At 41.6% G+C, this 57,671-nt stretch carries 45 protein-coding genes (2 of these 45 only partly in view); 14 read left to right on the top strand and 31 right to left on the bottom strand.

Features of this window, described 5'->3' with window-relative positions; all coding sequences use genetic code 11:
• Together SLH46_RS02445 and SLH46_RS02440 are read left to right on the top strand one after the other, a co-directional pair.
• A protein-coding gene (locus SLH46_RS02445; protein ID WP_320279555.1) for an efflux RND transporter periplasmic adaptor subunit crosses the window boundary here: on the top strand, positions 1-845 show its 3' portion. It extends 277 nt beyond the left edge of the window; the window shows 845 of its 1,122 coding nt (coding positions 278-1,122); its start codon lies off the left edge, out of view; it ends in the stop codon at positions 843-845.
• A 25-nt stretch (positions 846-870) separates the two neighbouring features.
• Positions 871-4,314, top strand: coding sequence for an efflux RND transporter permease subunit (locus SLH46_RS02440; RefSeq protein WP_320279554.1), 3,444 nt, complete (start codon positions 871-873; stop codon positions 4,312-4,314).
• 72 nt (positions 4,315-4,386) lie between these two features.
• Here the strand turns inward: SLH46_RS02440 and SLH46_RS02435 are convergent, their stop codons facing one another.
• Complete coding sequence (locus tag SLH46_RS02435) at positions 4,387-5,475, bottom strand: mannose-1-phosphate guanylyltransferase (RefSeq protein ID WP_320279553.1); 1,089 nt, start codon at positions 5,473-5,475, stop codon at positions 4,387-4,389.
• Positions 5,476-5,643: 168 nt separating this feature from the next.
• Between SLH46_RS02435 and SLH46_RS02430 the strand changes: the two genes are divergently transcribed.
• From SLH46_RS02430 to SLH46_RS02420, 3 genes are all read left to right on the top strand, one after another.
• Positions 5,644-6,384 carry an MlaE family ABC transporter permease gene (locus SLH46_RS02430; RefSeq protein WP_320279552.1) on the top strand — a complete coding sequence of 247 codons (741 nt, stop codon included), beginning with the start codon at positions 5,644-5,646 and terminating at the stop codon, positions 6,382-6,384.
• The gene (locus SLH46_RS02425; protein ID WP_320279551.1) at positions 6,381-7,136 is read left to right on the top strand and encodes an ABC transporter ATP-binding protein; all 756 of its coding nucleotides are present in this window, start codon (positions 6,381-6,383) and stop codon (positions 7,134-7,136) included. Before SLH46_RS02430 ends, SLH46_RS02425 begins: the two co-directional genes overlap by 4 nt.
• 138 nt (positions 7,137-7,274) lie before the next feature.
• Positions 7,275-8,123, top strand: a complete 849-nt coding sequence (locus tag SLH46_RS02420) for a damage-control phosphatase ARMT1 family protein (RefSeq protein WP_320279550.1) — start codon at positions 7,275-7,277, stop codon at positions 8,121-8,123.
• Positions 8,124-8,344: 221 nt separating this feature from the next.
• Here the strand turns inward: SLH46_RS02420 and SLH46_RS02415 are convergent, their stop codons facing one another.
• The 8 genes from SLH46_RS02415 to SLH46_RS02380 all read right to left on the bottom strand — a co-directional run bounded on the left by SLH46_RS02415 (position 8,345) and on the right by SLH46_RS02380 (position 19,711).
• Positions 8,345-9,901 carry a T9SS response regulator signal transducer PorX gene (locus SLH46_RS02415; RefSeq protein ID WP_320279549.1) on the bottom strand — a complete coding sequence of 519 codons (1,557 nt, stop codon included), beginning with the start codon at positions 9,899-9,901 and terminating at the stop codon, positions 8,345-8,347.
• A gap of 183 nt (positions 9,902-10,084) precedes the next feature.
• Complete coding sequence (gene porW / locus SLH46_RS02410; protein ID WP_320279548.1) at positions 10,085-13,783, bottom strand: type IX secretion system periplasmic lipoprotein PorW/SprE; 3,699 nt, start codon at positions 13,781-13,783, stop codon at positions 10,085-10,087.
• Positions 13,784-14,099: 316 nt separating this feature from the next.
• Positions 14,100-15,215, bottom strand: a complete 1,116-nt coding sequence (locus SLH46_RS02405) for an Mrp/NBP35 family ATP-binding protein (RefSeq protein ID WP_320279547.1) — start codon at positions 15,213-15,215, stop codon at positions 14,100-14,102.
• A gap of 230 nt (positions 15,216-15,445) precedes the next feature.
• Positions 15,446-15,769: an MGMT family protein gene (locus SLH46_RS02400; RefSeq protein ID WP_320279546.1), complete on the bottom strand. Its 324-nt coding sequence runs from the start codon at positions 15,767-15,769 to the stop codon at positions 15,446-15,448.
• A 60-nt stretch (positions 15,770-15,829) separates the two neighbouring features.
• On the bottom strand, positions 15,830-16,570 hold the full coding sequence (gene trmB / locus SLH46_RS02395; RefSeq protein WP_320279545.1) for a tRNA (guanosine(46)-N7)-methyltransferase TrmB: 741 nt from the start codon (positions 16,568-16,570) through the stop codon (positions 15,830-15,832).
• 44 nt (positions 16,571-16,614) lie between these two features.
• Positions 16,615-17,085 (bottom strand): gliding motility lipoprotein GldH, encoded by a 471-nt coding sequence (locus SLH46_RS02390; protein ID WP_320279544.1) that lies wholly within the window; start codon positions 17,083-17,085, stop codon positions 16,615-16,617.
• 65 nt (positions 17,086-17,150) lie between these two features.
• On the bottom strand, positions 17,151-18,419 hold the full coding sequence (gene ricT / locus SLH46_RS02385; RefSeq protein ID WP_320279543.1) for a PSP1 domain-containing protein: 1,269 nt from the start codon (positions 18,417-18,419) through the stop codon (positions 17,151-17,153).
• A gap of 167 nt (positions 18,420-18,586) precedes the next feature.
• Positions 18,587-19,711, bottom strand: coding sequence for a DNA polymerase III subunit (locus tag SLH46_RS02380; RefSeq protein WP_320279542.1), 1,125 nt, complete (start codon positions 19,709-19,711; stop codon positions 18,587-18,589).
• A gap of 614 nt (positions 19,712-20,325) precedes the next feature.
• Here SLH46_RS02380 and SLH46_RS02375 point away from each other — a divergent pair.
• From SLH46_RS02375 to SLH46_RS02360, 4 genes are all read left to right on the top strand, one after another.
• Complete coding sequence (locus SLH46_RS02375) at positions 20,326-21,522, top strand: phosphoglycerate kinase (protein WP_320279541.1); 1,197 nt, start codon at positions 20,326-20,328, stop codon at positions 21,520-21,522.
• A gap of 156 nt (positions 21,523-21,678) precedes the next feature.
• Positions 21,679-21,867: a YgaP family membrane protein gene (locus SLH46_RS02370; protein ID WP_320279540.1), complete on the top strand. Its 189-nt coding sequence runs from the start codon at positions 21,679-21,681 to the stop codon at positions 21,865-21,867.
• 221 nt (positions 21,868-22,088) lie between these two features.
• On the top strand, positions 22,089-24,683 hold the full coding sequence (locus SLH46_RS02365; protein WP_320279539.1) for a beta-mannosidase: 2,595 nt from the start codon (positions 22,089-22,091) through the stop codon (positions 24,681-24,683).
• 165 nt (positions 24,684-24,848) lie between these two features.
• Positions 24,849-25,376, top strand: coding sequence for a hypothetical protein (locus tag SLH46_RS02360; RefSeq protein ID WP_320279538.1), 528 nt, complete (start codon positions 24,849-24,851; stop codon positions 25,374-25,376).
• A gap of 63 nt (positions 25,377-25,439) precedes the next feature.
• Here SLH46_RS02360 and kbl read toward each other — a convergent pair whose 3' ends face one another.
• Positions 25,440-26,627, bottom strand: coding sequence for a glycine C-acetyltransferase (gene kbl, locus SLH46_RS02355; RefSeq protein ID WP_320279537.1), 1,188 nt, complete (start codon positions 26,625-26,627; stop codon positions 25,440-25,442).
• Between the two features lie 198 nt (positions 26,628-26,825).
• Here kbl and gltX point away from each other — a divergent pair, with 198 nt between their 5' ends.
• Positions 26,826-28,352: a glutamate--tRNA ligase gene (gene gltX / locus SLH46_RS02350; protein ID WP_320279536.1), complete on the top strand. Its 1,527-nt coding sequence runs from the start codon at positions 26,826-26,828 to the stop codon at positions 28,350-28,352.
• A 74-nt stretch (positions 28,353-28,426) separates the two neighbouring features.
• On the opposite strand, the gene SLH46_RS02345 is transcribed toward gltX, so the two are convergent.
• The 5 genes from SLH46_RS02345 to SLH46_RS02325 are packed head-to-tail and all read right to left on the bottom strand — an operon-like array spanning position 28,427 to position 34,430.
• Positions 28,427-28,669 (bottom strand): LPXTG cell wall anchor domain-containing protein, encoded by a 243-nt coding sequence (locus SLH46_RS02345; RefSeq protein WP_320279535.1) that lies wholly within the window; start codon positions 28,667-28,669, stop codon positions 28,427-28,429.
• Positions 28,670-28,693: 24 nt separating this feature from the next.
• Entirely contained in the window at positions 28,694-30,637 is a 1,944-nt protein-coding gene (locus SLH46_RS02340) for a tetratricopeptide repeat protein (RefSeq protein WP_320279534.1), read from the bottom strand.
• Positions 30,630-31,547 (bottom strand): glycosyltransferase family 2 protein, encoded by a 918-nt coding sequence (locus SLH46_RS02335; RefSeq protein WP_320279533.1) that lies wholly within the window; start codon positions 31,545-31,547, stop codon positions 30,630-30,632. The genes SLH46_RS02340 and SLH46_RS02335 overlap by 8 nt, the downstream gene beginning before the upstream one ends.
• Before the next feature lie 7 nt (positions 31,548-31,554).
• Entirely contained in the window at positions 31,555-32,895 is a 1,341-nt protein-coding gene (locus SLH46_RS02330) for a Gfo/Idh/MocA family protein (RefSeq protein WP_320279532.1), read from the bottom strand.
• A gap of 11 nt (positions 32,896-32,906) precedes the next feature.
• Positions 32,907-34,430: an SUMF1/EgtB/PvdO family nonheme iron enzyme gene (locus SLH46_RS02325; RefSeq protein ID WP_320279531.1), complete on the bottom strand. Its 1,524-nt coding sequence runs from the start codon at positions 34,428-34,430 to the stop codon at positions 32,907-32,909.
• Between the two features lie 246 nt (positions 34,431-34,676).
• Between SLH46_RS02325 and SLH46_RS02320 the strand changes: the two genes are divergently transcribed.
• Entirely contained in the window at positions 34,677-37,187 is a 2,511-nt protein-coding gene (locus SLH46_RS02320; RefSeq protein WP_320279530.1) for a LamG-like jellyroll fold domain-containing protein, read from the top strand.
• Between the two features lie 9 nt (positions 37,188-37,196).
• On the opposite strand, the gene SLH46_RS02315 is transcribed toward SLH46_RS02320, so the two are convergent.
• Positions 37,197-38,591 carry a tryptophanase gene (locus SLH46_RS02315; RefSeq protein WP_320279529.1) on the bottom strand — a complete coding sequence of 465 codons (1,395 nt, stop codon included), beginning with the start codon at positions 38,589-38,591 and terminating at the stop codon, positions 37,197-37,199.
• 396 nt (positions 38,592-38,987) lie between these two features.
• Between SLH46_RS02315 and SLH46_RS02310 the strand changes: the two genes are divergently transcribed.
• Positions 38,988-39,755 carry an HAD family hydrolase gene (locus SLH46_RS02310; RefSeq protein ID WP_320279528.1) on the top strand — a complete coding sequence of 256 codons (768 nt, stop codon included), beginning with the start codon at positions 38,988-38,990 and terminating at the stop codon, positions 39,753-39,755.
• Between the two features lie 43 nt (positions 39,756-39,798).
• On the opposite strand, the gene folK is transcribed toward SLH46_RS02310, so the two are convergent.
• The 10 genes from folK to SLH46_RS02260 form a co-directional block, all read right to left on the bottom strand.
• Positions 39,799-40,182 (bottom strand): 2-amino-4-hydroxy-6-hydroxymethyldihydropteridine diphosphokinase, encoded by a 384-nt coding sequence (gene folK, locus SLH46_RS02305; protein WP_320279527.1) that lies wholly within the window; start codon positions 40,180-40,182, stop codon positions 39,799-39,801.
• Positions 40,179-40,532, bottom strand: a complete 354-nt coding sequence (locus SLH46_RS02300; protein ID WP_320279526.1) for a dihydroneopterin aldolase — start codon at positions 40,530-40,532, stop codon at positions 40,179-40,181. The genes folK and SLH46_RS02300 overlap by 4 nt, the downstream gene beginning before the upstream one ends.
• 2 nt (positions 40,533-40,534) lie before the next feature.
• The gene (locus SLH46_RS02295) at positions 40,535-41,263 is read right to left on the bottom strand and encodes an SDR family NAD(P)-dependent oxidoreductase (RefSeq protein WP_320279525.1); all 729 of its coding nucleotides are present in this window, start codon (positions 41,261-41,263) and stop codon (positions 40,535-40,537) included.
• 104 nt (positions 41,264-41,367) lie between these two features.
• Entirely contained in the window at positions 41,368-41,979 is a 612-nt protein-coding gene (locus tag SLH46_RS02290) for a riboflavin synthase (protein WP_320279524.1), read from the bottom strand.
• Between the two features lie 170 nt (positions 41,980-42,149).
• The gene (gene cysS, locus SLH46_RS02285; protein ID WP_320279523.1) at positions 42,150-43,622 is read right to left on the bottom strand and encodes a cysteine--tRNA ligase; all 1,473 of its coding nucleotides are present in this window, start codon (positions 43,620-43,622) and stop codon (positions 42,150-42,152) included.
• 115 nt (positions 43,623-43,737) lie between these two features.
• Positions 43,738-44,394: a lipoprotein signal peptidase gene (locus tag SLH46_RS02280; protein ID WP_320279522.1), complete on the bottom strand. Its 657-nt coding sequence runs from the start codon at positions 44,392-44,394 to the stop codon at positions 43,738-43,740.
• Positions 44,395-44,479: 85 nt separating this feature from the next.
• Positions 44,480-44,854, bottom strand: coding sequence for a TraR/DksA family transcriptional regulator (locus SLH46_RS02275; RefSeq protein ID WP_320279521.1), 375 nt, complete (start codon positions 44,852-44,854; stop codon positions 44,480-44,482).
• Between the two features lie 89 nt (positions 44,855-44,943).
• Positions 44,944-48,381 (bottom strand): isoleucine--tRNA ligase, encoded by a 3,438-nt coding sequence (ileS, locus tag SLH46_RS02270; protein ID WP_320279520.1) that lies wholly within the window; start codon positions 48,379-48,381, stop codon positions 44,944-44,946.
• 381 nt (positions 48,382-48,762) lie between these two features.
• On the bottom strand, positions 48,763-49,077 hold the full coding sequence (locus tag SLH46_RS02265; protein ID WP_320279519.1) for an isoamylase early set domain-containing protein: 315 nt from the start codon (positions 49,075-49,077) through the stop codon (positions 48,763-48,765).
• Between the two features lie 444 nt (positions 49,078-49,521).
• Positions 49,522-50,316: a BtpA/SgcQ family protein gene (locus SLH46_RS02260; RefSeq protein ID WP_320279518.1), complete on the bottom strand. Its 795-nt coding sequence runs from the start codon at positions 50,314-50,316 to the stop codon at positions 49,522-49,524.
• A gap of 136 nt (positions 50,317-50,452) precedes the next feature.
• On the opposite strand from SLH46_RS02260, the gene SLH46_RS02255 reads away from it, so the two are divergent.
• Both SLH46_RS02255 and SLH46_RS02250 read left to right on the top strand, forming a co-directional pair.
• Positions 50,453-51,160 carry a 3-keto-disaccharide hydrolase gene (locus SLH46_RS02255; protein ID WP_320279517.1) on the top strand — a complete coding sequence of 236 codons (708 nt, stop codon included), beginning with the start codon at positions 50,453-50,455 and terminating at the stop codon, positions 51,158-51,160.
• Between the two features lie 81 nt (positions 51,161-51,241).
• Positions 51,242-52,171 carry a CPBP family intramembrane glutamic endopeptidase gene (locus SLH46_RS02250; RefSeq protein ID WP_320279516.1) on the top strand — a complete coding sequence of 310 codons (930 nt, stop codon included), beginning with the start codon at positions 51,242-51,244 and terminating at the stop codon, positions 52,169-52,171.
• A 65-nt stretch (positions 52,172-52,236) separates the two neighbouring features.
• On the opposite strand, the gene SLH46_RS02245 is transcribed toward SLH46_RS02250, so the two are convergent.
• The 5 genes from SLH46_RS02245 to SLH46_RS02225 all read right to left on the bottom strand — a co-directional run.
• On the bottom strand, positions 52,237-52,974 hold the full coding sequence (locus tag SLH46_RS02245) for a hypothetical protein (RefSeq protein ID WP_320279515.1): 738 nt from the start codon (positions 52,972-52,974) through the stop codon (positions 52,237-52,239).
• A gap of 236 nt (positions 52,975-53,210) precedes the next feature.
• Entirely contained in the window at positions 53,211-53,972 is a 762-nt protein-coding gene (locus tag SLH46_RS02240) for a succinate dehydrogenase/fumarate reductase iron-sulfur subunit (RefSeq protein ID WP_320279514.1), read from the bottom strand.
• A 37-nt stretch (positions 53,973-54,009) separates the two neighbouring features.
• Positions 54,010-55,950, bottom strand: coding sequence for a fumarate reductase/succinate dehydrogenase flavoprotein subunit (locus SLH46_RS02235; RefSeq protein ID WP_320279513.1), 1,941 nt, complete (start codon positions 55,948-55,950; stop codon positions 54,010-54,012).
• 16 nt (positions 55,951-55,966) lie between these two features.
• Positions 55,967-56,656 (bottom strand): succinate dehydrogenase cytochrome b subunit, encoded by a 690-nt coding sequence (locus tag SLH46_RS02230; protein ID WP_320279512.1) that lies wholly within the window; start codon positions 56,654-56,656, stop codon positions 55,967-55,969.
• A 250-nt stretch (positions 56,657-56,906) separates the two neighbouring features.
• Positions 56,907-57,671: the end of a translocation/assembly module TamB domain-containing protein gene (locus SLH46_RS02225; protein ID WP_320279511.1), read on the bottom strand. It continues 3,093 nt past the right edge of the window; the window shows 765 of its 3,858 coding nt (coding positions 3,094-3,858); the start codon falls outside the window, past its right edge; the stop codon is at positions 56,907-56,909.

Here is a 57,671-nt window from a genome sequence, read left to right as displayed (position 1 = left end):
GTCCTGAATCGGCAGGCGTAATTAAAGAAGTACTGGTTGTTGAAGGACAGAACGTGAGTAAAGGACAGGTTATGGCCAAGCTGAATACCGATTTACTTGAGCGTTCGATTGATGAATTACAGGTTCAGCTTGATTTAGCTGTTACCAATTACGAGCGTCAGAAAAATTTGTGGGACCAGAATATTGGTTCTGAAATGCAATTCCTGCAGGCCAAAAACAACAAAGAGAGCCTGGAGAAAAGGATTCAAAGTTTGAATACCCAAATTGAAATGTCGGAAGTTAAATCGCCGATTAACGGAGTGGTTGATGTGGTTTACCAAAAGAAAGGACACATTGGAAGTCCGCAGGTTCCGTTTGCCAAGGTAATTAACACCGGTAGCATTAAAATTTACGGCGATATTTCGGAGTCGTATATTACCAAAGTACACAAAGGCGACGAAGTTGAAATTCGTTTCCCGGCACTGGATAAAACAGTTAAAGCAACCATTAACCAGATCGGTAATACAATCGATCCGAACAACCGCACATTCCGTGTGCGTATCAACCTAAATAACAGCACCAACCAAATTAAACCGAACCTGATTTCGGTAATATCGTTGCGCGACTATGTTAACGAATCGGCCATCGTAGTTCCTTCGCTTTATATCAAAGAAGATTTTAAAGGACACTACACTTACATCTCGGAAAAAGCCGACGGAAAAGATGTAGCCAAAAAAGTTTATGTAACACCTGGAGTAACAAACAACAATATGACAGAGATTACTGATGGCCTGACTGCCGGAATGCATGTAATTTCTGAAGGTTACAACCAGGTTATTAACGGCACGGCGGTAAAGATCAATTAAAACACCTACCTAAAAATTCTTCAAAATGGAGAAAGAAACAGAAAAGAAAAAAAACGATATAACGCGTAAGTTTAAGCCAACTTATCTTGCGCTTAAGAATAAAACCACGGTGTATATTTTTACGGCACTTTTGGTTTTGTTCGGAATATTCTCGTACCAGCAAATGCCCCGCGAGGCAATGCCCGAGATTGTTGTTCCGTACATTTTTATTCAAACACTGTATCCCGGAAACTCGCCGGTTGATATCGAGAACCTGTGTACGCGCCCTATTGAAAAAGAGCTGAAAGGTTTGAAAGGCGTGAAAGAAATAACTTCGGCATCGTACCAGGATGTGAGTACCATTATTGTTGAGTTCAACACAAATATTACGATAAAGCAGGCACTCCAGGATACCAAAGACCGTGTTGACCAGGCAAAATCCGAACTTCCGAGCGACTTGCCAAGCGATCCGTATGTAACCGATTTCGACCTTTCGGAATACCCGATTATGAACGTAAACGTATCGGGCGAATACAACATGCGCGACCTGAAAAAGTATGCTGAAATAATGCAGGACGAGTTTGAAGGTTATAAAGAAATCTCGGAAGCCAGCATTCGTGGTATCGAAGAACGCGAGATCCAGATTAATGTAGATCCGTATAAACTCGACGCGGTAGGATTGACATTTGAGGACGTTGCGTTTGCCATTCAGTTGGAAAACATTAGCATGGGAGCCGGTCAGTTTACTGCCGACCAAACCCGAAGGACGATTCGTACCGATGCCAATTACACCAGCATCGATCAGATTGCAAATACAATTATTAAGGTAAACAGCGGCAAACCCGTTTATATCCGCGATATTGCAAACGTTGTTGACGGTTATAAAGAACAGGCAACTATTGCCCGTCTGAATGACCAGCCGGTAATTACCTTGTCGGTTACCAAAAAATCGGGCGAGAATATTCTGGCAGCATCGCAAAATGTGATTAACGGAATCGACCAGTTAAAAGCACGCGGCCAAATACCACAAGATCTTGAAGTGGTTGTTACCGACGATATGACGCACTACATTGAAGATACCATTTCGAACCTCGAAAACAGTATTATTCTGGGGATGATTCTGGTAACTTTTGTGCTGTTCCTGTTCCTTGGTTTCCGCAACGCACTTTTTGCAGGTTTGGCCATTCCGCTTTCCATGTTCCTGTCGTTTGTAATCCTTCAGCAATCAGGAATTACGCTTAATTCAATGGTTTTGTACGGATTAATTCTTGCGCTTGGGATGTTGGTTGACAACGCCATTGTAGTGGTTGAAAATGTGTACCGACTTTACAGCGAAGGCCTGTCGTTGCTAAAAGCTACCAAACAGGGTGTTAGCGAAATTGCATTCCCGATTATTTCATCGACACTTACTACACTTGCAGCTTTCTTCCCGCTGTTGGCATGGGAAGGTCTTATTGGCGAGTTTATGAAAATTCTGCCGCAAACACTTATTGTAGTGCTGGCATCATCACTATTTGTTGCATTGGTAATCAACCCTGCATTTATCTCATCATTTATGCGTGTTGAAGACATCAACAAGAAAATAAATGCGAAGAAGATTTTAAAATATGTAGCCGTTTTTGCCGGAGTTTCAATCCTTTTTTATGTGGCTAAAATATATCTATTGGCAAACCTGCTGGCAACCATTGCCTTGCTTATGCTGTCAAACCTCTTTCTGTTGCGCCCTGTTGCCCGCTGGTTCCAGACTAAATTCCTGGTTTGGCTCGAGCACATGTACACCAAACAATTACGTCACGCATTAACAGGACCATGGCCATACATTTATTTTGGAGGTACATTCCTACTGCTGCTGTTTTCAGTTGGATTTTATTTCGGGAGCAATCCAAAAACCGTGTTCTTCCCCGAAACCGATCCAACAACGGTTTACGTAACAATGGAACTTCCACTCGGAACTTCAATCGAAAAAACCGATGAAGTTTCGCGCGAGGTAGAGCGAATTATAAAAGAAACCATTAAGCCGGTTGAACACATTGTGAAATCGGTTACTACTAACGTTGGTGTGGGTATGAGTGGCGGTATGTTCAGTAGCAACGAAGAAAGTCCGAATAAATCGCTTACATCGGTTTCATTTGTCGAATATAAATTACGCGATGGCATTAACACCTCAATTGTAATGCAGGATATTTCCAAAAACCTTGACGGTTTTGTTGGGGCAAAAATATTCGTTGACAAAGAAGACCAGGGACCTCCAACAGGCGATCCGGTAAGTATTGATGTGTCGGGTGACGAGTTTGACCAGTTGGTAAAAATCACCGACGATTTCCTTCGGATTATTGAAAATGATCATATTCCGGGGATTGATGAGTTGCAGCTGAATATTAACACCAACCAGCCCGAAATGCTTATTGAGGTTGATCGTGAGCAAGCTCGTTTATACGAACTGTCGACTCAACAAATAGCATTGGCATTCCGTAGTGCAATTTACGGTTACGAAGCCAGTCAGTTTAAAGATGGCGAGGATGAATACGATATTTTTGTGCGTCTCGATGAGAAATACCGTAACGATGTATCAACATTGATGAACCAGAAAATTCCGGTTAACGGAAGCAAAATCCCGATTTCATCGGTAGCATCATTTAAATACCAGACTTCGTACGATAAAATCAGCCGTGTAGATCATAAACGTGTAATTAGTATTACATCGGGTGTGGTTGATGGCTACAATGCCAACGAAATTAATACGCGTATTGCACAGCTTCTTGAAGATTACAATATGCCTGAGGGTTACACTTACGAGTTTTCGGGTGAGCAGCAGGAGCAGGCTGAAAGTATGCAGTTCTTGGTGTATGCGTTACTAATTGCCATTGCCATGATTATGATTATTATGGTTACGCAGTTTAATTCCTTTATTCGTCCGGCGATTATTATTGCCACTGTAATTTTCAGTACCATTGGCGTTTTCCTTGGTTTGGGAATCTTTAAAATGGAATTTGTGGTGATTATGACGGGAATCGGAATTATCTCGCTGGCCGGTATTGTGGTAAACAACGGTATTGTACTGATCGACTACATCGATCTTACCCGTATGCGCAAACGTAAAGAACTGGGTTATTCCGAAAAGGCATTTTTACCAAAACAGGTTCAGATCGATGCACTTGTTGAAGCCGGAAAAACCCGTTTACGTCCGGTGTTGCTTACAGCTATAACAACAGTTTTAGGTTTGTTACCACTGGCAATCGGACTAAACTTCAACTTCTTTACACTGTATTCGCGCTTCGATCCGCAGATTACAATTGGTGGAGAGAGTGTAGCATTTTGGGGGCCAATGTCGTGGACTGTAATTTTCGGTCTTACCTTTGCCACCTTCTTAACCCTGCTTATTTCTCCGGTAATGTATATGATTACAATCCGGATAAATTATACAATTAAAAAGTGGACCGGTAATTTACCGGAAGACAATATGCCGGTTAAACCGGAAGTGTCAGAATAACCAATTCTGATAAAAGAAAACGGGTAGCCAATTTGACTACCCGTTTTTTTATATCCTATTTTCAAAAATTACCTATACCAGCGAGTCTCCCTTTTTAATCCTCACGTCGGTAACAAACTTTTTAATCTGGTCCTCATCCTCGCGTCGGCAGATCATCAAAGTATCGTTCGATTCGGCAATAATGAAACCATCGAGACCATGAATTACTGCTACTTTTTCTTTCGATAATTCGATGATACAATTTTCGGTGTCGTACAACAAAACATTATCGCCCGGAACAACATTGCCCACATCATCTTTTTCTTTATTCTCGTACAACGAACTCCAGGTTCCCAAATCGCTCCAGCCAAAATCGGCAGTCAGTACATACACGTTTTTTGCCTTCTCCATAATACCGTAGTCGATAGAAATAGCCTGACATTCCGAGTACGTTTTTCGGATAAACGGTTCCTCACTTGGCGTATTCATCTTTTTTCGGCCGTGCTCAAATTTTAGGGCAATTTCGGTGAGATGCTGCTGAAACGATTCCAGTATTGTTGAAAGCGATGAAATAAATATCCCTGAGTTCCAGTAAAACTCGCCGCTATCAATAAAAATCTTCGCCATTTCTTCGTTCGGCTTCTCCGTAAACGTTTTTACTTTATACAGGTTATCCAAATCGTGAAATTCCTTTTTTCGTTTTACCTGAATATATCCGTAGCCGGTTTCAGGGCGGCTCGGTTTAATCCCCAATGTTAACAAAGCTTCCCTTTCAGCAACAAACTCAAGTCCATTTTTTACCTGTTTATGAAACTCCTCTTCTTTTAAAATCAAATGATCGGATGGTGTTACAATAAGATTGGCCTCAGGGTGTGTTGCAGCAATTTTATTGGCCGCATAAGCCAGACACGGCGCAGTATTTCGGCGCAAAGGTTCCAGTAAAATCTGCTGGTCGTTTAAATCCGGCAACTGCGTTTTAACCAGTTCTTTGTATACTGCATTGGTAACCACCAGAAAATTTTCGGGAGGTACAATCCCTAAAAATCGTTCGTATGTTTGTTGAAGAAATGTTTTCCCGGTTCCTAAAATATCAAGAAATTGTTTCGGACGTGCTGTACGGCTAAGTGGCCAAAACCTACTTCCTACTCCACCTGCCATAATCACACAAAAATTGTTAGCCATCTGTCTGTGTTTTGTTCGTAATATTGATCCAAATTGAGTTCCTAGCTTTGAAAATACGGAATTATTTTGTTATTGTTGTCTCAGCTGGATTCAAATTCACAAAAATTTTGATTCCCAGTATTAAGTTGTAATTTTAGCCGACAACATTAAGCAACGAAACTTTAAACAATGGGTTTTTTCTTTCATATTGGCCGTTATTTTTCGATGCTGAAACGCGTGTTTGCCCGGCCAGAGAAACACAAACTGTATTTCAGGCAATTGTTTCACGAGATCGATAACCTTGGGGTAAATTCGGTAGGTATCGTTATTATCATTTCCATATTTATTGGAGGAATTATGACGATCCAGTTTGCCTACAGTATGGCAAATCCTATTTATCCATCGGAGCTGGTAGGTTTGGGTACACGCGATACGCTGCTGCTCGAATTCTCGTCAACCATGCTGGCACTTATTATGGCCGGAAAAGTGGGATCGAATATCACCTCTGAAATAGGGACCATGCGGGTTACCGAACAGATCGATTCGCTGGAAATTATGGGGGTCAACTCGGCCAGTTTTCTTATTCTGCCCAAAATAATTGCGGTGGTATTTATTTTTCCGTTTCTGTATATCATCAGTGTATTTTTTGGTTTGCTTGGTGGTTTGGTAACCGGCCCCATTGCCGGTGTAATCACCATTCCTGAATACATTGAAGGAATTCAGTGGCTGTTTTACCCGTATTACATCACTTTCTCGATTATAAAATCGTTGTTTTTTGGATTTTTGGTAGCGTCGGTACCTGCGTATTTCGGTTACTACGTGCAGGGCGGTGCGCTTGAAGTGGGTAAAGCCAGTACAAAAGCCGTGGTTAACACCAACATCCTAATTCTGTTTTTCGACTTAATTTTAACCCGCCTGTTATTAACATGATTACACTTAAAAACATAATAAAGACCTTCGACGGAAATACGGTGCTGAAAGACATTTCAACCGTTTTTGAGCAGGGGAAAACCAACCTGATTATTGGCCGAAGCGGATCGGGAAAAACGGTTTTGCTAAAATCAACACTGGGCCTTTTTGAGGTTGACGGTGGCGAGATTTGGTACAACGACCGTAACTTCACCCAAATGAATGAAAAAGAACGCAAACTGCTGCGTCGCGAAGTAGGCATGGTGTTTCAGGGTGGCGCTTTATTTGATAGTATTTCGGTGGAAGACAATGTTCGTTTTCCGCTCGAAATGTTTACAGAAATGAGTTCGGCCGAAAAACAAAAGCGTGTTGATTTTTGCCTCGATCATGTGAACATCGAAAAACATGCGTTTAAACTTTCGCCCAGCGAAATTAGTGGTGGAATGCAAAAACGTGTGGCCATTGCCCGCGCCATTGCGTTAAATCCGAAATACTTGTTTTGCGACGAACCCAACTCGGGCCTCGATCCTGAAACCGCTACGGTAATCGATAAACTAATTCAGAACCTGACCAAAGAGTTCGAGATGACCACCATTATCAATACCCACGATATGAATTCTGTAATTGAAATTGGTGAATCGGTGTTGTTTATTTCGCAAGGTGAAAAGGAATGGGAAGGTACCAAACATGAGATTTTAAATTCGGGTAATCAAAAACTGGAAGACTTTATTTTTGCCAATAAACTTTATGCGCAAATGAAAAAGGGGCAGTAAAACTTCAAATTAATTCATCCTTATTTCATAAACCATTAAAAGTTTAAATTCCCGAAGAATTTAAACTTATTCTACCTTTACTTCAAACTTCGGAACCAGAACTTCGGTTTTCTGACTTCCGACTTCAAACTTTTTAGCATGAACTACGAATGCCTTATTTGCCAGGTTAAAGGGCTGCAAAAACGTATGGATAAATATGAAATTGCAGAGGAAAAACGAAATACAATTGTTAGTCAGGCCATTTCCCGCATTGCCGGAATCGATCTTGATAACAGTTATTCACCTGAAATTACCCGCAATATTTTAAAAGAACTGGAGAAAGAATCGGAAGTAAAAGATCCGTATGCCGCTGAAAAAAAAGAAAGTAATCAGGCACTCTTAAGTCGTTACAGTGAGTTTAAGAAAAAAGTGGAAGAGTCGGACGATAAATTTGATACGGCGCTGCGTTACGCCATTGCCGGAAACATCATCGACTTTGGACCAACGCACCGTTTTGATGTAGATGAAACAATCGAGCAGGTATTTGAAACCCAATTTGCCATCGACAACTCAAATGCCTTAAAAACAGCAATTATAAAGGCCAAAAGCATTTTATATCTGTGCGACAATTCTGGCGAAATTGTAATGGACAAACTTTTTCTGGAAACCATTGACCACCCAAATGTAACTGTTGCGGTTCGCGATCAACCAATTTTGAATGACGCCACTTTAAATGAAGCCACAGAAGTAGGTTTACACAAAGTCGCCAGGTTAATTACAAACGGCGACGATGCCCCTTCCACACTACTCCACCGTGTTAGCAAAGAGTTTCTTGAAATCTACAATTCAGCCGACCTGATTATTTCAAAAGGCATGGGCAATTTCGAAGGCTTGATGGACGAAAACGATCCACGCCTGTTCTACCTGCTAATGATAAAATGCCCTGTTATCGGACTAAAAGTTGGTGCCGAAAAAGGGGACTTTGTGGTAAAACGGAGTAAAAGCTAAACGCAAAGACTCAAAGCCCAAAAGTCTTGAAACACAAGAAAAACATAGGACACAATAGATTATTTTGCAACCTAAGCTTTAGTTGACACGCAAATTGTTCTATTGTGAAATTGTAATACTAAAACTGCGACTGAAAGCTGCAAACTCTCTTCCCTCTTCTGCAATCAAAAATCGTTAATCATCATTCGAAATTCAATTTTGTGCCTTCGTGTTTTATTAATCTACTTTTTAGGATCCAAAGTAACTACCGGTATAATCATCTCCTCCATTGAAATACCACCGTGTTGGAAAGTATCTTTGTAATAATTAGCGTAATAATTGTAGTTATTCGGATAAGCGAAAAAGTCGGTTCCCTGCGCAAAAGCATAACTGGTGCTTACATTTCGCGACGGTAAATAAATGCTTCGCGGATCGCGAATCTCAAATACATTCTTCGATTTAAAATTCAGGTTTTTACCCAGTTTGTAACGCAAATTGGTGTTGGTCTCTCGGTCGCCAATAATTTTAACCGGGTTATCAACCCTAATTGCACCGTGATCGGTAGTAATTATTACCCGAACATCTTCTTCGGCCAACGCCTTCAGCAGCTCCAGTAACGACGAGTTTTTAAACCAACTTAACGTTAACGAACGGTAAGCTTTTTCGTTGTTCGCCAGTTCGCGAATCATATCCATTTCGGTGCGTGCATGCGAAATCATATCCACAAAATTCACCACCATTACCGAAAGGTCGCTTTTTAGAATATAATTCAGATTATCGGTTACCCAGCGCTCTTTTTTGGCACCCGATCCCTTTTCAAAATACAGGCTTTCTTTGCGGGCAAAACGACTTAATTGTTTTCGCAATAACTCCTCTTCGTTTCTGTTTTTATGACCTTCATTATCATCGTCGAGCCACAATTGCGGATGCACCTTTTCAATCTCCGAAGGCATTAAACCGGCAAACATTGCATTACGGGCGTACATGGTTGCAGTGGGCAAAATTCCACAATACAACTCTTCCGTTACGGTGCGGTAATAAGCATTAATCTCGGGACTTAAAATCCGCCACTGGTCGTATCGAAGATTATCGACAACCAACACCAGGGTTTTTTTCCCGTCGTTCAGGTGAGGAAATACACGGTGTTTAAAAATATCGGGCGACAACATCGGGCGGTCTTCAAAATCGGCAGTAAACCAATCTTGGTAGTTCTCTTTTACAAAACGAAAGAAAGCTTTGTTAGCCTCTTCTTTTTGCATGGTAAGAATCTGGTCCATGGCCGAATCTTCCGACTCGCTGAGTTCCAGTTCCCAATACACCAGCTGCCGGTAAATATCTTTCCACTCGTCAAAAGTTAATCGGTCGTTTAATCTCATACCGATTTGTGCAAACTGCATCTGGTATTTCGATGTGGTTTGCTCGGTAACCAGTCGTTTCTGATCGATATTCTTTTTTAGCGTAAGTAATATTTGTTTCGGATTAACCGGTTTTATCAGGTAGTCGGCAATTTTAGCACCAACTGCCTCATCCATAATATTTTCCTCTTCGCTTTTGGTGATCATCACCACCGGTACATTGGGCGAAACATCTTTTATTTTTGTCAATGTTTCCAAACCGGTTAAACCGGGCATATTTTCATCAAGAAAAATAATATCGTAGTAGCCGGCTTCCACCTTTTCAATGGCATCGAGGCCATTGGTAGCAGTTTCAACTTCGTAACCTTTTTCCTGTAAAAATATAATGTGTGCGCGCAACAGATCGATTTCGTCGTCTGTCCACAGTATTTTTGGTTTGTTCATTTGCAATTCTTTTTTGTTTTCTGATTCTGCTCTCTACTCTTCCCAATAATCCTTACTAGTTAAATATAAGAACAAAAAAGATGCCGTTAAAGTATGCACTTAACAAACTTTAAGAGTTCTGTTTTATGTTGCGAATGCAGAAAAGTGAGAAATTAAACTGATGCCTGTTAAACCACGAACCTGTTATTTATTGAGGTATACCGCTTTATAAAAATCCATGTACTCGGTAATGTTCTTCTCCTGAAGGAAAATATCAAAATTCTCATCGGAGATCAGGAAGTTACGATATTGTGCGGTTCCGAGCGGAGTAAAAAGATCGCGGTTACTTACAACAACACTAAAATACTGACGAGCCGTTTCCGGATCAGGAATTCCGTTAACAATAATCAGATGTCGCACTCCATCAAGCTCTTGTTCAGTGATAGTAAATCCTGAATTGGCGAAGTTCGACTGGTTGTATTGCTGAATACCGTTAATAAATGAAGTCTTGTCAATTCCGGTTGCTGGTACAACAAAAACAATACGGTGCGCCCCGGAAATCTCCTGGTTATACGGTCCGTCAACAGAAACGGCAACTTCAGGTTCAGTAACCGGTACTGCTGTTGTTGTTTCGCTTGTGGTGGCTTGTTGCGTTTGCGTACTTGTTTCCCCCTCTGAACTGCTTGATGTACTTGAAGCTCTTCGTTGAATGTAGTTACTACGGAAGAACGTGATGTATTCATCCACTTTATTCTCGTCGAGTAAAGTTTGCAGGTTCACATCCGTAATGAGGAAGTTGCGGTAAGTCGATTGCCCAAGCGGCTCAAACAAACTACGCGTGGTAATTGCCCTGCGGAAATACGACATCGATTCGTTTAATGCAGGAATTCCATGCACAACCAGTAACTGGTAGTCGCCCACTTCTTTTAACTGCAGTGCCAGGTTCCATGATCTGAACTGGTCGCGGTTAAAGTCGGCAAATCCGCGCAATAACGGACGCAACGACAATCCTTTGTCTTTCACCGCAATTACAAAATTCTGAGTGGTATCAACTTCTGTATCATAAAGTCCTCCGGCGCCTGTTTTAACCGTAACAAAAGTACCACGTTCGTTTAACGCGTTTGCTTCTGCTTCTGCGCGTGCCATCAACTCTTCAGGTGAAATATCCATTTCGTCGTCGGAGAAGTTTGAGCGGATAAAACGGCTGTAATTTTTCACAAAGAACTTCATGTAATCGGCTGTCGAGCGCTCTTCCATAATCGCCCGGTAGTTGGTCGACGAAATCACAAAGTTCATGTAATCGATTCCCTGTAAAGTTTTAAACACCGAAGCTCTTCGAATAATCGCACCATGATAAATCAGTGCATTTTCTTTATTTGTCATTGCACGCACCAAAACAAAGGCCAGCTTATCATCGAGGTATTCGGTTTCAATATCGAAATCAATTTTTGTGTAGTGATCAATGTTGTAATTGGCAATGTCAAACTTCAAACGATTCAGATCAATATTATCTTCTTCGTCGCGCGGATAGGCAATTACAAAATAATGCAACAAGTCTTCGTCGTAACTGAATTTGCCTCCAAACTCATCATCGGCCAGGAAGTTTTCAGGTAGCAATTCTTCGTTCTGAATCTCTTCGCTGATGTACCCCATCTCAACAAGTTTCTGGTAGTCGGTTAAAGTACTGTCCTGAATAAGAGTAAGAATTTCGTTTGCCAGCGGCGATGGTTCTTTTGCCGGGTATTCTGCCAGATAACCTTTTAGCAGCGCTTCAAAATTATGGACATCGGTTAAAACACCGTCGGCAACCATTTCCATAAAATCAATTTTCGGAAGGATCACACTGTCCGGTTCCATCCTCTTCATTTGTCCGGTAAGCGAAAGCACATTCTGGTATCTTCCCAGTTTGTAATTTCTGAATGTCTCCTGGTACAAACGGTTCATGCTGTCCGTTTTGGCCGCCATTTCAACAAAGAAATTCGGATTTTGCAGGAATTGTGCAAACTTGCTTTTCGGATAATCTGAGATTATGAGGTTGCGGTAATAATTTGATTTTGTCGGGTCGCCCATTAATTCATACAAGTCGTACAAATCAAAATAAGCCGACAAGAGGTAAATATTGTTCGGATAACGTTTTATCAGTTCTTCAAAAGCCTCAGCCGAACGCGGGTAATCTTCAAATTCCGACTTGAATATTTTTCCGGCATTGTACAAGGCATCACGGATATGGTCGTGTGAAACCGTCATCAGCGAATCGGTCAATGGCAAATCCTGTGTATAAAATTCCTTTTTCAGTGGATCTTCCACACGCTGTTCCTCGGGCTCAGCTTCAGCAAATTCGTCGCCTTCTTCTACTGATATGGTATTCTTATTCGATCGTCGCCAATCGTCCTCCAACGTTCGTCGTCCCCACTGTTGCTGGAAAGTTACCCGCCCGTACGAAACGGTTTGCGGATTATAGAAATACCAACCACCGCCACTGGAATTACCCATTCCCATGCGATAACGATTTGAACGGTAATAGCCCTGACTTTGAGCTCCCTGCATCGCCACGTTTTCCATGTTTCGTTGGCGTTCCTGTTCTTCCTTCATCAAACGTGCAATCAACGCTTCACGTTCGGCTTCAGGCATTTGGGCCACTTTTTGCAAACTATCCTGGCGTTCAACAACAAGAATATTGTCGATCAGGCTGGTTAAACTTTTATATCGTTCCGACACATTTTCGTAATTCGGATATGTTTCGTCGATGATAATCATTGCGCTATCATAGTATGATTGAGAACCACGGTAATTCAGGTCCTCGAAATAAATATCGGCCAAAGTAATTGCCGACAACGCACGCTGATATTGATTTTTAAAACTGGTAGCAACAGACTGTTTGTAATTATCTTTCGCAACATCGCGGTTACCTTCACGGAAAAAGATATTTCCCAATGCATAATAGATCTGATCCTGAAAATCGACATTCTTTTTATCGCGCAGCATTTTATTCAACTGCTTTTTCAGATCTTCCGTATTTCCTTCTCCCGAAAAAACACCTGCTGCGTTAATCATCGCGTTAAAAGCCATGGTGTAATCCGGATTCATTTTGCTTACAGCCTTAAATGCAGCCGATGCAGCCTCGCCCTGTCCAAGCTCCTGGTACAACTGAGCCACTATGTATTGCAATCGCGCTTTATCCTTTTTCCAGAATGTCTTTTTAATGGCGATGTCGAGCATACGAATTGCGTTGTCGTACTCCAATTGTTTCATATGATAGTACGCCGTTGCAACAGCAAAATCACGCTCCAAACTTTTGGGGAAATCATCGTATGCCTGAATGGCCTGAATAACTTCGTTAGCTTCAATATAACGCTCCAGTTCGGTGTAGGCACGAATTAGCCAAACCTGCGCTTCATCGGCAGTTTCCTGATCTGGATATTTACGTACCACATACGAGAAATTATCGATAGCAGCAAAATAGTTATGCTGGTAGAAATAGGCTTTCCCCATCAACAAATAGCTGTCATCAATCCATTTATTAAATTCTTCCTGGCTGGCAAATTCCTGGTATTTACGCGAACCACCACCTTTTTTTCGTTTTGGTTTTTTGGTAATGGAATGAATCTCGACGAGTTTCGAACATTTTACAACCGCATAATCCATATCCGATTTTACCAAACGAACCGTTGACGGATCACTTTCTTTATAGATGGGTAAAATTCGGGTAAAGTCGTCTTCAATACGTTCTTCAACCGTTGCAACACCCTCTTTTACTGCCTCGTTGGCATTAAAATAAATATTGTAACGCGAAGTAACATTATGGAAAGTTCGTGATGCTCGGGTATTTTTTTCAGTAGAACAGCCGGCAAAAATCGAAACCAATAAGAATAGAAATATGGTATGTAAAAATCGTTTCTTCAAGCAGTTTTTTGTTAACTCATTGAATAAACTCAGGAATTACAAGATTATTGCCTGCAGAACCTGAATTGTTGCATTTTGTAAACGCTGCAAAAATAAGAAAAAATGCATGTGCAGCAGAATTAATTATCCGGAGGCAGAAATAAAGCATTTTTTAGGGAAAATGGTCCTGAAAAAAGGAGCCTGTATATTCGTTTTTGTTTCATCATCCTGAACTTGTTTCAGGATCTTCAAGCAAACTGAAACCGAATTTAACAGATTCTGAAATGAATTCAGAATGACGTTCTAACTAACTTTTTATACAGCCTCCTTTTTGGGTTTATTTTCTGGAAATTTTCACCTTTTTGGTTGGTGCCATTTGGATGTTGCGCACATGAACACGGTGTTTCACTTTATCAGCCACATCGGCAAAGGCCATTCCGGTAATGGTATCGCCGTTGGCAGCTACCGGTGTTCCTTCGTCGCCACCTTCTCGAATACTTTGAACGATTGGAATTTGCCCCAACAACGGCAAGCCCATTTTATCGGCCAGTTTTTTACCACCTTCTTTTCCAAAAATGTAGTACTTGTTCTCGGGCAGTTCAGCCGGTGTAAACCAGGCCATATTTTCCACTAATCCAAGCACAGGAACATCAACCGATTTACTCTGGAACATGCTGGTTCCGCGCACCACATCGGCCAAAGCCACATCTTGCGGAGTAGTTACAATTACGGCACCTGTTACCGGAACACTTTGTACCAAAGTCAGGTGAATATCGCTGGTACCCGGAGGCAGGTCGATCAGTAAATAATCCAGCTCACCCCAGTTCCCTTCCGAAATCAACTGCTTTAATGCATTCGATGCCATTGGACCGCGCCAGATTATGGCACTGTCGGGATCAACAAAAAAGCCCACCGACAGAAATTTCACTCCGTACTTTTCCAGCGGGTTGATCATTTCTCTATCGTCGATCTTTACACCTGCCGGACGTTCGCCTTCAACACCAAACATTTTTGGAATTGACGGGCCAAAGATATCGGCATCCAGCAAGCCAACCTTTGCACCACTATTTGCCAGTGCAACAGCGGTATTTACGGCAACAGTTGATTTACCAACTCCACCTTTACCCGATGCAATGGCCACGATGTTTTTAACGTTAGGCAAAACCGGACGTTCCATATCGTGAATAAATTTCACGGCAATGTTGTCTTCGATTTCAACCTGTTCGCCTACATATTTTTTGATGGCCGCTTCGCAAGCCAGAACAAGGGTTTCAATATTCGGATCGTTGCTTTTCTGGAAAACCAGCGAAAAACTGATTCGCTGTCCGGCAATGCGGATTTCCTGTGGCATTTCGAGTTGCACCACATCTTCTTCGCTTCCCGGATATTTTACGGTGCGCAAGGCATCGGTAACATCTTTGGGAACAATTAATTTTCTTGGTATATCTGCCATTTTAAGATTTTGACTGTTTTGAATAACTTTTGAAGTTGCAAATTTAATAATTGCAATTAGATGAACAGTTTAAAGACGGAAATGTTTTGATTATTATTTTGATCTTTTGTTCGTTTAAATTTATTCTCCGTGATGGGAATGTTTCGTACCTACGGCACTTATTTATTTTCTCATTTCCCGTGCTACCGTGGTTTCGTCCCTACGGGATTGGAATCTGGAGAGTTGCTCCTTTACAATTCCGTCATCGGATCCCAGAATTTTTCTTTGAAATCGAGGATTTTGTCGCCATCAAGTTTTAATCCTTCCGCTTCTAGCAGTTCCTGCATGGCATTTGGATTATCGAAATGATGTTTCCCGGTTAGCAGCCCATTGCGGTTTACTACCCGGTGTGCCGGCACGTATTCGTCGTGCGAGTGACAGGCATTCATTGCCCACCCAACCATTCGTGCAGCTCCCGGCGAACCAAGACTGGCAGCGATAGCACCATACGATGTCACGCGTCCCGGCGGGATTTGTTTTACAACTTCGTAAACCTGGTTAAAAAAATCACTCACGATTGGAATATTTGAATTTTAGTCTTTGCCAACTGCGACTGAATACTGCCTACTATATCCTTATAAATCTCGTGCACTACGCCCAAAACTCCGGTATTCGTCGCGTTCAATATCAATTTCTGGCTCGATGTATTCGCCGTCGTGTGGAATAAATGCCAGGTATTTACTTGGTATTCCGCGGTCGAGCCACTGTTTTTCGTAAAAGGTGCGAATTTTTAAGACTTCGGTCAGTCCTTCCCATTCGTACAAATTATCGGTTTCGGCCAATATTTCGAATTGATTCAGTTTCGCCATTTCCAGCGTGTAATTGTACTGAAAATTACTGTCGGTTTTTAAATGCACCACTCCGCCGGGTTTCAGAAAAGTCCGGTATTTATTCAGAAAAGTTGTCGATGTTAAACGTTTCCGGGCCTTCCGCATCTGCGGATCAGGGAAAGTCAACCAGATCTCATCCACCTCGTCTTTATCAAAAAACTGCGGAATCAATTCGATGTTAGTACGCAAAAATCCCACATTGTTCATTTCGCGCTGAAAGGCCAGTTTGGCACCTTTCCACAACCGCGCTCCTTTAATGTCGACACCAATATAATTGATGTTTGGATTTAATGCGGCCAACTCAACGGTATATTCACCCTTTCCACACCCCAATTCTAAAATTATTGGTTGATCGTTTTTAAAAAATTCAGCCGACCATTTTCCTTTTAAATGAAAATCGTCGTGACCAACCTTATGAAACGGCGCCTGAACAACATGTTCGAAGCCTTGCATTTCATCAAACTTTTTCAGCTTTCCTTTTCCCACCTCTAAAAAATAAACTGTTGATATTTATAAAATTACGTGATATTCTATTTGACTTTTTCCACACGCACCCCCACGTCGGAAATTCCTTTTAGTTCATCGTTTCGCATGCCTTGCTGCAAACTTATTGTGTAATCGCCCGAGTTAGGAAAAAACACATTGCGCCGGTAAATTGCCTCCCGGGTTTTTAATCCGCCAAAACCTTCGCCCAGCCATTTCCCCGATGGATCGGCCAGCACCATCTCGAAGGTGTCTTTAATCGTTTCGCCACCGGGTTGTTCAATGGTAACAAACAGCCAAAGGTTACTGTAGCGGTAATCTACCGTGTTTCGAACATTGATAAAAAGGTTATTATTTTGAAGTGTATCGGTAACCGGCACATTAAATACCACCACCGAATCCTTATTCCAAACGTCTTTGTTAATGGGTTTATATCGATCGAAAACACTGTGCGAATCACATGCTGCCATTACCACCACAATTCCCGCAAAAAGTATACTCTGAAAAAAACGATTCATTCTACTCAACTATTATTCCTCAAAAGATCACTAAATCAAACGCAGTAAAACGTAAGTTGTTTTATTTAATCACGGTTTTGGTTACGATTTTGATTGGATCGCCTGTTTTGGCTGCCCCCGCGGTTTTGATTCGATCCACGATTTTGGCCCCGTTCCTGGTTATTGTTTTGTTTGCGGTCTTGATTTTGCCCCTGTGCTTTTGGCTGATTTTGATTTCGGCCCCGATTTGGATTACGACGATTGCTACGTTTTTTCGTCCGGCTACTTTTCTTTGCCCGATCAAATCGATCCAAATCTTCCTGTCCCACCACATTGTGGAAGGTATCGTTCTTTTGTGTTCCGGCATCGTATTTTTCAATCACCAGTTTTTCCGGTTTTTTGCCGTTACGATTTAAACGCAACACCTCTTTCACCCTTTTTACAGGAACCGCAACCAGTGTTCCGGGACCTTCGCCGCGTGGTGCGTACCAGTAAATTCCACCAAAAATATCGGCTTTCAGGAATGAGTAGGTCATGTGTTCCGTTTCGAGCGGAATATGATTTGGCGGGAAATCTCTTTGTGCATCAATGTATGCATCCACCTCGAAATTAAGGCAGCATTTTAATTTACCACATTGCCCGGCCAGTTTTTGCGGATTCAGCGAAATCTCCTGATGACGTGCCGCATTGGTGGTTACCGACACAAAATTGCTCATCCACGTTGAACAGCAAAGTGTTCGTCCGCAAGGACCTATTCCGCCAATTCGACCGGCTTCCTGGCGTGCACCAATCTGTTTCATTTCGATGCGGATGCGGAAAGTTTCGGCCAGTACTTTAATCAGTTGGCGAAAATCAACTCGTCCGTCGGCGATGTAATAGAAAATGGCTTTGGTTTTATCGCCCTGAAATTCCACATCTCCAATTTTCATATCCAATCCCAGATCCTTTACAATCTGCCGCGACTTGATCATGGTTTCGTGTTCAAGCGAAATAGCTTCTTTCCACTTGTCGATGTCAACCGGTTTGGCGTGGCGGTACACTTTACGGTACTCGCCGTTGTTCAGGGTTACTTTGTGGCGTTTCATTTGCTCAAACACCAACTCCCCTTTTAACGAAATAATACCAATGTCGTGACCAGGATTTCCTTCAACGGCCACCAATTCGCCAACTTTAAGTTTTAGATTATTTACGTTTTTATAGTAGTCTTTTCGGGTATTTTTAAAACGCACCTCAACAATGTCTTCGCCTTTGTAAGCAGGCTGCACATCGCCAAGCCAATCGGTAACCTGCAGTTTCCCGCAGTTACCAACCTTCGTTTGACAAACTCCTCTATCTGTGGTATTTACTTCTTTCATTTTTTAGGCTTAAGTCCCCGGCTTTCAAACTTTCTCCAAAAGCCCGATTTATCCGGCAATGCCAAGATAACTAAATAACTCACAAAAGTAATGATTAATAGCAATTTGATAGCTAGTGGCTTGGTTTTTAAAATGAATCTAAAAAGGGAAGCAGAACGATGTAAGAACTACCGTTTTATCAAGCGCACCATGCGCAAACCGGTATCCATAAAAACAATACGCGGATTTCCGTTCATTGAGATGTGTTTTATCGCCAGCTCAAATTCATCGGCAAAAGCCACAATATTGCGTTCGTTAATAAAAGGCGCGAACTTTTTGCCCCAGTCTTTTTCGGCGCGGTTCATATACACAATTTCGCTGCGTTTCATGTTCGACACAAAATACTCGCGCACCAACCGCAGGGCAGCTGCAAAAAAGGCTTTTTGTTTATCGCGGCCAATTTTTGCCATTTCATCGGCCCAGTCGATCATATCTTTTACTTGCCGGGCGTAGGCAAAACGCATCATTTCCTGAAATTTCTGGAAATAAAACTGCTCATCTTCCGACGGCGATAAATAGCTGAGCGCTTTCAGGTAACTCCCCGAAGCCAGGTGAACCGCATCCGGAATGATCTCCGGATCAACACCCTCTATTTTCAGCAAAGCATTTTGTATAGATTGGTTGTCGACAAACGGAAACTTTACCAATTGCGCCCGCGAACGAATGGTTCCGATCACACCTTCCTCGTTTTCGGTAACCAGAATAAAAAGTGTTTTGCTGGGCGGCTCCTCAATCATTTTCAAGAGCTTGTTCGAACAGGCGATGTTCATTTTTTCGGGCAACCAAATAATCATCACTTTAAACTCCGATTCAAACGATTTGAGGTTCAGTTTTCGCAAGATCGACTCACTTTCGCGTTCGTAAATTTCGCCTTGTGCATTTCCGGCATCGATATGGCTCAACCAGTCGCTCAGTTCAAAATACGGATTGGACAAAACCTTCTCGCGCCATAGCGGAAGAAAATCGTCGCTAACCGGTTTATTAAACTGTTTGGCATTAAAAATAGGGAACACAAAATGTAAATCGGGGTGCGCCATTTTTTGGTATTTATGGCACGACGGGCAGGTTCCGCACGAATCGGTTTCGCCTCGGTTTTTGCACGAAACATACTGTGCATAAGCCAAAGCCATGGCCAGCTTCCCGGTTCCCGACGGACCGGAAAATAATTGTGCGTGACTGATTCGTTGCTCCTGAACCGACCGGATTAGGCGGCTTTTTATATTGTCTTGTCCTACTACGTCTTTGAAAAACATAAGCCAAAAATAGTACTTAATTCTGAAAGTTGGCAATATGCAAAATACAGTTGGCAAAGTTTCGAGTCACTAGGTATTGTTACAACTGTTAAATTGTTCTATTGTAAAATTGTTGAAGTGCTAACTGCCACTGTAAACTGAGAACTTGCTACCCACTTCTGCAATCGAAAATCGTTAATCTACAATAGTTATTCAATCGAGTTTCGAGCTATGAGCCGTTAGCCACGAGCTTTTTCTACTTAGCGTGGCTTTGTGCCTTCTTTGTGCGACTTTGTGGTAAAAACTTTTAAACTCTAAGAACTAAACCACAATAGGCACATAGGAATCATTAGGTTTTGTTACAACTGTTAAATTGTAAAATTGTTGAAGTGCTAACTGCCACTGTAAACTGAGAACTTGCTACCCACTTCTGCAATCGAAAATCGTTAATCCGCAATCGATATTCAACGACTTATCATTCCCCACTCTAATATTCAACATTCACCCCTTCCAACATTCCGCTTTATCTTACCGCAACATTAAATTATGAAAGGCGTGAAAATTCCCCTGTTTTTTCGTGCTATTAATTTTTATCTTTGGTTGATTTTTTCAAAAAACATTAAAAATATAATATCATGCAAACTATTAGCAGCTACGATTTTAAAGGGAAAAGAGCCCTTATCCGCGTTGATTTTAACGTGCCTTTAAACGAAAACTTCGAGATTACCGACGATACACGTATGCGTGCCGCACTTCCAACAATTAAAAAAGTAATTGAAGGCGGTGGTTCACCAATTATCATGTCTCACCTTGGCCGTCCTAAAAGCGGACCGGAAGATAAATTCTCATTAAAACACCTGACCGGACACCTTTCGGAATTGCTGGGAGGCGCCACTGTAAAAATTGCACCTGATTGTATTGGAGCAGAAACAAAAGCGATGGCAGACGCCGTTCAGCCGGGAGAAGTTTTAGTGTTGGAAAACCTGCGTTTCCACAAGGAAGAAACCGGTGGTGATGAAGAATTCGCTAAGCAACTGGCCGAAAACGGCGATTGCTGGGTAATGGAAGCTTTTGGTACTGCTCACCGTGCGCACGCTTCAACAGCCGTTATTGCTAAATTCTTCCCGAACGATAAATTGTTTGGATACCTGGTAGACAGCGAAGTTGCCAGCCTTGATAAAGTAGTTGCCGATCCGCAACGTCCTTTAACAGCAATTATGGGTGGTGCTAAGGTTTCTACAAAAATTACAATCATCGAAAACATGTTGGGTAAAGTTGACAACCTGATTATTGGTGGTGGTATGATCTTTACTTTTGTTAAAGCGATGGGCGGAAACATTGGTTCGTCGTTGTGCGAAGATGATTATTTAGAACTGGCAAAGAAAATTATTGACCAGGCAAAGGAAAAAGGTGTGAACCTGGTAATTGCTTCAGATTGTGTTGCAGCTGATAAATTTGCCAACGATGCAAACATTGAAGTTTGTGCTGCCGGCGATATTAAAGACGGTTGGATGGGATTAGATGTTGGTCCTGATACTATTGAAACATTCAAAGAAGTAATTGGTAACTCAAAAACTGTACTTTGGAATGGTCCTGCAGGTGTTTTCGAAATGGAAAACTTTGCTGCCGGTACAAAAACAATTGGCGATGCTATTGTTGAAGCAACTAAAAGCGGTGCATTCTCGCTTGTTGGTGGTGGCGACTCAGTTGCTGCTGTTAACAAATTCGGTCTTGCCGACGGAGTTTCTTACATCTCAACAGCAGGTGGTGCATTGTTGGAATATTTAGAAGGAAAAGTTCTTCCTGGTATTGCAGCAGTTCGCGGCGAATAATAACCCTTCTCTCTTCCCTAAAAGGAGGAACTAATAAGAAGGATACAATATTTTCAAGAGCCTGGTTCGTTTACGGATCAGGCTTTTTTTATAAAATACAATCCTGAACATAACTTCCCATCCAATTGTTTCACTACAAACTTAAACAGGATAAAAATGAAAAGTAATGTTGGATCGATTGACAGGTTATTACGAATAATTGTTGGGCTGATAATCGCTATAATCGGTGTTATTTTCGATAGTTGGTGGGGATTGATTGGCATTGTTCCTTTGGCCACCGGGCTTTTTAAAGTCTGTCCCCTGTATTTTCCTTTAAACATTTCTACAACCGGTAAGGACAAATAAACGGAATAACGGTTTTGCCCGTTTTAGTTTAGTCTTCTATATCCAAATTAACAGCACACATTTCAAAACATGCTGAATTGAAAATTCTTGTCCGCATTTTTCTTATTGTATTTTATACGTAAAGCTGCCTAAAAACTATAATTTTGAATATATTTGAGGGCTTATCGCTAGGTTATTCCTGCTGATTTTATCAATTTTGAAAACTAATAAACTGTTATACTATGAATTCAATTAACCGCTGGCCGCTTCTGGCCATTTTTGCTTTGCTTTTTTCGGTAGCATGTACAACTAATGAAACCGACTCAAACCTCATGATACAGAAAGAATTAAACACCAACTGGACTTTCAACCAGGTTGGAGAGAATGAATGGTTGCCCGCAACGGTTCCCGGAACAGTTCACACCGATTTACTGGCCAACGAAAAAATTGAAGATCCTTTTTATCGTTTGAATGAACTGGATCAGCAATGGATCGACAAGGTTGACTGGGAATACAAAAGCACTTTCACGGCTGACAAATCAATCTTGAATCGCGATAAAGTTGTTCTTGATTTTGAAGGACTCGACACTTATGCCGATGTTTCGGTAAACGGAGAAAAAGTACTTTCGGCCGATAATATGTTTCGCGAGTGGCAGGTTGATGTAAAAGACCTGTTAAAAGAAGGCGACAACGAAATCCATATTGTTTTCCGTTCGCCAATTGTTGAAGGATTGAAAAAATACGATGCCAACGGATTTGTTTATCCGGGTGGAGAAAACGACCAGGCAGAACGTGGCGAAGTGGAAGACAACAAACGCGTGAGCATTTATATACGTAAAGCCGGTTATCATTTTGGTTGGGACTGGGGTCCGCGTTTGGTAACCAGCGGAATCTGGAAACCGGTTTACCTAAAAGCATGGGACGAAGCGACGATTGAAAACCTGCAAATCGTTCAGCACGAAGTTTCTGATGAAAAAGCAACATTTACTGCTGTTTTCGAAGTAGATGCGGTAAAAAAAGGAAACGCAACAATTTCGATTAATAACGACGGACAAGCACTGGCTTCTAGTCCGATTAGTTTAACTCCGGGCGTAAACAAATATTCGGTTGATTTTGAAATTGCCAACCCGCAACTTTGGTGGACCAACGGTTTGGGCGAAGCACATTTATACAATCTTTCAGGAGTTTTGGATGTAAAAGGCCGCACTGTTTCTGAAGATACACGCCTTGGTATTCGCACACTGGAGTTGGTTCGCGAAAAAGACAATGATGGTACTTCGTTCTATTTTAAATTAAACGGGCATCCGGTATTTATGAAAGGTGCCAACTACATCCCGAACGATATGTTCCTGCCACGCGTTACCGACGAAAACTACCGCAAGGTGGTTGAAAATGCCAAAAATGCAAACAACAATATGCTGCGTATTTGGGGTGGTGGTATCTACGAAAACGATATTTTCTACGATCTCTGCGATGAAAACGGAATTCTGATCTGGCAAGACTTTATGTTTGCCTGCGCCATGTTCCCGAATAATCCTGAGTTTCTTGAAAGCATTAAATACGAAGCGATTGACAATGTAAAACGCCTGCGCAATCACCCAAGTATTGCACTGTGGTGCGGAAACAACGAAATTCTTACTGCCTGGAACACCTGGGGCTGGAAACAAATTGCCGAAGAACAGGGCGACGATATACCTGAAAAAGTGTGGCAGGCTTATGTTGATATTTTCCATAAAACACTGCCTGATGTGGTTGATGAATACGATCCTTCGCGCAGTTACTGGGGATCAAGCCCATCATCGGGCATGGGCGTACAGGCCGACCTTGTAAATGGCGACGAACACTATTGGGGTGTTTGGTGGGGAAAAGAACCGTTCAGCACCTACGCAACTCACCTGGCGCGTTTTATGAGCGAATATGGATTCCAGAGTTTCCCTGAAATGGCTTCAGTACGAAAATATGCTGAACCGGAAGATTACGATATTTACTCGGAAGTGATGGAGTCGCACCAACGCTCTTCGATCGGTAACGGAACCATTGAATATTACATGCTTCAGGAATATAAAAAACCAAAAGATTTTGAATCATTCCTGTATGTAAACCATGTGTTACAAGCCGACGGTATTAAATTCGGATTGGAAGGACACAGACGCGCAATGCCTTTCTGTATGGGAAGTTTGTACTGGCAGATCAATGATGTTTGGCCGGTGGCTTCGTGGAGTTCAACCGATTACTACCAAAAATGGAAAGCACTGCAATACTACGTGAAAAAAGGATTTAGCCAGGTTTTGGTTAGCCCGTACGAAGAAGGAATTAAATTTAAAGTGGGTATCGTTAACGATCGTTTGGAGCCGATTAACGCTGAATTACGTATGCAAATGGTTGATTTCGACGGACAGGTAATTTGGGAAGAAGCTCACCTGGTTGATATTCCGGCGAATTCAAGCGATGATTATTTTGATGTAAACAAAAACGAGTGGCGTTACAAATACAGGAGAAATCTGAAAAACGTTGTATTTACAACCGAGTTAGTTGAAAATGGTAAAGTACTTTCGAAAAACAATTACTACTTCCTGCCATTTAAAAACCTGAGCGTTAAAGCTCCACAGGTTGAGTACGCCATTACAAAAGCAGATAACGGTTTTGATATTGTATTAAAAACCGACAAACTGGCTAAAAATCTGTTCCTGGAAATTGGCGACGAAGAAGGTTTCTTCTCAGATAACTACTTTGATCTGCTGCCAAACGAAAAGGTATCGATCAATTTAAAAACTGATATTTCGGAAGAAAAACTGAATGAAGTATTAAGCATCCGCACTTTGGATGATGCTTTTTAATCAATAATTATTGATAGTCATTCTGAGCGAAGTCGAAGAATCTTAACATACGAGATGTTTCGACTTCGCTCAACATGACTTTCCTTTTGTTGACATCCCGCTGTTTAAAACAAATCCACACCCTCATTCTTATTCAACTCCAATTTCCCCAACTTTAAGCTCAATATGAACTTATTTGTTGTACTCTTTTTTAGCATTCTGAATATTTTTATTGGCAAACCGGCCGAGAACACCGAAGTGTATCTTGAAAAGGGAGGCCAGCTGATCGCTTTTCAGGCTACGGGCGAAAAAGGAAAAGTGAGCTTTAAACACCTCAATGAAGGCAGCTACAAGTTACTTTTGATTTTTCCGCAACAGGAAGGAAAGTACATGAAGGAAAAGCCCAAACACGAAACCATGACCAAAGCCACTTACAATCCGAAAAACAAAACTTATTATTACCAGGGAACCGAAGGTTTTTTCTCCATAAAATTCATTGATATCTCAAGAATCAGAAGTGAAAATTTTTCAGCTATTTTCCGGGAGGAACGGGACGAAGAAGATAAATTTAATGCGATTGCGGAATTTGGAATTCACAATGCCGGTGGATCAATTGGTGTTTTTGTGGAGGCAATCACAGCCGCGCAATTCAAAAAAGCAGCAGATAAAATTGGTCAGGATATTTCAACACAATCCATTCGGGGGATAAAATAGCGTAAAAGCATTCAGCGGGTGAGTTTAATCTATGTTTTAAACTCACCCGCTGAATTTCATTATTTAAATAATTCCCAATTCTTTACCAACCTTGGTGAAGGCATCAACAGCCCTGTCAATTTCCTCGAAAGAGTGTGCTGCCGAAAGCTGAACCCGAATCCTTGCTTTTCCTCGAGGAACAACCGGGAAACAGAATCCGATAACATAAACGCCTTCTTTTAACAGTTTGTCGGCGAATTTTATAGCCAGTGGCTCGTCGTAAACCATTACCGGAACAATAGCGGTATCACCTTTTACCAGATCGAAACCGGCAGCTTCCATTTTCGTTCTGAAACGATCGGCATTTGCCATTGTTTTGGCTGGAAGGTCAGCTCCACCCGAAAGCATTTCGATAACCTTCATAGTTGCCCCAACTGTTGCCGGCGCCAAAGTATTCGAGAACAAATACGGACGCGAACGCTGACGCAGCATGTCGATAATTTCGCGACGGCCAGATGTACAACCGCCGTTTCCACCACCCATGGCTTTTCCGAAAGTCGTAGTTATAATATCTATTTCACCCAATAAATCGTAATGTTCAGCAGTACCACGACCTGTTTTTCCAATGTAACCAGTTGCGTGCGAATCATCAACCATTACCAGTGCATCGTATTTTTTTGCCAGCTTAACAATGTCAGGCAAGTTGGCAATATCGCCGTCCATCGAGAAAACACCATCAGTAACAATTAAACGGTATTTCGCGCCAGATGCATCTTTCAAACACTGCTCCAGCTCATCCATATTAGAGTGTTTGTAACGGAAACGCTGTGCTTTACACAAACGCACCCCATCGATAATCGAAGCGTGGTTCAACTCATCAGAAATAATAGCCGAATCGGCACCTAAAAGTGGCTCAAAAACTCCACCGTTGGCATCAAAACAGGCACAGTATAAAATCGTGTCTTCGGTTCCCAAAAACTCAGAAACCTTTTCTTCCAACTCTTTGTGGATAGATTGTGTTCCGCAAATAAAACGTACTGATGAAAGTCCGAATCCCCAATCATTCATAATATCCTGTGCAGCTTTAACCACCTCCGGATTATTGGCTAGTCCCAGGTAATTATTGGCGCAAAAATTCAGCACCGATTCTCCGGTCGACACCGCAATTTCAGAGCTTTGCGAAGTTGTAATAATCCGCTCGCTTTTATATAATCCCTGTTCTTTTAATTCTTCAAGGGTATTTCTCAGGTCGTTCTTAATTTTTCCGTACATGACATTAATTGTTAGTTTTTGTGTCACAAAGTAACAGAATACTGCAAAACAAAACATTGATAAAAGGCAGAATATGAAAGTGAACTGGCAATAGGCAAATTCTACATTGCTTTTTGCCTATCGCCTATTGATTATAAGTACAACAAACTGCCACTGAAAACTAAATTCTTATCTTTGCGCCAAAATAAAGAAAGAACAATGAGCGAAAGAAAAGTACGGGTACGATTTGCCCCGAGTCCAACCGGGCCGTTACATATGGGCGGCGTTCGGACAGCCTTATTTAATTACCTGTTTGCAAAAAAACACGGTGGCGAATTTATACTCCGAATTGAAGATACCGATCAAACCCGTTTTGTTCCGGGTGCCGAAGATTATATTATTGAAAGCCTGAATTGGTGCGGATTAACACCGGTTGAAGGTCCGGGAATTGCTGGCGATTTTGGCCCATATCGTCAGAGTGAAAGAAAAGAGCTGTATAAAAAATATGCCGATCAGTTGGTAGAAAGCGGTTGGGCATATTATGCTTTTGACACTCCTGAAGAGATCGATACCCTACGTAAAGATGCCGAAGCCAACAAAGAAACTTTCTCGTACGGAATTGGCACACGCGACAACCTGAATAACTCGCTCAACTTATCGGAAGAAGAAGTTCAGCAAAAAATAGCAGCAGGCGAAGCTTATGTAATTCGTTTTAAAATGCCTGCTGACACCGACGTTACAGAAGATGACCTGATTCGTGGCAACGTAACTTTTAACACCACAAAAAGTCTCGACGACAAGGTTCTTTTTAAATCGGACGGAATGCCAACTTACCACCTTGCCAATGTGGTTGACGATCATTTAATGGATATTTCGCACGTTATCCGTGGGGAAGAATGGTTGCCATCTATGCCGTTGCACGTTTTGTTATACAAAGCGTTGGGCTGGGAAAAAACAAAACCTCGTTTTGCACACCTACCACTGATTTTAAAACCGGTAGGGAAAGGCAAACTCAGCAAACGCGATGGCGACAAACTGGGATTCCCGGTATTTCCATTGTTGTGGACTGATCCACAAACAGGTGATGTTTCGCGCGGCTACCGTGAAGATGGTTATTTCCCTGAGGCGTTTATCAACCTGCTAGCACTTCTGGGCTGGAACCCGGGAACAGAACAGGAATTCTTCTCGTTGGAAGAACTAGGAGAAATCTTCAGTCTTGAGCGCGTGGTGAAATCGGGATCACGTTTTGATCCGGAAAAAGCCAAATGGTTCAACAAACATTATTTCCAACAGAAATCGGTTGAAGAGCTATCGGAGTTATTCAAACCGTTATTGGCTGGAAAAGGAGTGGAAGCTTCTGATGAAAAAGTAAATGCAGTAGTAGCCGAAATTAAAGAACGTTGCGAATTTGTTGCCGAGCTGTGGGACCAGAGTAGCTACTTTTTTGTGGCTCCAACAGAATACGACGAAAAAACAGTAAAAAAACGCTGGAAAGAAAATACTTCAGGCCAGTTAAGTGAAATCGCAACTATTTTTGAAACGGTTGAAAACTGGAAAGCTGATGCAATAAAAGAAGTTTTCTCTGCATATATGACTGAAAAAGAATGGGGATTTGGTGCGATTATGAATCCACTTCGTTTGGCGCTTGTTGGAGGAAACATGGGCCCTGATCTGTTTGTAATTTGCGAGCTGCTGGGTAAAGAAGAAAGTATTGCCCGTATAAAAACAGCGATCGAAAAGATATAAATGACACAACTATATACCATAAAAAAACCGGCCTTAATCAAGCCGGTTTTTTTGTAATCAGATTTTTCGTCGAATTACTTTTTCTTTTTCTTCATAAAAAAGAAAACTGCCGCTGCAATAACAACTACAGCCACAACAATAATGATTACTGTTGAGTTTCCTGAAGCTTGTTCCGCACCTGCCAATGGAACTTCTTCCAAATACGAACTGTCCTGAGCTCCCAAGTTGTCAATGTAAGTTCCCTGGTCTTGCGCCATAACTAACATTGTTGGTAAACTCAAAATGAACACTCCGATCATTGCAATTACTTTTTTCATCTCACTTAATTTTAAATATTTGTATTATTTATTTAATTTCTCTCTTACTTTCTTCAATAGCGGTGCCGCATTTTTATAGCGCGGATTCACTGCGATCAACTTGTTTAAAACAGCATAACTTTCTTCAAACTTCCCCTGATCAAAGAATTTTTGCGCCTCGAGCAAATACAACGGCTCATAATAAGGATGTATTGCCCTGCCTTTATCCAATAATTGGTCGAGCTCAGCATACTTGCGTTGTGCCAGTTTCAAATTCGCCAAATTTACAAACATCCAAACATTATTAGGATCGGCTTCCAATTCCTTTTTTAATAATGTTTCGGCTTCATCCCATTTTAGGTGTTTCAACAAGTCGATCCCTTTATAATCATCTTTCGACTGCCTTTCCAACAACACTACCAACGGATTACCCTTGTGATAGAATGTTTTAACAATTCGTGTCGATTGCCAGGTATCGTTCTTTAGCAAATACGGATGAATATAATTCACTCCAAACAGTGCATAATCCCAATCTGCTGAACTACGCTCGAGGTAACGCGTATATTGGAAATCGATATTTGGTATTTTTTCGAAATAATTAGGCAACTGGCAATTCATGGCAACTCTTGCTTCTTGCTCTCCAATTTCGGAGATTAAATAATCAGTCGCCTCCTTCATCCCATGGAAATAATAATCGTACTCATAATTACTCCATGCAGCTTTATTCCCGCCCGAAATAATGTTGAAATAAATATAATCTGCCGGAAAAGTTTTCGCCTGGTGTTGAAACGGTAACAGCATCAATACAAAAAATAGTGCTACAGCCTGAATTTTAACGTTCTTACTAATATTAAATTTTAGAAACTGAAAAAGCCCGCTTACCGCTAAAACAACCAACACCGGGATAACAAATAACATTTGACGCATCCCGCTGTACAGGTTCGATCCGATAACAATTACATACACCACCGGGAAAAGTAATGTAAAAAAGACGAACAACTCAATAATGAGTTGTTCGCTTAACGGTTTAGAAAATTTATAGGTTAAAAAGGCTACAAAGTATAGAGTCCCAAGCAAAATAAACTCGGGTGTTGCTATCAAAATCCATTTTATGAGGTAATGCCATGGCAGCGATGAACTCCAGAATACCTCCCCTTCGAACAACTGTTTAATGCTAATTTTGTAATGCTCCATTACCGACAAACTTTCGAGCGGATGACGCACCACATCCTGCAAGGCATAGGGCCAGAATAATAGTCCGAGGAAATACCCTGAAAGCACTATTACAAGCCACTGGCCCATTAACCTTACAAAACAAGATTTAGTTGAAACGATATATTTAAGTAAAAAAGGCTTCGAAAGAATAAGAACCACAATCCCCAATCCTAGGTAAGCAAAAAGGATTAATCCGCCAATGCGCACCGAACAGGTAAAAGCGATGGCCAATCCAAGACCGATCACTGTTTTCCAGTTCACTTTCGGAAATTGTTTTAGATAGTTCACTATGAAATAAATTCCGGCAATATAACCGGCTGCAAACGGAATATCTTTTAAGTTGCCAAATGCCTGCCCGAACAAACGTGGCGTAAGCATTAACGATAAAACTACAGTTGCCGCTACCCAGTATGAACCGGTTAGCTCTTTTCCAAGCAAAGCGGCAAACAGAAGTAGTAAAAAGAAAAATGCAGCACCTGTAAAATGTCGTATTAAGAACTCATTTTCGATGGAGAACACGCGGTTGATCAGCGCTGTGAGGTTATCAACCGACTGACCGTAATATTTTAAGTTGTCAACAGGAGTATCAAGGCACGAAGCATCTTTTCCTCCGGTGTAATACCAGTTCACCACTTTTTTGGCGTGCGGATAGTGCAACATTTCATCGACATTAACGGCAGCCTTTGGCGCTAACGACAGCAGTATCGCAGCAACCACAAATAAGCTGATGCGAAACACATTGCGTGCAGTTAATATGTCGACTAATTTATTCATAAACCTCCTTCACCAGGTAAACCGGGCGCTTTTGCACCTCTTTGTAAATGCGGTAAATATATTCGCCGATGAGCCCCAAAAAAGTAAGCTGCACCGACCCAAAAAAACTGATTGCCAAAAAGGTAGACGACCAACCGGTTGGAGCCAGTCCTGTAAATTTTGAAATCAGCGTGTAAACAATCGCCAGTAAGAAAACCATAACACCAAGCAATCCCAGATACAAACACAGTTTTATCGGCCATTTCGAGAACGAATAAATGGCATCGGCAGCCAGTGAAAACAACTTTTTGCTGGTCATTTTGGCTACACCTTCTGCTCTGTCCGGACGTTCGTAAACAATGGTATCGTGCTGAAAACCGATAAAATTCCGGATACCCGGGAAGTAACGGTTTTGCTCGGTAAATTTTAAAATTGCCGAAACAGCCCTGCGGCTCATAATACAAAAGTTACCCGCCTGTTCCAGCTGTTGCTCTTCCGACATATTCCGGAAAACCTTATGGAACACATTAATGTAGAAGCGCTTGCTCAATTTTTCACCACGCTCCGAGCGAACTGCCGAAACTACATCGCCTTCAGTATCCTGTATTTTTTGATAAAGTTCTTTTATCAGCTCCGGCGGATCCTGCATATCGCCGTCCATTACCACCACATAATCGCCTTTGGTATATTCCAAACCGGCAGCAATGGCAGCCTGCAATCCAAAATTTCTCGATAACGATACCACTTTCAACTCTGGTTTCTCGGCTCTCATTTTGAGAAGCTGCTGAAGTGTATCGTCTGCACTTCCGTCGTCAACACACACCACTTCGAAAGCTTCGCCCAATGCCACCAAATTTTGGTGCACTTCGTTTATCAGCAGCGACAACACCGCGCTTTCGTTAAACAATGGTATGACAACAGATAGTTTCATATGCTAATTATGCTTTATGTTGTGTTCCTTGCAGCGGTACCGGGAATTCCATATCAACAGGCCCCATTTCGTATTTACCTGGTCCAAGTTTTTCGTTCGAAGTCATCATTTCTTCCCAGGTCACTTTTTGTCCGGTGTAAGCTGCTGTTCGTCCCATAACTGCCGTAAGTGTAGACTCAGCAGTACGGTGGGCCTCAACAACAGGCTTGTTCGTGCGAATAGACGTTACCAGGTGAATGTGCTCCTGCACGTATGGCGAAACCGCTACAACTCCTGTAGAACGGCCATCTTTGTTTTTCGGATATTCGTAAGTCCATTTTACCGAACCATCGTGATTGAAGACTGTATTTTTACAGTTGGTGTAACCTTCAGTTCCCATAATCACCTCGCCAAGCTGGTTTGCACAACCGTCGATCTGACGCGAAAAACTGTGCGACGAAATACCATTTCCAAAGTCGAAATCGATGCTAAAGAAATCATACTGATCTCCGGTAAGTCTGCGATGACGTCCACCAAAACCGATGGCTGATTCTGGAGTTTTTCCCATAAACCAGTTTACAATATCGATGTTGTGAACGTGCGTATCCAAAATATGATCGCCACCCAACCAACAGAAGCTATTCCAGTTACGTAGCATGTATTCCATATCGCTCCAACCTTCTTCGCGGGTGCGAAACCAAACATGCGATTGTAACCAATATGCTTTTGCCGATACCAAATCGCCGATCGCTCCTGAAGCCACCTGACGATAAGTTTCCAGGTAATCGCGGCTGTGGCGACGCTGTGTTCCGGTGATAACTGACAAGCCCATGCTCTCAGCTTTTTTAGAAGTAGCCATAATCTGGCGCGCTCCAACCGGATCAACACAAACAGGTTTTTCAAGAAATACATGTTTTTTTGCCTGCACTGCAGCATCAAAATGCATTGGGCGGAAATGCGGAGGTGTAGCCAAAATCACTACATCTAAATCCACATCCAACAAACTTTTATAAGCATCAAAACCCCAGAAACAGTTGGCTTCCGGCACTTCAACACGTTGTTTTAACAATTTATCGCGGCAATCCCAAACCTTATCTTCGAACACATCGGCAAGCGCCACCAGATGCAAACCGTGTCCTGCTGCCAAAAAATTCAAAGCAGCGCCGGTTCCCCTGTTTCCGCAACCTACCAATCCTACTTTCAAATCTTTCCCGTCTGGCGCATGATCCAGCAGTGGGGGAAATTCGTAATCAACTTCTTTTGTCGTGTTTTTGCAAGAACTCAGTGCATTTAAACCAATTACTCCGGCAGCTCCAATTAATGCGGATTTTTCCAGAAAATTCCTGCGTGATAGTTGATCTTTACTCATTGTATTTTGTTTTATTTTTTTTCTGATGTAAACATTTCTTCATTGTACTCGCAAACCACCCTGAAACCAACACTTTTAGTATCAGAATACCACCAAATACTTTTTGGAATTTGAGGATCGGTTACCAACCAGGCGTCGGTTCTGGTGAAATCACGGGCTGCCACACGCAAGTCTTTTGGCGAGTTGCGGAACGAACCTCCACGAACCACGTGTTCCATTCCGCTACGAGGTCCCCTTGGGTTTTTCACCACTCCTTTCGGGTATTTTCCATATACCTGCGGATCGTAATAATCGAGACAAAATTCCGCCACATTTCCAAGCATGTTCTTCAAACCAAAAGGATTGGCCTCAACTGCATCGGGCTGCTGTGTTTTATTCGGGCTATTTAAGTGAGATACCACATACTGATTAATAACCTCTGTATTGCTACCCAATAATCTTTTGATAAAACCATCGGCTTCAAAATCTTTTGGCGAACCCTCAAAGAAATAAGGCATTTGAGTTCCTCCGCGTGCAGCGTATTCCCATTCAGCCTCGGTTGGCAGACGGTATGTTCTTCCAGTCTCCTGGGTCAACCATCTACAATAAGTTTCAGCAGCATGATGGCTCATTGTGATTGCAGGACGTGTTCCTTTTCCCCAGCCCTGATCAGGCGCTCCCCAAGGTGGTGTTGCACCCGAAACGCCATCGGTTTCTTCATCAATCTCAACAGCCTCTTTCCTTCCCTGCGAACCAGTTGCAGTAAAAAAGGCCAGGTATTCATTCCAGGAAACTTCAATTTCCGCCATCCAGAAATTACCAACTTCTACATCGCGAACCGGACCTTCATCCCTTTCGCGGTAAGGTTCTTCAACCGGGCTTCCCATTTTAAACTGTCCTCCGGGGATGGCAATCATTTTAAACGATACCGCAGTTCCCGGAATCTGCTCTTCAAAAGTTTCAAAAGCTTTAACGTCGGCTGGTTCGGTATAAATTTCTGTCGGATCAACGGTTTCTTCCAAGCCAACCAACAGATTGGTTTCGCCACGGTAATGACCAATATCGTGATGACACTGCATACACGAATTATTCTCAGGATCGCGGATATATTTGATATGCTGCTGACAACCCTGTTCGTTCAGCGTTGACGGAAACATATTGGTATGACATTTTAAACATCCATCTTCATAAACAAAATGTTTTGATGCTTCAGTAGATCTTTTGGCTGCCCAATCGATCTCTTCGGGATCCAAAGTCAAATAAGCGTATAAATCATGAAATCCATGATAAGCCTTCCGGGTTAAAAACCGTGCAGTTTGATCTTCCGGCGGTAAATGACAATCAACACAATTTATTGAAACTCCGCTTGGAGTATTATGGTGGGCTGAAAGTTTCCAGGTTGTCTCGGCATGTGGGTGAACATGACATGAATTACAAAATTCGTTTGTTGAAGTATAGTCCACCGTTTTATTAAATAACAGCAAAAAGAGTATTACACTCAGTCCTCCCGCAATAAACAGCATGTAGTGTTTACGCTTAATCGTCTTATCAGTCATTCATCGTTAATTTGAGCCGCAATTATACGCGCGCGCAATTAGCTGCTTCTTAATATTTGTGCTAAATGTGTCTTAACGACGTCTTAATTTCATCTTAATTTATTTTGTAACTAATTGATTAAAAAGCATTTTGCAAACCAATATTTTTAATGAAAAAAATATCGATTTACGTATATTTTAATATATTTGGGATGAAAATAATATCAAATTAAGAACATTATCATTCAAGGTAGAAGAACATATAAGATGCTCCTTAAGATTAGACTAAGGCTATTCTTATTGCTTTTTGCCGGAGTTACGTTTTGTTTATCAGGCAAGGCTAACGATTTTGCCGACAACTCTTTTTTGATTGGCCAATTAACACCCGCCGAATATAAAAACAACCGACTTTTCGACTTTATAAAAGCCAACAACTGGACAGGAATTGAATTAACTGTAAGTTCTGACCAGAAAGAAATACGCTTACAAAATAGCAGTGTCTCATTTTCTGATATTCTGGAAAAAATTGAGTTGCTGCTTCAAGAGGAAGAATCCAAGATCATCCCCGTTTTTATAAACTACTCGGGGAATGTACATATTCTCGATTCGGTAATTAACGCGAGCAATCTTTCCGATCAGATATTTTACTTACCGCAGGGAGAACGATGGCCATCCATTGAATACCTGGTGCAAGCCAACCGAAGAGTTATATTTTTTGTGGAAGGCGAATTACAAAACGAAAGCCGGATTTTGCATCGATCCTCTAATTATTCACTAGAAATAGGTGCCAGCCAAATCACACCGAACTCTGCTATTCTCAAGCGGGAGTCAAACATCAACAAAGAACTTTTTATAATCCGAAATTTCGACCGTTTACCAACCGGTGTTTCCACATCGCAGGTAAACCGAAACCTGTATCCTGAATACATAAATTTCCTGCTTGAAAGCTGGACAAAATACGGCAAGAAACCCAATTTTCTTTTTGTTGAAAAAAGCATCTACAATTTTGGCTTTATCATTGAGCAATTAAATTCTTTTGAGGCCGTAAAAGGACAGGTAAGAACCGTTGGAAAAAACCTTGAACGTGTATTCTGGAAAAATGCAGAAACACTAATTACAGGTGGAAAATTCAGCTTTCCGATTCGTGGTGGCGAAGAAATGATATTAACGCCATTTGTTCCGGGTTTTCGCCTCACACCTTCGCAACTTACAATCACCGCGGAGATGGTAAAACCCGAACAATATTCAATAATTGCAACTCCACTCGATCTTAACCGGGGTTTGATGGCCAGTTTTCATTTCGAGAATGAATTGGCCGACATGGTGAATCCTGAACGTAATTTTGACGGAAACGGCTATACGTTTAGTCAGGATATTGACCGTGGCAGCGTGCTACGTTTACCCGAAAATGCCAATGTAAATCTTGGCCATCCCGAATTGTACGACCTACCTAACAGTAGTTTTACAATTAGCTGTTTTGTAAAGTTTATTGATATTCTGGAGTTTGGCGACAATGCAATTCTGGGCAACGACGAACAAGGTTATCGCAGAGGACTGCATCTGGTTTTACGATCGGGACATCCTTACTTTGGACTTTGGGCCAACGATTTTATGTCGGATGAACTGCTGGAAAGTAACCACTGGTACCACCTTACGTGGCGTTATATTTTGGAAACCGGCCAACAAGCTATTTTTGTGAACGGCCAGTATGTTGGAGGCTCCGATGGTCATCCCCCTTATTCAGGTACCAACGATATTTTTATTGGCAGTGCCCTTTCCGGTGGAGCCAGTCTCAGAGGTTATATCGACAACCTGTACATTTGGAACCGTCCGCTGGGTAACGAAGAAATAAGCCGGCTGGCGCTCGATGAAGAAATCATTTACGAATCTACGGAAAAACCGTCTGCCTTACTTTCTACCACAACGATAGTTGCAATTCTGGCTTCCGTTGCCTTTGTTTTTCTGATATTCATCTTTGTCCTGCTACGAAAAATGAATGCACGAAAACATTCAATTTTAGTCAATCAACCTGAAACACCTACTAAAAATCAGATTCAACTTTTTGGCGAATTCAGGGCAATTAATAACAACAACGAAGACGTTACCGATCTTTTTACTCCAAAGGTGCGCGAGTTGTTTATTTATACGCTGGTTCAAAATCTGAAAAATGGGATTGGGGCGCCTATACCCGATGTTAACGAAACGTTGTGGTACGGCCTTGACGATAAAAAAGTGGCCAATAACCGGGCAGTTACACTCAATAAATTACGCAAGATTCTGGCACACTTCGATAAAGTTGAAATTACCTCGCAAAATGGATATTTGCAATTAAGCGTGTCGGAAAATTTCTTTTGCGATTATGTAGAAGCATTTAAACTCTGTAAAATTCCGCAGGGTATGACGCGTCAACAATTACAGTTGTTTTTTCATCTGGTTAAAAAGGGTCGTTTATTAAAAGGTGTGGACTGGTCGTGGCTTGACGACATTAGAGGATTCACCGGCAACCAGGTGATCGACAACCTGTTAAAACTGGCATCTGATTACAAAAAAGAGAATAAGCCCAAAGAAGTTGAAAAGGTATCGCAGCGAATTTTAGATTATGACGACTTAAGTGAAGAAGCACTTTACCTGCAAATCTGGGCCTTACAAAAAGCGAATAACTCGCATTTAGCAAAATTCAATTTCGAATCATTTTGTGCCAGGTATCAAAAAACAATGGGCGAACCCTTCTCCATGAAATTTAAAGAGTTCACCCATCATTATGCCGACCAGCTTTAATGGCCCGGCTTATTTTCTATTTACTTTATCTGCCTGTTCCAGTTCAACCGAAAAGTGACGCATAATTGGTGCTTCCTTTTTAATACGGTAACCGTGATCGATGCTTTCTCTTCGATCAAAGATATTTTTTAATGCCACAGCCACCACATCCATGTGGTTATTCGTGTAAGTACGGCGCGGAATTGCCAAACGCAACATTTCAAGTTTCGGATAGCGGTTTTCGCGCGTAAGCGGATCACGATCGGCTAGCAAAGTTCCCACTTCTACACCACGAACTCCTGCTTCAAGGTACAATTCAATAGCCAGTGTTTGTGCAACGTATTCCTCTTTTGGAACCTGTCCCAAGAATTTCTTCGCATCAACAAAAACGGCGTGTCCACCAATTGGTTTCTGCACCGGAATTCCCCATTCAATAAGTTTGTTTCCCAAATACGAAACCTGCTGAATACGGTTTTCAAGGTAATAACCGGTTGTTACTTCATCCAAACCAACAGCCAATGCATTCATATCGCGACCGGCCATTCCGCCGTAAGTATTAAAACCTTCGAACATGATATTAAAAACCGAAGCCTGTTTTAGCAGCTCTTCATCTTTCATGGCAATAAAACCGCCGATATTTACAATACCGTCCTTTTTACTACTCATTGTCATAGCATCGGCATACGAGAACATCTCGGCAACAATTTCTTTGATGGTACTGTTTCGATATTCGTCTTCGCGATTCTGAATAAACCAGGCATTTTCGGCAAAACGTGCCGAGTCGAACACTACTTTAATTCCGTATTTTTTCGACAAAGCATGTACATCGCGCAGGTTCTGCATCGATACCGGCTGACCACCCGAGGTGTTACAGGTTAGCGTTACAATAATCATCGGAATCTGCTCTGCCGGATGTGTTGAATAAACGGCCTCCAGCTTTTCCAAATCAATATTTCCTTTAAACGGATGCAAGGATTCAGTATCAAAAGCCTCGTCGATCGTACAATCTACAGCGGTTGCTTTTCGGTATTCAATATGACCTTTTGTGGTATCGAAATGACTGTTTCCGGGAACAATATCGCTTTCTTTTACCAACACCGAAAACAATACATTTTCTGCTGCCCTTCCCTGGTGTGTTGGAAGAAAGTAATCGAAACCGAGTATGTTCTTAATCGCATCTTTTAAATGATAGTAGGACGATGATCCGGCATAACTTTCGTCGCCGGTCATAATTGCAGCCCACTGATTCTGGCTCATTGAGCCAGTTCCACTGTCGGTCAACAGGTCGATATAAACCTGCTCGCTTCTTAAATTAAAAAGGTTGTAATTCGCCTTTTTTATCCACTCTTCGCGTTGTTCGCGCGTACTTTTATAGATGGGTTCAACCATCTTAATTTTATATGATTCTGCAAATGGTAATTCCATATAAGTATGAATTATGAATGATGATCAACGAATGATGATTTGCGATGGAGCTAATAAAACTAACCACACAATTCAAAATCGTTGTTCGTCTTTGAAAAATAAAATGATTTATGAAATGAAATTTAGATAGTAAACTCCAGAAGAAATCTGAAATCCTAAATCGTTAATCTGAAATCTACATTCTAAAGGCATCCCTGTTTTTGATATTCAGGAAGCTTCGGTTGTGGAGGTAAATAGCCATTAAAAATTTAATCATGACTTTACGATTTTTTCTACGGTACAAATTTAATGAGCTTTGGAGAATTTGCAACACGATAAAAATCAGTTTTATGCTTTTTTAAATACTCGTCTCTGAGAAATGTCTACTTTTGCATCAAATTAGAAAAGGTTTAGAAAATGAGAAACTTAGCTTTTGAAGCAGTTATTTTCGACATGGATGGTGTAATTACCAAAACAGCCATTACGCACGCTGCGGCATGGAAGAAAATGTTTGACGAATACCTGCAAAAACACGCTGAAGAAACGGGAGGAAAATTTGAGGAGTTTACACAGGGCGACTACCTGGCTTTTGTTGATGGTAAACCCCGCTACAAAGGAGTGGCATCGTTTTTAGAGTCGCGAAATATCAGCATTGAATTTGGCGATCCATCTGATGCGCCGGGTATGGAAACTATTTGTGGATTGGGAAATAGGAAAAACGAAGCATTTAACGAAGTTATTGATCGCGATGGTGTTGAAGTTTACGAATCGACTGCGCAGATGCTAAACGATTTGAAAGAAGCCGGTATAAAACTGGGTGTTGCTTCATCGAGCAAAAACTGTGCACCTGTTTTGGAAGCTGTTGACATGCTGAAAATATTTGGCGCCCGTGTTGACGGTGTTGTTTCGGCAGAATTGGGCTTACACGGCAAACCTGAACCGGATATCTTTACCACTGCATGTGATATACTTGGATCAACTCCGGCAAAATCGATTGTTGTTGAAGATGCTGTTTCGGGAGTTCAGGCCGGAGCAAAAGGCGAATTTGGCTTAACACTTGGTATTGCACGCGAAAACAATGAGAAAGAGTTGGCTGAAGGCGGTGCCGATTTTGTTGTTACCGACCTTGAAGAAGTTGGTGGCATTTCAGGATTGAATGATCTGTTTGTAAAGAACAATAAGTAATAAGTCTGGTCAAATCATCGATGAATAAGTTGATGGTTTGACCTTACACTTTTGTTACCCCACCCAGCTCCTGCACACTATTTCGCAGAAAATCGCGCGTATAATAATCTTCATCTACTACCTCTCCATTCCACACAGCAATATCCAAATCGATACAACGTGGTCCGAATTTTGGTCCAGTCCGATCGCGTCCCATCCTGTCTTCAATTTGTTTGAGTATCTTTTTCAGTTCCGGCTCATCTAAGTCTGTGCTGATTTTTACCGCTCCGTTCGTATAATCGGGTTGATCTTCAATACCGATGGGTTTGGTTTTTATCATAGAAGAAACCTGAAGTACAATGACCTCAGTTTTCAGGATTTCAAGCATTTTAGTGATATTCTCGTCTGCGTTAATGTTTGAACCAATGCCGATAATCACCGTGTTCATCGTCTGGCCTCCATTTCCATCGACACCGATTCGGCAAAACGCAAGGCATGTGGTTTATCCACTTCTACGCGAGCCCATTTTACTTTTTCGTCTTCCATTATCGTATCGAGAATACGTTTGGTAAGTACTTCCAGTAATTTGAAACGCCCTTCCTGTACCAGGGTTATGATCTTTTTGGTTATTACTTTATAGTTGAAAATATCTTCGGGCTCATCAGATTCCAGGGCAGATTCAGGTATATCCGTTTCAATTTCAAGGTTGATTACAACATCTTGTTTATTCACCAATTCATCGGGATTAAAGCCAATGTAGGTTCTGATCAATAGATTTTTAACACGTATTTTAGCCATATTTAACGGTTTTTTCCAAGGTTTTCGCCACCGTCGGCAAACAGTAATTGCCCGGTCAGGTGATCATTTTCTAATATATAATCCAAACTTTTCAAAATCGGTTCCACTCCACCCGGCTTTTTCATAGGAATTCCCTGCGCCAATTTTTCCAGGTAATCCGCATCCTCATCTTCTGGAGGCAAAGTAACACCGGGAGCAATGGCATTAATCCGAACGTCTGGAGCAAATTCCAAAGCTGCCATTTTTGTTAATTCCCAAAGCGCCTTTTTCGATATGGAATAAGCTGCAAAATTAGATGCATTCGACGTTATTCGCGTATCTACAAAGTTGATGATATTACCCGTTTTAAAGTAATTGGCAAAGTCGCGGATTAGAAAAAAGGGAGCTTTTAGGTTGACATCCAATTGCGAATCAAAAAGCTCAACGGACGTGTCTTTCAAGTAGCCAAGATCAAATACAGAAGCGTTATTTACCAGCAGATCAATCCTGATTTTTTCGGCTTCAAGCTTTGGGATCAAACCCAAAACTTCATTTGGTTTAACAAGATTGGCTTGAACCACTCGAAACAGCTGATCAGGGTGTTTTACCGAAAGTTCCTCGACCAGATCATTTGCTCCTTTAGCCGACGAATTGTAGTGCACAACAACATTCCAGCCCTTTTCGGCCAGGTGTTCTGTTAACGATCGGCCAATACGTTTTGATGCTCCGGTTATTAAAGCTGTTCGTTTCATATTGAAAAGTTACCCATTTTTTTGAAAAGAACAGAATGTACAGACTTATGTTCACAAAAAAAGGCCCGCAAAACGGACCTTCTCAAAAACGTTATACGATTTTTCTATTTGCTGTACGAATTCAATTTACTCAGGTATTTCCCGATGATATCAAACTCAAGGTTGATAACCGATCCAACTTTAAACGTATGGAAATTGGTTACTTCTTGTGTGAAAGGGATAATAGCCACCTGGAAAGAATTGTCTTTTGAGTTTACAACCGTAAGACTAACTCCGTTAACGGTTACCGATCCTTTTTCAACGGTCATATAACCTTGTTTTGCTTTGTCCACATCAAACTCGTATTCGAAAGTGTAATACCAGCTTCCATCGGCCTCTTCAATTTTTACACAATTTGCAGTCTGATCAACATGACCCTGAACAATGTGACCATCTAAACGACCATTCATCATCATGCTGCGTTCCAAATTCACTTTCGATCCAACTTCTAATAAGCCAAGATTCGATTTTATAAGTGTTTCTTTAATGGCAGTAACTTTGTATTTCTTTTCGGCTTTGTCCACCCAAACAACAGTTAAACAAACGCCGTTGTGCGATAAACTCTGGTCAACTTTTAGCTCATCGGCAAACGAACAGGTCAACGTAAAATGAACATTCTCCTGATCTTTCTCAATGGCTACAACCGTTCCGTATTCTTCTACAATTCCTGAAAACATAGCTTAATATTTTGATTTGCGAATTTCGATTAACGATTTAGGATTTCAGATCTACCTTCAACAATCGTTAAAAAAGATTCATCGTTCTACAATCATTTTTACTCTTGAATTTCGATCAACGATTTATTCTTTCCTTCATCATTCGTTAATCGTCATTCTACATTCATCGTTCATTTAACGCTCCAGTCCACACCATCTTTGGTGTCTTTTAACTCGATGCCAATGGCGCTTAATTCGTCTCGAATTTTATCGGCAGTTGCCCAGTCCTTATTCGTTTTCGCGTCTTTTCTCAGGTTAATGAGCAATTCCACTGCCCCACCCAGCACTTCGTTGTTTCCGCTTCCTGCTTCACCCTCTTCTTTTAGTCCGAGCACATCGAAAACCACTGTATTGTAGAAGGCTTTCAGGTCGTCCAGATCAGTAGCTGAAATTGTCTCAGTTCCGGCTTTAATCGAATTGATCATTTTAACACCGTCAAAAAGATGTGCAATCGCAATCGGGCTGTTCAAGTCATCGCTTAAGGCAGCAAAACATTTCTCTTTCAACGATGCCAAATCAATAGTCGATGAATCAGAAGCACTCAGGTCTTCCAGAGTTTTTAAAGCCGTCATTAAACGCTCTAAACCTTTTTCAGAGGCTTGTAAAGCTTCATTCGAAAAATCGATGGTGCTACGATAATGCGCCTGCAAAATAAAGAAGCGGATGGTCATTGGCGAATAAGACTGCTCCAGAATTTCATGCGTGCCGGTAAACAACTCATCTAATGTAATGAAGTTACCCAGCGAGCGCGCCATTTTCTGCCCGTTAATGGTAATCATGTTATTGTGCATCCAGTAACGCACCGATTCCTGTCCACGGCAAGCTGTGTTTTGTGCGATCTCGCATTCGTGGTGCGGGAAAGTTAAATCCATTCCTCCACCGTGGATATCAAACTGTTCGCCCAAATATTTTGTACTCATTGCCGAACACTCGAGGTGCCATCCCGGAAAACCATCGCTCCAGCGCGAAGGCCAGCGCATAATATGTTCCGGCGCCGCTTTTTTCCAGAGAGCAAAATCAAAAGAGTTCTTCTTTTCATCCTGCCCGTCGAGTTTGCGGGTATTGGTTTTTATATCATCCAAATTACGACCGGAAAGTTTTCCGTACTTGTAATCGTTATTGTATTTCTCTACATCGAAATAAACCGAACCATTGGCTTCGTATGCGTATCCGTTTTTCAGAATACCCTCGATCACCTGAATTTGCTCGATGATGTGACCCGAAGCACGCGGCTCGATGCTCGGAGGCGTAACATTCAGATCATCCATATTACGATGAAAAGTGTTCATGTATTTCTGCACCACTTCCATTGGCTCCAGTTGCTCCAGGCGTGCCTTTTTGGCAATGCGGTCTTCGCCAACACCTTCCACCTCATCCTCAAGGTGACCAACATCGGTAATGTTGCGCACGTAACGCACTTTGTTTCCGAGGAAAGTAAGGTAACGGTACAACAAATCGAACGTAATAAACGGGCGGGCGTGCCCCAAATGCGAGTTGCTGTAGACTGTTGGTCCGCATACGTACAAACCAACACGACCTTCAACCAGCGGTTTAAACGCTTCCTTTTTTCGGTTCAGCGTATTGTAAATATAAAGTTGACTCATAATTTTTCTGAAATCGTATGATTGTGCAAAGGTAAAACAAAATGAGTGATTTTGTGACTGTTACTAAATCCCTCTGCACAAAGGTAAACCGAACTTAACCTGATGTAGAAAATGCCTAAGCTGTTTGCTCTGTTTCAGTAGCTTCATCGTGGCTTGTGCTATCATCGAGCTTGTTAAAATACTTGCGATAGAACAATAATATTGAGAAGATACCTACCGTAATTGCAGAATCGGCAACATTAAAAACAGGACGGAAAAAGATAAACGGATTTCCTCCTACCTTTGGGATCCATGACGGATAACGTCCTTCAATTAATGGAAAATAAAACATGTCGACCACTCTTCCGTGCAGGAAGCTGGAATAACCACCTTCAGCCGGAAACAATGAGGCAACTTGTCCATAACTATTATTGAAAATTATTCCGTAAAAAAGACTGTCGATAATATTTCCGATGGCACCGGCAAAAATCAGTGCAATACAGGCAACAAAACCAAAGGGCACTTCTTTTTGTTTGGCCAGTTTAAACATATACCAACCAATTGCAATTACGGCCACAATACGGAAAATACTCAAAAACATTTTCCCGTATTCGCCGGCAAACTCAAACCCAAAGGCCATTCCATTGTTCTCAACAAAATGAAGAATAAACCAATCTTTAAAAACCACAATCTCATCACCAATCGACAGGTTCGTTTTAATCCAAAACTTTAAAACCTGATCGACGATTAAGACAGAGAATATAATGATTAAAGATTTTACACTGCGCGACATAAACTATCCCTTTATAATAGAAATGCTCTTCGAAATCTCTGGATAAGTATTTCGAAGAGCAAGCCCAATTCGTTTGTTTTACTTATTATTTACCTTGTTTAGCATCAATACAAAGTGTTGCATGAGGAACCGCACGTAATCTTTCTTTAGCGATTAATTTTCCGGTTTCGCGACAAACTCCGTATGTTTTATTTTCGATACGAACAAGAGCAGCTTGTAAGTGCTGAATAAATTTTAACTGGCGCTGAGCTAATTTTCCGGCTTCCTCCTTAGAAAGGGTAGCAGCACCTTCTTCCAATACTTTAAATGTAGGTGATGTATCAGAGATATCATTCCCATCACTCTGAGTAATCGAATTCTTATACATGGTGTAATCTTCCTGGGCTTTTTCAAGCTTATCCAAAATGATTTTTTTGAATTCCATTAACTCATCATCCGAATATCTGTTTTTGTCTCCCATAATTCGTGGGTTTTAAGTTCCTCATTTTTTTCAACAAGGCCCTAAAGTAATAAAAAAGTCCATCATTTTAAGCGCCTGTTGACAAATATTTAACTCACCTTTTCAATCTCAATTTGCGCCATCACATCTTTATCGATTTCCACCTCTTTCGATTTTGCGGAATCAACGCTATCAGCTAGCTCCAGAGCGTCGGCAAGTGTTTGCGCACAAATGTATTCTCTGTAGTTTTCAACTGCCAGATTGTACTCCTCGTGTTTTAATACGGTGAGCGTGATCCGGTCGGTAACTTCAAATCCACTGTCCTTACGCAAATTCTGAATTTTGTTAATGAACTCGCGTGCAATTCCTTCTTGTTTCAACTCTTCTGAAACATTGATATCCAATGCAATAGTCATGTGCCCTTCAGTGGCCACTGTCCATCCCGGAATATCTTCGGTTTGAATTTCAACATCGTCAAGTGCCAAAACAATCTTCTCGTCTCCCAAACTCAACTCGTACTCACCGGCACTTTCGAAAGCCGAAATTGCATTCTGATCCAACTGATTTACAGCTCCGGCAATTTGTTTCATCATTTTACCGTATTTCGGACCGAGCGCTTTAAAATTCGGTTTGATTTTCTTTTTAATCACCCCGGCCGTATCGGTCAAGAACTCTACTTCTTTAACGTTTACTTCTGCAAGAATGATACTTGAAACCGCCTCAAACTGCTCTTTAAAATGCGGATTTAATACCGGCACCATAATTTTACCAAGCGGCTGACGCACTTTCAATTTCTCTTTACGACGTAATGCCAGAATCATGGAAGAAGCTTTTTGAGCAATTGCCATTTTTTCTTCCAAGTCTTTATCGATCAATTCGTCGGCATAAGCAGGGAAATCAACTAAGTGTACACTCTGATCTTCAGCTTTTCCTGTAGCTTTATTTAAATCGTTGTATAATAAATCAGCATAAAACGGCGCGATTGGCGACATCAATTTGGCCACAACCTCCAAACAAGTGTATAGCGTTTGATACGCCGAAATCTTATCGGCAGAATATTCGCCACCCCAGTAACGTTTACGGCTTAAGCGCACAAACCAGTTACTCAGGTTTTCACTTACAAACTCCGAAATGGCACGTCCTGCACGTGTTGGCTCGTAACTTTCGTAACTTTCACCAACCTCTTTAATTAAGGAGTTCAGCAACGAAATGATCCAACGATCAATTTCAGGGCGCTGCTCCACAGGAATTTCTTGTTCAGCATAAGTAAAACCATCAACATTGGCGTACAATGCAAAGAAATTGTAGGTATTGTATAGCGTTCCGAAGAACTTACGTTTTACCTCTTCAACACCTTCGATATCAAACTTCAGGTTATCCCAAGGCTGCGCATTGGTAATCATGTACCAGCGCAGTGGATCTGAACCGTATTTTTCGATGGTTTCAAACGGATCGACAGCATTACCCAGACGTTTCGACATCTTTACGCCGTTTTTGTCCAGTACCAAACCATTCGAGATAATATTTTTAAACGCAACTGATTCATCGATCATTGTAGCAATTGCGTGCAAGGTAAAGAACCATCCACGTGTTTGGTCAACACCCTCAGCAATAAAATCGGCCGGGAATACATCTTTAAAATTCTCTTTCCATTCGAAAGGATAATGGCGCTGTGCGAAAGGCATCGCACCCGAATCGAACCAAACATCGATCAGGTCAGACTCGCGCTCCATTTTTTGTCCCGACGGTGAAACAAGAAAAATATTATCGACATGCGATTTGTGCAGGTCAATCTTTTCGTAGTTGGCTTTTTCGTAATCGCCAACTTTAAACTCAGCAAATGGATTTTCGGTCATAAATCCGGCAGCAACCGCTTTGTCGATTTCTGTCATCAGTTCTTCCATCGAACCAATACAGATCTCTTCCGAGCCATCTTCTGTTCTCCAGATTGGCAGCGGCGTTCCCCAGAAACGCGAACGGCTAAGGTTCCAGTCAACCAGGTTCTCCAGCCAGTTCCCAAAACGTCCTGTTCCGGTTGATTTTGGTTTCCAGTTAATGGTGTTGTTCAATTCCACCATTTTATCTTTTACCGCAGTTGATTTGATAAACCACGAATCAAGCGGGTAATACAATACCGGTTTATCAGTTCTCCAGCAGTGTGGGTAACTGTGAACGTGTTTCTCAATTTTGAAAGCCTTGTTCTGCTGTTTCAGCATCACCGAAATATCGATATCAACTGTTGGAGCATCGTCATCCAGCTTATCGTCGTATTCGTTTTTCACCGAACGTCCGGCAAACTCGTGATACGATTCGGTGTTTACGTATTTCTCAACAAACTCCGGATCTAGATCGATAGTCGGGTAAAAACGTCCCTTTTTGTCGACCAAAGCCTGACGTTTTCCTTCAGTGTCAATAACGATCAGCGGCGAAATTCCGTGTTGTTTTGCAACGCGGTCGTCATCGGCACCAAAAGTTGGCGCAATATGCACGATTCCGGTACCATCTTCAATGGTTACAAAGTCGCCGGTAATTACCTCAAAAGCTTTACCTTCAGGTTTCACCCAGTCGATCAGCTGTTCGTACTGAACACCTTTCAATTGATCGCCGGTGTATTCAGCCAGTACTTTGTAAGGAATATTTTTATCGCCCGGTTTGTAATCTTCCAGAGCCAGGTCGGCATTTTTTGCATTAAAATAAACAGGGAACAAATCTTTCGCCAGAATCAAAGTAACCGGATCGCCGGTGTACGGATTAAACGAGCGAACTTTTACATAGTTGATGTTCGGTCCAACACACAATGCGGTGTTCGATGGCAGCGTCCATGGAGTGGTCGTCCAGGCCAGGAAATACAAATCAGTTTCAAGTCCTTCAAACAGAAATTCCGATTTTTCGTTTCGAGTGGCTTTAAACTGCGCAATTGCTGTTGTATCTTTTACATCGCGGTAACAACCCGGCTGGTTCAGCTCGTGTGAGCTCAAACCTGTTCCGGCCGCCGGCGAGTATGGCTGAATAGTGTAGCCTTTATACAACAAACCTTTTTGGTAGATCTGTTTCAGCAACCACCAAACCGATTCAATGTATTGGTTTTCGTAGGTAATATACGGATCGTCCATATTTACCCAATAACCCATTTTGCGTGTCAGTTCTTCCCACTCGCGGGTGTATTTCATCACCTCTTTGCGGCAGGCGTCGCTGTATTCTTCAACGGTAATTTTCTTACCTATATCGTCTTTTGTAATGTTCAGCGCTTTTTCAACGCTTAATTCTACCGGCAAACCATGCGTGTCCCAACCGGCTTTTCGGTGTACACGGAAACCTTTCATGGTTTTGTAACGACAGAAAATATCTTTAATGGCACGCGCCATCACGTGGTGAATACCCGGCATTCCGTTTGCCGATGGCGGTCCTTCGTAAAATACAAATGTTTCGTGCCCTTCGCGGGTTGAAATACTTTTATGAAAGGTATCGTCTTTCTCCCAACGCGTAAGCACATCCTTATTTATCTGTGCTAAATCTAACTGCTTATATTCCTGAAATTTATTACTCATAAGAATACCTTATAATCCACTGATTTTAAAAAACATGCAAATATAGAAAAATTTTGATGGTCGGGGGGACACATCTTGTCAATATTAAATACAGTTAAAAGCCCTGATTTTAACAGAATGGAGCCGTTTAAAACAGCCAGGTCGGGTTATAACATAGAAAAGCCACTCTATGTTTTTCTGATAGAGTGGCTTGGTGGAATACTTTGCGAAGATGCCCGGTACAACAATCGGGTCTTAATATTTTTAATCTGCAGTGAAGTTAAGTTTGTTGTTTTGCATCCCTTTGAGAAATCGGGTGTAACAAAGCACCAAACTTAGTTCAGCGAAAAATAGCTTCTCGCTTAGCTACAGATCCGTTATGTTTTTACTTATAGAAATTGATTAGTTCAGGTCGAGCACCGAATTAAACTCGCCTTCGGCAATGCCGTTTGGAGCTACAGCATCTGCTTCTGCTTCGTTTTCCCAAACCGAATTGTCGAGAACATATTTAAACTGGTAGGCTTTACCGGTTTCAAGGTTCAGTGTTTGTGTAAAATCGCCGCTTTTCAATTTTTTCATTGGCTCTACATCCTCACTCCAGCCGTTAAATTCGCCAACAATTTTAATGGTTTCGGCATCTTTGGCATCGGCCTTAAGCACTTTAAAAGAAACTTTGCACTCGGGTTTACTTTTTAAATATTGTTTTTTAATACTCATAATTCTAAGTTTTTATGCAAAACAGAACAATTTATTGAAAGGAATTCTGAAAGAACGTGAAAACCTTGAATCTGCAACACAGTTGAGGCACGAAGGTTCAACATAATACAAGTTCCCATCCGGCGCCTGATGGCAAATCATATTCTTCTTTCAATAACCGATCAGATAAACGTATCTGAATCGCGTTGTTTTCGATTCTAAATTTGTTTTAGTTCTTGTTGGTTTGGGAATGAACGTTTAATGGTTCGTTGATCAAAAATAGAACTCAACACCAATTAATGCACTTATTACTAAATAAATATTCAAACAATTAACAGTTATATAAAATTAAAAAATTTAATTATCTTATTGTATATCAGACAGGTTGAACAAATCCTCAATTGGTTCACAAATGCGTTCAAATAACACATTCCGCTAAAACAAAGGATTTTATTCAAGCAAATGTTAGTTATCAGTTCGCAGGTGTTTTACGCGCTCAATAAATGATTTAACACGCTCGGTCTCAACTTCATTTTCCCAATTCCCCGCAATTTTAAACGACGATCCAACAATAAAACCGTCGGCAAAAGGCCAGAAACCGGCAATATTTTCTTCATCTATTCCCGAACCGATCATTAGTGGCAGATTTGTAACTTCTCTAACTGCTTCCAGATCATCCAGCGATGCTTCTTCGCCGGTGGCATTTCCAGTAACAATTATTCCGTCGGTTAAAAAGAATTCGGCAGCTTTGGCCATTTCACCAATCGAAACATCGGAAGAAATAGAATGCGATGAATGTTTCTTTTTAATATCAGTCCATAATTTAATATTGTCGGCACCAATTTGTTTCCGGTAACGCAAAAGCTCAGCTGCATCGCTATTCATCATTCCTTCGTCTGCCAAATGCCCAAAAACAAAACCTTCAGCTCTTATAAAATCAAAACCGGCTGCATGTGCCACAGCCAGTGCCTGCTTGTTTGCTCCTGCCAGAATCTGTATTCCCAGCGGAAGTGAAACTTCCTGCCTGAGTTTTGTCGCAATGGCAGTCATTGCCGCAACAATTTCCGGGCCGACCTCGCGATTCAGGTATGGGCGGTCGTGCATATTTTCTATCATTATCGCATCAACACCACCCTGCTCTAACTTTCTTGCATCGTTGGTAGCAGCTTCAATAATTTCCTGGATCGTTTTCGAATTTTTTGGAGTTCCAGGTAGCGCAGCTACATGCACCATCCCGATTATTGATTTGTCTGAATTCACGCTCAACTTTTTTGTTTCCTTAAAGTTAATTGAATTCGATGAAATTCTACCGTTCACGAAAAACTATTCACTTATTGTTCTGATTTCCACCGAATTCGTACATTTACACTCCATAACCTAAGTCAAAAGAGATAAAATGAGGCACTTATCCCTACTACCTGCAATAATTGCAATTGTTATTCTTACATCCTGCTCTTCGGATAAACACAAAAACACTTTATCGAAAAAAGAAATTAAGGAAGGCTGGGAATTGTTGTTCGACGGTAAATCCACCAACAAGTGGAAAACCTTTAACGGTGGCGCTGTAACCGGTTGGAAAATCATAAATGGAGAGCTGTATAACTCCGGTAACGGTTCCGATCATGGCGGCGACATTATTACAAAAAAACAATACACCAATTTTGAATTATACCTGGAATGGAAAGTTACACCGGAGAGTAATTCGGGGATCTTCTATCATGTTCAGGAGGGTTTAACCGACGCCATTTATGAATCGGCTCCCGAATATCAACTGATAGACGATAAAGGCTGGCCAACAGAACTGGAAGGCTGGCAATATTCAGGAGCAAATTACGGCATGAACGCACCTGAAAATGCCGAGGTAAAACCGCTTGACGAATGGAACTCAGCGCGTATCATTGTTAACGGTCGGCATGTTGAGCACTGGCTGAACGGGGAAAAAGTTGTGGAATACGAATTATGGACCGACCAGTGGCTGCAAAATAAAGCCGCGAGCAAATGGATAGAAGCTTCGAATTACGGCATGGCCAAAACCGGACATATCGGATTGCAGGACCATGGAGGATTAACGATGTTTCGAAATATTAAGATCAGGGAATTGTAGTTTTCAAGTTTGACAGCTCAAATCGGAACCAGCTGTTACGTTTCTCAATAAAAATTATCTTTGCTCCAAACGTTTTCAAAAATGGAATTTACTGCATTCAGAGATCTGAGACCCTTCTCGCAATTGTTTTTTGCTGCATTTATTGTCGTAGCCAGTGTTCTGGCTTTTTTTGTGCTGTCTCTTGTTGTGGCCATTCCAATCTGGGGATTCGACACCGTTTTACACCTGCCACCGGTAAATTCCGATACGCCACAGAACATTATCAACCTTTATAAATTAATCCAGGTTGTTCAGGCAATTGGTTTTTTTATTGTTCCACCATTTATTCTGGGCTACCTGTTTCATGGGAAATCCAAAGAATACCTGTACCTCGATAAATCCTTCAATTCGCAAAGTGTGATTCTGATAATTGTAATGATGTTTTTTGCAGCGCCTTTTATCAACCTTCTTGGCGAAATGAACAGCAACATGAGTTTCCCCGAATGGCTATCAGGAGTTGAAGGCTGGATGCGAGATAAGGAGGAAAATGCTGCCGAAATCACCGAGGCGTTTTTAAGCGTAAAAACAATTGGAGGTCTGGCCTTTAACGTTTTTATGGTCGCTATTTTGCCGGCTATTGGCGAGGAACTTCTGTTTCGGGGCGTTATCCAAAAAATATTTAGCAAAATGACACGCAGCCACCACTGGGGAATATGGATATCGGCTATACTTTTTAGTGCACTGCACATGCAGTTTTTTGGTTTTATTCCCCGTGTTTTGCTTGGTGCCCTGTTTGGTTACCTGTTGGTTTGGAGCGGATCGATGTGGTTGCCCATTATCGGCCATTTTCTGAATAATGCCATTGCAGTAATCGCAATATATTTTATAAATAACGGCATGCTGAAACCTCAATACGAAGAGATTGGTTCAACATCTGACAGCTATTATATGGCCGGAATAAGCCTTGCGCTAACGCTTGTTTTTCTCCTGATGTATAAAAGGCATAATTCCGGAAAAGAAATTCCGGTATAAATGAAAAAATCCCAAACCGGCTTTCACACCAATTTGAGATTTTTATAATTATTACATCAATATCGTTAAGCAAACTCGAAAAGCAAATCGGTTTGCATTTCCTCGGCTGATAGTTTTTTCTTCTCATTTCTGCGGAATACATATACAATTCCGTATTCCTGTGCCAACTGGCGTTTTACTTTTGGCGATTCAGCTTCGAGACTTTCTTCAATTTCTGTCCACAGCTTACTGATAAAGTCGTTGGTAATCTTACGCAGTTTCTGCATTTTATCGAACGAGCGCAATGTATTCCGCTTTAAAGTTTGCTGAAACACAGAAGCATCGTGCAATTCTTCTACCTTAAATTTTACGAGCGCAATCGACGGATTATAAATGGCACTGCCTCCATTTTGTTTCCGCTTCTGTTCGCCCTCAATCATTATTTTTCCCCACTCGAGGATATCTGTTTCGCTATTTATTGGAGGCAATTTACCCTCGTACGCCGCCAGGTTTCCATAAAATTTAATGCCGCCATTTATCTCGCCACGCTCCGATGCAAATAGTAAAACCTGCATAAAATGCGAAACATACATTTTTGCACGATCAAAAGCCTCTTTGTATTCTTTAATATTTTCCGACTGAAGTCGTGTGTCTAATTCGTATTGCGTGAGATGATTCTCGAAATTGTTCTTCACATTCTGCAGTTCCTCAACCGAATGATTTGAGAATGCCAGTTTATGCTCATTCTTAATCACCTTTGCCAGCGCTGCGTTAAGTGCGCGTATTCTGGCTTTATCCGTCGTGGGTAAACGTCTGTATGGCATAATTATCGTTTGTGTTTATGCGAAGTTATGGATTGTGCATTGAGAATACATGTGTTCGCCCCTGCATTTATGCACACTTCCTTGTTCATTATTGTGAAAAACGGGAGCTAGTTTAAAGCGATTCGCCTTCTTTTAATACCTTCCACTCTGTATTTCTGGAAGAAGTTAACAGCCGGATAAACAAAAAGCCTCCTCAAAAACTGAGAAGGCTTTTCAAATATTTAGCTTGAATTTTCTTATTCGCTAACTCTTGCGCACAAGTACTCGCGGTTCAAACGCGCAATATTGGTGATAGAGATGCTTTTTGGACACTCGGCCTCGCAGGCCTGGGTGTTGGTACATCCACCAAAACCAAGCTCATCCATTTTTGCCACCATGCTTTTGGCACGGTTGGCAGCTTCAACTTTACCTTGAGGCAATTTTGCCAGGTGCGAAACTTTTGCCGAAACAAACAACATAGCCGATGCGTTTTTACACGCTGCAACACAAGCACCACAACCAATACATGCTGCTGCATCCATTGATTCTTCTGCGTCTTCCTTCGCAACAGGAATAGCGTTTGCATCAGGAACACCACCGGTATTTACCGATACGAAACCACCAGCCTGAAGAATTTTCTCGAAAGCTGTACGATCAACTACAAGGTCTTTAATTACCGGGAATGCACGTGCACGCCAAGGCTCAATAGTAATGGTTTCGCCATCTTTGAACTTACGCATGTGCAACTGGCAAGTAGTAACCTCTGTGTCTGGTCCGTGTGGACGGCCGTTGATGTATAGACTACAAGTACCGCAGATACCTTCGCGGCAATCGTGGTCGAAAGCGATTGGATCGATTCCTTCTTCAATAAGCTGGAAATTCAGGATATCCATCATTTCAAGGAAAGAAGACCCGGTCGAAACATTCTCGATTGTGTATGTTTCAAATTTACCTTTTGATTTGGCATTCTTTTGACGCCAAACTTTTATTTTGAGTTTTTTTAGAATCTTATCAGCCATAATCTTACAGATTTATGATTTATAATTATTCGATCGATTATTTGTAAGAACGCTGCGTAAGCTTCACATTCTCAAATACCAAATCTTCTTTATGCATATCCGGCTCAACGCCCTCTCCTTTGTACTCCCAGCACGATACGTAGGTGAATTTTTCGTCGTTACGTTTTGCTTCACCTTCTTCGGTAGCCGACTCTTCGCGGAAGTGTCCACCACACGATTCGTTTCTGTCGAGTGCGTCGCGAGCCATCAACTCACCAATATCGAAGAAATCGGCAACACGACCGGCTTTCTCCAACTCAGGATTAAGGTTATCCAATTCGCCGGGAATACGAACATCTTTCCAGAATTCTTCGCGAATTTCCTTAATCATTTCGATCGCTTTTTTCAATCCTTCAGCATTACGGGCCATACCTACGTAATCCCACATTACTTGTCCAAGTTTTTTGTGGAAATAGTCAACCGGTTTCGAACCTTTAATATTGTATAACTTCTCGATACGATCTGTTACTTCTTTTTCAACCTCAGCAAACTCAGGAGCGTTTGTATCGGCCATTGGCGTCATAATTTCGTCAGCCAGATAATCACCAATAGTGTATGGCAACACAAAATATCCGTCGGCCAAACCTTGCATCAGTGCCGAAGCACCAAGACGGTTAGCACCGTGATCGGAGAAGTTAGCTTCACCAATAGAATACAAACCAGGAACTGAAGTCATCAGGTTGTAATCAACCCAGGTACCACCCATTGAGTAGTGGATAGCAGGGTAAATCATCATTGGCGCTTTGTAAGGATCAACGTCGGTAATTTTTTCGTACATCTGGAAAAGGTTTCCATAACGTGCTTCAATTACGTTTTTGCCCAAACGCTCGATGGCATATTTAAAATCAAGGAATACTGCTTTACCTTCGGCGTTTACACCGAACCCGGCATCGCAACGTTCTTTTGCAGCACGCGACGCAACGTCACGAGGTACAAGGTTACCGTACGAAGGATATCTTCTTTCCAGGTAAAAGTCACGATCCTCATCAGCAATATCATTCGGGTGAAGCTCACCTTTCTGCAATTTTACTGCGTCTTCTTTTTTCTTTGGTACCCAAACACGACCATCGTTACGCAACGACTCCGACATCAAAGTCAGTTTCGATTGCTGATCGCCATGAACAGGAATACAAGTTGGGTGAATCTGTACGAAACATGGGTTCGACATGTATGCACCACGTTTGTAACACTGCCAAGCTGCAGATCCGTTACTTCCCATTGCGTTAGTCGACAAGAAGAAAACGTTTCCGTAACCACCGGTTGCCACAACAACGGCGTGTGCACCAAAACGTTTGATTTCGCCGGAAACAAGGTCGCGGGCAATAATACCACGGGCTTTTCCGTCGATCTTAACCAAATCCAACATTTCGTGGCGGTTGTACATTTCAACTGCACCTTTCGAAATCTGACGGTTTAATGCCTGGTAAGCACCAATTAACAACTGCTGACCGGTTTGCCCACGTGCGTAGAACGTACGGCTAACCAACACACCACCAAACGAGCGGTTATCTAGCAAACCACCGTATTCGCGGCCAAATGGAACACCTTGTGCAACACACTGGTCGATAATGTTTGGTGAAACTTCTGCCAAACGATATACGTTAGCTTCGCGTGCACGGTAATCACCACCTTTAATTGTATCGTAGAACAAACGGTAAACCGAGTCGTTGTCGTTCTGATAGTTTTTTGCAGCATTGATACCACCCTGTGCCGCAATTGAGTGTGCACGACGCGGGCTGTCCTGGTAACAAAATGCTTTAACTTTATATCCTAATTCTGCTAAAGAAGCAGCTGCCGAGGCACCACCTAAGCCGGTACCCACAACAATAATTTCTAATTTACGCTTGTTAGCAGGGCTCACTACTTTAATGGCAGCTTTGTGTTTGCTCCACTTCTCTGCTAATGGCCCTTCAGGTATCTTATTCTCTAAAATGCTCATAATTCTTTCCTCTTTTTTATTTATACAATCCTACCATGAAATAAAGTGGAATAATGGCGAAACCCACAGCAACAAGAATTGCGTAAATTGTACCAACAACTTTCCAACGGTTTAACCAATGTTTGTTGTTCAAACCTAAAGTTTGGAAAGCCGACCAGAAACCATGCGACAGGTGAATTCCGAGTAAAATACCACCAAGAATGTAGAAAATACCCAGTGCCGTGCTGTTAATAAAAGCCGATGAAACCAAAGCGTACGCATTGTGCATGTGTTCGCCGTTTACGGTAACTTCTGCTAAAAGCGGATCACCGGTAAACTTCATTTTCACAAAGAAGTTAATGACGTGAATAATAAGAAAAACCAATACCAGACCACCTAAAACCAGCATGTTACGCGATGCCCACGAGCTTGCTCCGCTCATGTTCTTTTTCGCATACTTCACCGGACGTGCTTTCCAGTTTTGGTATTCAAGGAAAAATGACCATACAATGTGAATAATAAAACCTAATCCAAGAACTGGTTCCATAATTTTAATCAGAGGGTTCGTAGCCATAAAGTGAGCTCCCTGATTAAACAAATCACCACTGTTATCAAAAATCAGTAATAAGTTAAGCCCCAAATGGACTGCAATAAAGACTAACAGGAACAATCCTGAAAGACTCATCACAAATTTTCTTCCGATTGAGGCCGTTAAAAATCTGCTCATAATCTATTATTTATTTTTGGTTGATTCTTCATTTATTTTTAAGCAGCACAAATGTAGACGAACACAAATATTCCTGCAAAAAAGGAGTTCTAAATTAGCTAATTTATAACGATTCTACAACTGATTTAATTTTTGGTTTATATTGGAAAAACAAAGCAATGATTCCACAAAACAGTTTTGTGCTGAAAATGCCATCTGACAACAATTTTCGGGCAGAAACAAGGCATTTACCCTATCAACTCTGTTGCATTTATCGAGTGACTGGCCCCTTATTTTTTTCCTGCTCAAACTTTAAAATCACGTCAATTCCCGACTCTTTTGCACTTCCGCTTTGAAGTCGCAAGAAAAGTTTCTCATTAATTTCATACTCAATGATGATCGTTTCGGGAGTGATCTCATCTTCATTTACTTCGCCAAAACCACGCTGGTAAATTACGAATATATCGTTGGTAATATATTTACCCACAACAAAAGCTGCGCTCGACCAGTTTTCGGTGGTGGTAACTTCAATCATGTCGAGATTAAATTTTGTACCGATAGTTTTGCTTAACTGCGACGATATCATACTCGTCAGCGCATTGGAGCCGATTGAGTTTAACAGACCGTTGTTTCCGCCATAGCCAATTTCGTCGCTTGTGGCACCAAATACAAGAACGGATATTCCATCCGTTTCTGTAATCTGGACATCGTCGAGGAAGAACGTAATCTCAGGCTCCGTCAGATTACCTGTAATCGTCATTTCGAGGTAACGTTTTTCTTTGTCGCTGCTGCGGTAAACGTATTCAGCCGCAAGATTTAAAACCGGATCAAACTCTTCTCCCCCCTGGAAAGTCACTTCGCTTTCCTTTAGATTTAATTTGCGCCCGTACAAAATGTAATGTCCCCGAATGATTTTTACATTTCCAAATACTTCGAAATCGGGGCCGTCTTTTACGATTTCAAGTTCCCCTCCTAACTCTGCCCGAATATCATTGCTTCTTATCCAGGTATTTCTTGGGATTTCAACTTCCAAACG

This window comes from Draconibacterium sp. IB214405 (assembly GCF_033963885.1).
In the GTDB taxonomy this organism is placed as follows: Bacteria; Bacteroidota; Bacteroidia; order Bacteroidales; family Prolixibacteraceae; genus Draconibacterium.
The sequence above is the reverse complement of the archived record's forward strand: the minus strand, read 5'-3'. Positions and strand labels throughout refer to the sequence as shown.

What these genes read in the sequence shown, in the direction of transcription:
- SLH46_RS02440 (WP_320279554.1), top strand. Translation starts at nt 871, where the DNA reads ATGGAGAAAGAAACAGAAAAGAAAAAAAACGATATAACGCGTAAGTTT.
- SLH46_RS02435 (WP_320279553.1), bottom strand. Translation starts at nt 5,475, where the DNA reads ATGGCTAACAATTTTTGTGTGATTATGGCAGGTGGAGTAGGAAGTAGG.
- SLH46_RS02430 (WP_320279552.1), top strand. Translation starts at nt 5,644, where the DNA reads ATGGGTTTTTTCTTTCATATTGGCCGTTATTTTTCGATGCTGAAACGC.
- SLH46_RS02425 (WP_320279551.1), top strand. Translation starts at nt 6,381, where the DNA reads ATGATTACACTTAAAAACATAATAAAGACCTTCGACGGAAATACGGTG.
- SLH46_RS02420 (WP_320279550.1), top strand. Translation starts at nt 7,275, where the DNA reads ATGAACTACGAATGCCTTATTTGCCAGGTTAAAGGGCTGCAAAAACGT.
- SLH46_RS02415 (WP_320279549.1), bottom strand. Translation starts at nt 9,901, where the DNA reads ATGAACAAACCAAAAATACTGTGGACAGACGACGAAATCGATCTGTTG.
- SLH46_RS02405 (WP_320279547.1), bottom strand. Translation starts at nt 15,215, where the DNA reads ATGGCAGATATACCAAGAAAATTAATTGTTCCCAAAGATGTTACCGAT.
- SLH46_RS02390 (WP_320279544.1), bottom strand. Translation starts at nt 17,085, where the DNA reads ATGAATCGTTTTTTTCAGAGTATACTTTTTGCGGGAATTGTGGTGGTA.
- ricT (WP_320279543.1), bottom strand. Translation starts at nt 18,419, where the DNA reads ATGAAAGAAGTAAATACCACAGATAGAGGAGTTTGTCAAACGAAGGTT.
- SLH46_RS02380 (WP_320279542.1), bottom strand. Translation starts at nt 19,711, where the DNA reads ATGTTTTTCAAAGACGTAGTAGGACAAGACAATATAAAAAGCCGCCTA.
- SLH46_RS02375 (WP_320279541.1), top strand. Translation starts at nt 20,326, where the DNA reads ATGCAAACTATTAGCAGCTACGATTTTAAAGGGAAAAGAGCCCTTATC.
- SLH46_RS02370 (WP_320279540.1), top strand. Translation starts at nt 21,679, where the DNA reads ATGAAAAGTAATGTTGGATCGATTGACAGGTTATTACGAATAATTGTT.
- SLH46_RS02365 (WP_320279539.1), top strand. Translation starts at nt 22,089, where the DNA reads ATGAATTCAATTAACCGCTGGCCGCTTCTGGCCATTTTTGCTTTGCTT.
- SLH46_RS02360 (WP_320279538.1), top strand. Translation starts at nt 24,849, where the DNA reads ATGAACTTATTTGTTGTACTCTTTTTTAGCATTCTGAATATTTTTATT.
- kbl (WP_320279537.1), bottom strand. Translation starts at nt 26,627, where the DNA reads ATGTACGGAAAAATTAAGAACGACCTGAGAAATACCCTTGAAGAATTA.
- gltX (WP_320279536.1), top strand. Translation starts at nt 26,826, where the DNA reads ATGAGCGAAAGAAAAGTACGGGTACGATTTGCCCCGAGTCCAACCGGG.
- SLH46_RS02345 (WP_320279535.1), bottom strand. Translation starts at nt 28,669, where the DNA reads ATGAAAAAAGTAATTGCAATGATCGGAGTGTTCATTTTGAGTTTACCA.
- SLH46_RS02340 (WP_320279534.1), bottom strand. Translation starts at nt 30,637, where the DNA reads ATGAATAAATTAGTCGACATATTAACTGCACGCAATGTGTTTCGCATC.
- SLH46_RS02335 (WP_320279533.1), bottom strand. Translation starts at nt 31,547, where the DNA reads ATGAAACTATCTGTTGTCATACCATTGTTTAACGAAAGCGCGGTGTTG.
- SLH46_RS02330 (WP_320279532.1), bottom strand. Translation starts at nt 32,895, where the DNA reads ATGAGTAAAGATCAACTATCACGCAGGAATTTTCTGGAAAAATCCGCA.
- SLH46_RS02325 (WP_320279531.1), bottom strand. Translation starts at nt 34,430, where the DNA reads ATGACTGATAAGACGATTAAGCGTAAACACTACATGCTGTTTATTGCG.
- SLH46_RS02320 (WP_320279530.1), top strand. Translation starts at nt 34,677, where the DNA reads ATGCTCCTTAAGATTAGACTAAGGCTATTCTTATTGCTTTTTGCCGGA.
- SLH46_RS02315 (WP_320279529.1), bottom strand. Translation starts at nt 38,591, where the DNA reads ATGGAATTACCATTTGCAGAATCATATAAAATTAAGATGGTTGAACCC.
- SLH46_RS02310 (WP_320279528.1), top strand. Translation starts at nt 38,988, where the DNA reads ATGAGAAACTTAGCTTTTGAAGCAGTTATTTTCGACATGGATGGTGTA.
- folK (WP_320279527.1), bottom strand. Translation starts at nt 40,182, where the DNA reads ATGAACACGGTGATTATCGGCATTGGTTCAAACATTAACGCAGACGAG.
- SLH46_RS02300 (WP_320279526.1), bottom strand. Translation starts at nt 40,532, where the DNA reads ATGGCTAAAATACGTGTTAAAAATCTATTGATCAGAACCTACATTGGC.
- SLH46_RS02295 (WP_320279525.1), bottom strand. Translation starts at nt 41,263, where the DNA reads ATGAAACGAACAGCTTTAATAACCGGAGCATCAAAACGTATTGGCCGA.
- SLH46_RS02290 (WP_320279524.1), bottom strand. Translation starts at nt 41,979, where the DNA reads ATGTTTTCAGGAATTGTAGAAGAATACGGAACGGTTGTAGCCATTGAG.
- cysS (WP_320279523.1), bottom strand. Translation starts at nt 43,622, where the DNA reads ATGAGTCAACTTTATATTTACAATACGCTGAACCGAAAAAAGGAAGCG.
- SLH46_RS02280 (WP_320279522.1), bottom strand. Translation starts at nt 44,394, where the DNA reads ATGTCGCGCAGTGTAAAATCTTTAATCATTATATTCTCTGTCTTAATC.
- SLH46_RS02275 (WP_320279521.1), bottom strand. Translation starts at nt 44,854, where the DNA reads ATGGGAGACAAAAACAGATATTCGGATGATGAGTTAATGGAATTCAAA.
- ileS (WP_320279520.1), bottom strand. Translation starts at nt 48,381, where the DNA reads ATGAGTAATAAATTTCAGGAATATAAGCAGTTAGATTTAGCACAGATA.
- SLH46_RS02265 (WP_320279519.1), bottom strand. Translation starts at nt 49,077, where the DNA reads ATGAGTATTAAAAAACAATATTTAAAAAGTAAACCCGAGTGCAAAGTT.
- SLH46_RS02255 (WP_320279517.1), top strand. Translation starts at nt 50,453, where the DNA reads ATGAGGCACTTATCCCTACTACCTGCAATAATTGCAATTGTTATTCTT.
- SLH46_RS02250 (WP_320279516.1), top strand. Translation starts at nt 51,242, where the DNA reads ATGGAATTTACTGCATTCAGAGATCTGAGACCCTTCTCGCAATTGTTT.
- SLH46_RS02245 (WP_320279515.1), bottom strand. Translation starts at nt 52,974, where the DNA reads ATGCCATACAGACGTTTACCCACGACGGATAAAGCCAGAATACGCGCA.
- SLH46_RS02240 (WP_320279514.1), bottom strand. Translation starts at nt 53,972, where the DNA reads ATGGCTGATAAGATTCTAAAAAAACTCAAAATAAAAGTTTGGCGTCAA.
- SLH46_RS02235 (WP_320279513.1), bottom strand. Translation starts at nt 55,950, where the DNA reads ATGAGCATTTTAGAGAATAAGATACCTGAAGGGCCATTAGCAGAGAAG.
- SLH46_RS02230 (WP_320279512.1), bottom strand. Translation starts at nt 56,656, where the DNA reads ATGAGCAGATTTTTAACGGCCTCAATCGGAAGAAAATTTGTGATGAGT.